36 protein-coding genes (1 of these 36 cut by a window edge) are annotated in these 44150 nt (G+C 59.5%); 19 read left to right on the forward strand and 17 right to left on the reverse strand.

The window, feature by feature from the left end; genetic code table 11:
* Positions 1 to 314, forward strand: partial view of a thiamine ABC transporter ATP-binding protein ThiQ gene (gene thiQ, locus MKR05_RS22700; protein WP_032453831.1) — the 3' portion only. The gene continues 388 nt to the left of window position 1, outside the view; 314 of the gene's 702 nt are visible here — the last part of the coding sequence; its start codon lies off the left edge, out of view; it ends in the stop codon at positions 312 to 314.
* On the opposite strand, the gene MKR05_RS22705 is transcribed toward thiQ, so the two are convergent.
* Complete coding sequence (locus tag MKR05_RS22705) at positions 301 to 1068, reverse strand: DedA family protein (RefSeq protein WP_032453851.1); 768 nt, start codon at positions 1066 to 1068, stop codon at positions 301 to 303. The two genes, thiQ and MKR05_RS22705, sit on opposite strands and share 14 nt — an antisense overlap.
* Before the next feature lie 128 nt (positions 1069 to 1196).
* Positions 1197 to 2042, reverse strand: a complete 846-nt coding sequence (gene araC, locus MKR05_RS22710; protein WP_004204301.1) for an arabinose operon transcriptional regulator AraC — start codon at positions 2040 to 2042, stop codon at positions 1197 to 1199.
* A gap of 336 nt (positions 2043 to 2378) precedes the next feature.
* Here araC and araB point away from each other — a divergent pair, with 336 nt between their 5' ends.
* From araB to rluA, 6 genes are all read left to right on the forward strand, one after another.
* Positions 2379 to 4088, forward strand: a complete 1710-nt coding sequence (araB, locus tag MKR05_RS22715) for a ribulokinase (protein WP_023291960.1) — start codon at positions 2379 to 2381, stop codon at positions 4086 to 4088.
* A 10-nt stretch (positions 4089 to 4098) separates the two neighbouring features.
* On the forward strand, positions 4099 to 5601 hold the full coding sequence (araA, locus tag MKR05_RS22720) for an L-arabinose isomerase (RefSeq protein WP_023291959.1): 1503 nt from the start codon (positions 4099 to 4101) through the stop codon (positions 5599 to 5601).
* A 137-nt stretch (positions 5602 to 5738) separates the two neighbouring features.
* Positions 5739 to 6434: an L-ribulose-5-phosphate 4-epimerase gene (araD, locus tag MKR05_RS22725; RefSeq protein ID WP_017901201.1), complete on the forward strand. Its 696-nt coding sequence runs from the start codon at positions 5739 to 5741 to the stop codon at positions 6432 to 6434.
* A gap of 176 nt (positions 6435 to 6610) precedes the next feature.
* A complete protein-coding gene (gene polB / locus MKR05_RS22730) occupies positions 6611 to 8968 on the forward strand; it encodes a DNA polymerase II (RefSeq protein WP_049015401.1) in 2358 nt (785 codons plus the stop codon).
* A 187-nt stretch (positions 8969 to 9155) separates the two neighbouring features.
* Positions 9156 to 12062: an RNA polymerase-associated protein RapA gene (gene rapA, locus MKR05_RS22735; protein WP_032453828.1), complete on the forward strand. Its 2907-nt coding sequence runs from the start codon at positions 9156 to 9158 to the stop codon at positions 12060 to 12062.
* Between the two features lie 11 nt (positions 12063 to 12073).
* Positions 12074 to 12733: a bifunctional tRNA pseudouridine(32) synthase/23S rRNA pseudouridine(746) synthase RluA gene (gene rluA / locus MKR05_RS22740; RefSeq protein ID WP_023291957.1), complete on the forward strand. Its 660-nt coding sequence runs from the start codon at positions 12074 to 12076 to the stop codon at positions 12731 to 12733.
* Between the two features lie 42 nt (positions 12734 to 12775).
* Here rluA and citX read toward each other — a convergent pair whose 3' ends face one another.
* Together citX and MKR05_RS22750 are read right to left on the reverse strand one after the other, a co-directional pair.
* A complete protein-coding gene (gene citX, locus MKR05_RS22745) occupies positions 12776 to 13315 on the reverse strand; it encodes a citrate lyase holo-[acyl-carrier protein] synthase (protein ID WP_060591124.1) in 540 nt (179 codons plus the stop codon).
* A gap of 179 nt (positions 13316 to 13494) precedes the next feature.
* The gene (locus MKR05_RS22750; protein WP_101989206.1) at positions 13495 to 14859 is read right to left on the reverse strand and encodes a 2-hydroxycarboxylate transporter family protein; all 1365 of its coding nucleotides are present in this window, start codon (positions 14857 to 14859) and stop codon (positions 13495 to 13497) included.
* Between the two features lie 323 nt (positions 14860 to 15182).
* Between MKR05_RS22750 and MKR05_RS22755 the strand changes: the two genes are divergently transcribed.
* Both MKR05_RS22755 and MKR05_RS22760 read left to right on the forward strand, forming a co-directional pair.
* The gene (locus tag MKR05_RS22755) at positions 15183 to 16808 is read left to right on the forward strand and encodes a sensor histidine kinase (RefSeq protein ID WP_048336386.1); all 1626 of its coding nucleotides are present in this window, start codon (positions 15183 to 15185) and stop codon (positions 16806 to 16808) included.
* Positions 16798 to 17496, forward strand: a complete 699-nt coding sequence (locus MKR05_RS22760) for a response regulator (RefSeq protein ID WP_023291954.1) — start codon at positions 16798 to 16800, stop codon at positions 17494 to 17496. Before MKR05_RS22755 ends, MKR05_RS22760 begins: the two co-directional genes overlap by 11 nt.
* A gap of 31 nt (positions 17497 to 17527) precedes the next feature.
* On the opposite strand, the gene djlA is transcribed toward MKR05_RS22760, so the two are convergent.
* A complete protein-coding gene (djlA, locus tag MKR05_RS22765; RefSeq protein ID WP_284118747.1) occupies positions 17528 to 18355 on the reverse strand; it encodes a co-chaperone DjlA in 828 nt (275 codons plus the stop codon).
* 243 nt (positions 18356 to 18598) lie between these two features.
* Between djlA and lptD the strand changes: the two genes are divergently transcribed.
* From lptD to apaH, 6 genes are read left to right on the forward strand one after another with little or no spacing between them, the layout of a single operon-like run.
* A complete protein-coding gene (gene lptD / locus MKR05_RS22770) occupies positions 18599 to 20947 on the forward strand; it encodes an LPS assembly protein LptD (protein ID WP_032429098.1) in 2349 nt (782 codons plus the stop codon).
* Between the two features lie 54 nt (positions 20948 to 21001).
* On the forward strand, positions 21002 to 22288 hold the full coding sequence (surA, locus tag MKR05_RS22775) for a peptidylprolyl isomerase SurA (protein WP_064155373.1): 1287 nt from the start codon (positions 21002 to 21004) through the stop codon (positions 22286 to 22288).
* A 5-nt stretch (positions 22289 to 22293) separates the two neighbouring features.
* On the forward strand, positions 22294 to 23283 hold the full coding sequence (gene pdxA / locus MKR05_RS22780; RefSeq protein WP_023291951.1) for a 4-hydroxythreonine-4-phosphate dehydrogenase PdxA: 990 nt from the start codon (positions 22294 to 22296) through the stop codon (positions 23281 to 23283).
* Positions 23280 to 24101: a 16S rRNA (adenine(1518)-N(6)/adenine(1519)-N(6))-dimethyltransferase RsmA gene (rsmA, locus tag MKR05_RS22785; RefSeq protein WP_023291950.1), complete on the forward strand. Its 822-nt coding sequence runs from the start codon at positions 23280 to 23282 to the stop codon at positions 24099 to 24101. The genes pdxA and rsmA overlap by 4 nt, the downstream gene beginning before the upstream one ends.
* A 2-nt stretch (positions 24102 to 24103) precedes the next feature.
* Positions 24104 to 24481 carry a Co2+/Mg2+ efflux protein ApaG gene (gene apaG, locus MKR05_RS22790; protein ID WP_004204274.1) on the forward strand — a complete coding sequence of 126 codons (378 nt, stop codon included), beginning with the start codon at positions 24104 to 24106 and terminating at the stop codon, positions 24479 to 24481.
* A gap of 4 nt (positions 24482 to 24485) precedes the next feature.
* Positions 24486 to 25334 (forward strand): bis(5'-nucleosyl)-tetraphosphatase (symmetrical) ApaH, encoded by an 849-nt coding sequence (gene apaH / locus MKR05_RS22795; protein WP_023291949.1) that lies wholly within the window; start codon positions 24486 to 24488, stop codon positions 25332 to 25334.
* Positions 25335 to 25614: 280 nt separating this feature from the next.
* On the opposite strand, the gene folA is transcribed toward apaH, so the two are convergent.
* The 12 genes from folA to citC all read right to left on the reverse strand — a co-directional run bounded on the left by folA (position 25615) and on the right by citC (position 39772).
* A complete protein-coding gene (folA, locus tag MKR05_RS22800) occupies positions 25615 to 26094 on the reverse strand; it encodes a type 3 dihydrofolate reductase (protein WP_004204271.1) in 480 nt (159 codons plus the stop codon).
* 173 nt (positions 26095 to 26267) lie between these two features.
* Positions 26268 to 28133, reverse strand: a complete 1866-nt coding sequence (gene kefC, locus MKR05_RS22805) for a glutathione-regulated potassium-efflux system protein KefC (RefSeq protein WP_101989207.1) — start codon at positions 28131 to 28133, stop codon at positions 26268 to 26270.
* Positions 28126 to 28659 carry a glutathione-regulated potassium-efflux system oxidoreductase KefF gene (kefF, locus tag MKR05_RS22810; RefSeq protein WP_004204269.1) on the reverse strand — a complete coding sequence of 178 codons (534 nt, stop codon included), beginning with the start codon at positions 28657 to 28659 and terminating at the stop codon, positions 28126 to 28128. The genes kefC and kefF overlap by 8 nt, the downstream gene beginning before the upstream one ends.
* A gap of 131 nt (positions 28660 to 28790) precedes the next feature.
* Positions 28791 to 29024, reverse strand: a complete 234-nt coding sequence (locus MKR05_RS22815; protein WP_002888059.1) for a YgdI/YgdR family lipoprotein — start codon at positions 29022 to 29024, stop codon at positions 28791 to 28793.
* A 169-nt stretch (positions 29025 to 29193) separates the two neighbouring features.
* Positions 29194 to 32418 (reverse strand): carbamoyl-phosphate synthase large subunit, encoded by a 3225-nt coding sequence (carB, locus tag MKR05_RS22820; RefSeq protein WP_004204267.1) that lies wholly within the window; start codon positions 32416 to 32418, stop codon positions 29194 to 29196.
* Positions 32419 to 32435: 17 nt separating this feature from the next.
* Positions 32436 to 33584 carry a glutamine-hydrolyzing carbamoyl-phosphate synthase small subunit gene (carA, locus tag MKR05_RS22825; RefSeq protein ID WP_023291945.1) on the reverse strand — a complete coding sequence of 383 codons (1149 nt, stop codon included), beginning with the start codon at positions 33582 to 33584 and terminating at the stop codon, positions 32436 to 32438.
* 457 nt (positions 33585 to 34041) lie between these two features.
* The gene (gene dapB / locus MKR05_RS22830) at positions 34042 to 34863 is read right to left on the reverse strand and encodes a 4-hydroxy-tetrahydrodipicolinate reductase (RefSeq protein ID WP_023291944.1); all 822 of its coding nucleotides are present in this window, start codon (positions 34861 to 34863) and stop codon (positions 34042 to 34044) included.
* A gap of 226 nt (positions 34864 to 35089) precedes the next feature.
* The gene (gene citG / locus MKR05_RS22835; protein WP_032453157.1) at positions 35090 to 35998 is read right to left on the reverse strand and encodes a triphosphoribosyl-dephospho-CoA synthase CitG; all 909 of its coding nucleotides are present in this window, start codon (positions 35996 to 35998) and stop codon (positions 35090 to 35092) included.
* Between the two features lie 18 nt (positions 35999 to 36016).
* Positions 36017 to 37543: a citrate lyase subunit alpha gene (gene citF / locus MKR05_RS22840; protein WP_032429096.1), complete on the reverse strand. Its 1527-nt coding sequence runs from the start codon at positions 37541 to 37543 to the stop codon at positions 36017 to 36019.
* A gap of 10 nt (positions 37544 to 37553) precedes the next feature.
* Positions 37554 to 38423, reverse strand: coding sequence for a citrate (pro-3S)-lyase subunit beta (citE, locus tag MKR05_RS22845; protein ID WP_087825020.1), 870 nt, complete (start codon positions 38421 to 38423; stop codon positions 37554 to 37556).
* Positions 38420 to 38713 carry a citrate lyase acyl carrier protein gene (gene citD, locus MKR05_RS22850; RefSeq protein ID WP_023291940.1) on the reverse strand — a complete coding sequence of 98 codons (294 nt, stop codon included), beginning with the start codon at positions 38711 to 38713 and terminating at the stop codon, positions 38420 to 38422. The genes citE and citD overlap by 4 nt, the downstream gene beginning before the upstream one ends.
* 30 nt (positions 38714 to 38743) lie before the next feature.
* Positions 38744 to 39772, reverse strand: a complete 1029-nt coding sequence (gene citC, locus MKR05_RS22855; protein WP_087825019.1) for a [citrate (pro-3S)-lyase] ligase — start codon at positions 39770 to 39772, stop codon at positions 38744 to 38746.
* Between the two features lie 256 nt (positions 39773 to 40028).
* On the opposite strand from citC, the gene citS reads away from it, so the two are divergent.
* From citS to MKR05_RS22875, 4 genes are all read left to right on the forward strand, one after another.
* Positions 40029 to 41369 (forward strand): citrate/sodium symporter CitS, encoded by a 1341-nt coding sequence (citS, locus tag MKR05_RS22860; RefSeq protein WP_023291938.1) that lies wholly within the window; start codon positions 40029 to 40031, stop codon positions 41367 to 41369.
* A 160-nt stretch (positions 41370 to 41529) separates the two neighbouring features.
* Positions 41530 to 41781, forward strand: coding sequence for an oxaloacetate decarboxylase subunit gamma (locus tag MKR05_RS22865; RefSeq protein ID WP_101989208.1), 252 nt, complete (start codon positions 41530 to 41532; stop codon positions 41779 to 41781).
* Between the two features lie 15 nt (positions 41782 to 41796).
* Positions 41797 to 43563 (forward strand): sodium-extruding oxaloacetate decarboxylase subunit alpha, encoded by a 1767-nt coding sequence (oadA, locus tag MKR05_RS22870; protein WP_284123265.1) that lies wholly within the window; start codon positions 41797 to 41799, stop codon positions 43561 to 43563.
* A gap of 15 nt (positions 43564 to 43578) precedes the next feature.
* The coding region (locus MKR05_RS22875; RefSeq protein WP_284123266.1) for a sodium ion-translocating decarboxylase subunit beta at positions 43579 to 44150 on the forward strand (572 nt) is incomplete at its 3' end.

Here is a 44150-nt window from a genome sequence, read left to right on the forward strand (position 1 = left end):
TCTCCGGCGGTCAACGGCAGCGCGCGGCGCTGGCCCGCTGTCTGGTCCGCCAGCAGCCGGTGCTGCTGCTGGATGAGCCCTTCTCAGCGCTCGACCCGGCGCTGCGCCAGGAGATGCTGGCGCTGGTGGCTGATGTCTGCGAGCAGCAGCAGCTCACCCTGCTGATGGTCTCGCACAGCGTGGAAGATGCCGCGCGCATTGCGCCGCGCTCGATTGTGGTCGCCGAAGGGCGCATTGTCTGGGATGGCGCTACCGCCGAGCTGTTAAGCGGCCACAGCAGCGCCTCTTATCTGATGGGGATCAGCGCGCAATAACCTTGTGCAGGATCGCCAGATAGACCGGCATCAGCGGATGGCGGAAGACAAACGTTAACGCCGTTGCCGCCAGCGCGACCATAAGCGGCGTCAGCCACAGCAGACGCCCGCGCGGCAGCCAGCGGGTCAGCCGATCGCCAGACGTTTTCGCGCTCCGCCACAGCCGCCAGCACAGCCACCCTGCCAGCCAGACGAGTAGCGCCGCCCCCAGCAGCAGCCATTTAAAGCTGGCGCTGTTTTCATCGGCCGGAATATCAATCGCCGCCCCGGCGAGAATGCCAGGCAGGAAATAGAGCGGCGGCCAGAGCAGGCAGCCGATAATATTTGGTAGCACGAATTTGGCCACCGGCAGGTCGAGCATCCCGGCGACCATCGGCACCAGCGGACGCGTCGGCCCGACAAAGCGGCCAATCAGGATGGTGATCATGCTGTGCTGGTGCAGCGCATGCTCGGTTTTCTCCAGCAGGGCGCGGTTTTTCTTCATGAACGACCAGCGGTGCAGCGGCTTTTTAAAGCGCCATCCGAGCCAGAATGAGATCCAGTCGCCCAGCAGACAGCCCACGATCCCCGCCAGCCACGCCTGCCAGAAGTTAACCTCACCGCCGCCAATCAGCGCCCCAAGGCCGGCCATCATCACCGTTCCGGGTAAGATAAGCCCCACCAGCGCCAGCGACTCGAGAAAGGCCACCAGCATCACGGCTAACAGCGAGTAGACCGTGGATTGGGTAATAAAGTGTTCGAGCAATGCTTGCATAATGTACCCGGTTAAAAAACGAAGCCCGGATTCTCCGAAGCCATCGCGCCGTCGTCAAGCTACCAATTGTCTTAATAGTTTACTGGCTGTGACATTTAAGCGGGTCATCATTTCACTTTCTTTACTTTTTATTCACATCCCGCGCGGAATTCGCTCGGGCTGGCGCCGGTGCATTTTTTGAACACGCGGGAAAAATAGAGCTGATCTTCAAAGCCGACGTTGCGCCCGACGGTGGCGATCGGCATCCGCGTGGTGCTCAGCAACAGTTTGGCCTGGCTGATACGCTGGTCCTCCCGCCAGCCGAGGACGCTGATCCCCAGCTGCTGGCGGAACAGGTGCGACAGGCGCGAGGGCGACAGGCAGACGTGCTGGGCGACGCTGGCGATATCAAAATGGCTGTCCGCCAGATGGTCGCTGATGTACTGGCAGGCGTCGCGCACCCGGTTATCCAGCGGCGGATGCAGCGATTCGTTGATCGCCTCCATCCGCCGCAACAGGAGCTGTTCCAGCAGATTAATCGCCAGCAGTTCGGAATAGCGCCCCGCCCCTTGCCCGGCATCGACGATCTGGCCGAACAGCTCGCCAAAGCGCGCCTGCCACTGCTCGTCCGGACGGAAAAAGCCGGTCTGGGCGAAGATCGTCGGCCAGTTGAGCCACTCGTGCCAGTAGGCGCGCGGGCGGAAGTAGACCCACTGGTGATACCACTCGCTGGCGTCGGGATGGCGGCCGTAGTGATGGATCTCCCCCGGCGGGAACAGCAGCATATCGCCCGGCCGGCAGACAAACTGCTCGCCGTGGTTGTTGATCACCCCCTCGCCGCGGATCGTCAGGTTGAGGATATAGCCTTTCATACCCAGCGGGCGGTCGATAAAGAAATCCAGGTATCCCTGCGCCTCAATCGGCGTCAGGCCGGTGACCAGATGAGCGTTAAAAGAGTAGCCCGGCAGCAGCGGATCGTTTTGCGTTTCGGCCATACGCGTGGTTCTCCCGAAGGTATTAGTGACACCAATTGTCCATATTCATCATTTTATCGCTCTCGGCCCTGTCACGACTGCGACGGCGGTGGAAATTTCGCTAAAAAGCCGCACAGCAAGCGAAAAAAGCGCCAGCAGCGTGCATTCCACCGGGATATGCCGGGTAACAAAAGTGTCTATAAATACGGCAGGAAAGTCCACATCGAATATTTGCACGGCGTCACACTTTGCGAGGTGACAGCAAAATAATCCATAAGATTAGCGAATCCGGCCTGACGGATTTTGCCGGGGATATCTACTGTTGCTGCATGAATGATTTCTGCATGGAGTAACAAGATGGCAATTGCGATTGGCCTCGACTTTGGTAGTGACTCAGTCCGCGCCCTGGCGGTGGAATGCGCGTCCGGCGCAGAACTGGCGGCAAGCGTGGAGTGGTATCCGCGCTGGCGGGAAGGACAGTATTGCGATGGCGCGAACAACCGCTTCCGCCACCACCCGCGAGATTACATCGAGTCCATGGAAGCGGCGCTGAAAAGCGTACTTGCCTCCCTGAGCGCCGAACAGCGCGCCGACGTCGTGGGCATTGGCGTCGACAGCACCGGCTCAACCCCGGCTCCCGTTGATGCCGAGGGTAACGTGCTGGCGCTGCGCGAAGAATTCGCTGACAACCCTAACGCCATGTTTGTCCTGTGGAAGGATCATACCGCGGTCGAGGAAGCCGAGGCGATCACCCGCCTGTGCCACCAGCCGGGCAAAGAGGATTACTCGCGCTATATCGGCGGGATCTACTCCAGCGAATGGTTCTGGGCAAAAATCCTCCACGTCACCCGGGAAGATAGCGCCGTCGCCCAGGCAGCCGCCTCGTGGGTGGAGCTTTGCGACTGGGTGCCCGCCCTGCTCTCCGGCACTACGCGTCCGCAGGATCTGCGCCGCGGCCGCTGCAGCGCCGGGCATAAATCGCTGTGGCATGAGAGCTGGGGCGGGCTGCCGCCGGCCAGCTTCTTCGATGAGCTTGATCCCATCATTAACCAGCATCTGGCCTGGCCGCTGTTCACCGATACCTGGACGGCCGATGTGCCGGTCGGCACGCTAAGCGCAGAGTGGGCCCAGCGCCTGGGTCTGTCGCAGACCGTGGCCATCTCCGGCGGCGCCTTCGACTGTCATATGGGCGCCGTTGGCGCTGGCGCGCAGCCTAACGCGCTGGTGAAAGTCATCGGCACCTCCACCTGCGACATTCTGATTGCCGATAAAGAGAGCGTCGGCGACCGCACGGTCAAAGGCATCTGCGGCCAGGTCGACGGCAGCGTGGTCCCGCACTTTATCGGTATGGAGGCAGGCCAGTCCGCCTTCGGCGATATTTACGCCTGGTTTGGGCGCATCCTCGGCTGGCCGCTGGAACAGCTGGCCCAGCAGCATCCGGAATTACGCGAACAAATCAAAGCCAGCCAAAAACAGTTACTGCCGGCGCTCACCGAAGCCTGGGCCAGTAACCCATCGCTCGATCATCTGCCGGTAGTGCTGGACTGGTTCAACGGCCGCCGCACGCCGAATGCCAACCAGCGCCTGAAAGGGGTGATCACCGACCTTAACCTGGCCACCGACGCGCCGGCGCTATTCGGCGGACTGATCGCCGCCACCGCCTTCGGTGCCCGCGCCATTATGGAGTGCTTCACCGAGCAGGGGATCCCGGTTAACAACGTCATGGCCCTCGGCGGTATCGCACGGAAAAACCAGGTCATCATGCAGGCCTGCTGCGACGTGCTGAACCGCCCGCTGCAGATTGTCGCCTCCGATCAGTGCTGTGCGCTGGGGGCGGCTATCTTCGCCGCCGTCGCCGCCGGCGTCTATGAGGATATTCCAGCCGCCCAGCAGCGGATGGCAAGCCAGGTGGAAACCACCCTGCAGCCACGCCCGGCGCAGGCGCAACGTTTCGAACAACTCTATCAGCGCTACCAGCAGTGGTCGGTCAGCGCCGAACAACACTATCTCCCTTCGGCTGCAAAGGCGGAAAAAGCCCCGCAATCTCAGGCAGCGCTCACCCATTAAGGATACGAAAATGACGATTTTTGATAACTATGAAGTATGGTTCGTTATTGGCAGCCAACATCTCTACGGCCCGGAAGCCCTGCGCCAGGTGACGAAGCATGCCGAACATGTGGTGAACAGCCTGAATGCGGAAGCCAAACTGCCGTGCAAACTGGTCCTCAAGCCGCTGGGCACTACCCCGGACGAGATCACCCATATCTGCCGCGACGCCAACTACGATGACAAATGCGCCGGGTTAGTGGTCTGGCTGCATACCTTCTCGCCGGCAAAAATGTGGATCAACGGCCTGACCATCCTCAACAAGCCGCTGCTGCAGTTCCATACGCAGTACAATGCCGCGCTGCCGTGGGACAGCATCGATATGGACTTTATGAACCTGAACCAGACCGCGCACGGCGGCCGCGAGTTCGGCTTCATCGGCGCCCGTATGCGCCAGCAGCACAGCGTGGTGACCGGCCACTGGCAGGATAAAGAGGCCCACCAGCGCATCGGCGGCTGGATGCGCCAGGCGGTCTCCAGACAGGATACCCGTCATCTGAAAGTGTGCCGTTTCGGCGATAACATGCGTGAAGTGGCGGTGACCGACGGCGATAAAGTCGCGGCGCAGATCAAGTTTGGCTTCTCAGTGAACACCTGGGCGGTCGGCGATCTGGTGCAGGTGGTCAACAGCGTCAGCGACGGCGATATCAGCGCGCTGGTCGATGAATACGAGAGCAGCTACCGTCTGACCCCGGCGGCGCAGGTTCACGGCGACAAGCGCCAGAACGTGCTGGACGCCGCGCGCATTGAGCTGGGGATGAAACGCTTCCTCGAACAGGGCGGTTTCCACGCCTTTACCACCACCTTTGAAGATCTCCACGGCCTGAAACAGCTCCCGGGTCTCGCCGTACAGCGCCTGATGCAGCAGGGCTACGGCTTTGCCGGCGAGGGCGACTGGAAAACCGCCGCTCTGCTTCGCATCATGAAGGTGATGTCAACTGGTCTGCAGGGCGGCACCTCCTTTATGGAGGATTACACCTACCACTTCGACAATGGCAACGATCTGGTGCTCGGCTCGCACATGCTGGAAGTGTGCCCGACGATCGCCACCGCCGAGAAACCGATCCTCGACGTCCAGCCGCTGGGCATCGGCGGCAAAGCGGATCCGGCGCGCCTGATCTTCAATACCCAGACCGGCCCGGCGATTGTCGCCAGCCTGATCGACCTGGGAGACCGCTTCCGTCTGCTGGTCAACACCATTGAAACCGTCCCGACGCCGCACGATCTGCCGAAGCTGCCGGTGGCCAACGCCCTGTGGAAAGCGCAGCCGGATCTGCGTACCGCTTCGGAAGCCTGGATCATCGCCGGCGGCGCGCACCATACCGTCTTCAGCCATGCGCTGAACCTCGACGATATGCGCCAGTTCGCCGAGCTGAATGATATCGAGCTGACCGTCATCGACAACGATACCCGTCTGCCGGCCTTCAAAGACGCGCTGCGCTGGAATGAAGTCTATTACGGTTCAAAACGCTAAAAGGTCGTCCCCTCACCCTCCCCCTTTCCCCGCCGGGGAGAGGGTACCGGCCGGGCGCGATGCCGCCTTTCTCTCTCTCCCGCCGGGAGAGGGCCGGGGTGAGGGATACCCGACTCGCCTGCTATTCGGAGCACACTATGTTAGAAGATCTTAAACGCCAGGTTCTGGAAGCCAACTTAGCGCTGCCGCAGCATAATCTGGTGACCTTAACCTGGGGCAACGTCAGCGCCGTCGACCGCGACCAGGGCGTTCTGGTTATCAAACCCTCCGGCGTGGATTATCGCGTAATGACCGCCGACGATATGGTGGTGGTCAGTCTGGAGAGCGGCGAAGTGGTGGAGGGTAAGAAGAAGCCCTCGTCGGATACCCCGACCCATCGCCTGCTGTATCAGGCTTTCCCGACGCTGGGCGGCATTGTGCATACCCATTCGCGCCACGCCACCATCTGGGCGCAGGCCGGGCAAGCTATTCCGGCGACCGGCACCACCCACGCCGACTATTTCTATGGTCCGGTGCCCTGCACCCGGCTGATGACCGATGCGGAGATCAATGGCGAATACGAATGGGAAACCGGCAAGGTGATTGTTGAAACCTTCCGCCAGCGCGAGATCGACCCGGCGCAGATGCCTGGCGTGCTGGTTCATTCCCACGGCCCGTTCGCATGGGGTAAAAATGCCGAAGACGCGGTGCATAACGCCATCGTGCTGGAAGAGATCGCGTATATGGGCATCTTCTGCCGCCAGCTGGCGCCGCAGCTGCCGGATATGCAGCAGACCCTGCTGGATAAGCACTATCTGCGTAAGCACGGGGCTAAAGCCTACTACGGCCAATAATCACCCTGCTCGCGCTGCGCCTGGCAGGGCTACGGCTCTGCCGCGTCGGGTAGCCCGGATAAGCGCGCAAGCCGAAATCCGGCGCCACCTTAGCGCCGAGTACCTGTATAAAACCCCAGCACCCCCTGAGAAACCAGGCTATAATCAGGCCTGGTTTTTTATCGTTGAGAGCACCCGTGACCCAGCCACGAGCAGGTTTTTTACTCACCCGTCACTGGCGGGACACTCCGCAAGGCACCGAGCTGTCCTTCTGGCTGGCCACCGACGACGGTCCGCTGCAGGTCACGCTGCCGCCGCAGGAGTCCGTCGCCTTTATCCCCGCCGCGCAGCGGGCGCAGGCTGAGCGACTGCTGCAGGGTGAGAAAGGCTTCCGCTTCGCCCCGCTGGCCCTGAAAGATTTCCACCGCCAGCCGGTGGTCGGCCTCTACTGCCGCGCCCATCGTCAATTGATGCGTCTGGAGAAGATTCTCCGCGACAGCGGCGTAACCCTCTATGAGGGCGATATCCGTCCGCCGGAGCGCTACCTGATGGAGCGCTTTATTACCGCCCCGGTGTGGGTGGAAGGCGAAACGCGTGGCCCGCATCTGGTCAACGCGCGCATGAAACCCCATCCTGACTATCGCCCGCCGCTGAAATGGGTGTCGCTGGATATCGAAACCAGCCGTCACGGCGAGCTGTACTGCATCGGCCTGGAAGGCTGCGGTCAGCGGGTGGTCTACATGCTGGGCCCCGAACCGGAAACGCCGCCAGACGTCGATTTCGATCTGGTCTACGTCGCCAGTCGCCCCCTGCTGCTGGAAAAGCTCAACGCCTGGTTTGCCGATCACGACCCCGACGTGCTGATCGGCTGGAACGTGGTGCAGTTCGATCTGCGCGTCCTGCAAAAACATGCCGAACGCTATCGTATCCCGCTGCGGCTCGGCCGCGGCAACAGCGAGCTGGAGTGGCGCGAGCACGGCTTTAAGAACGGCGTCTTCTTCGCCCAGGCCAACGGCCGGCTGATTATCGACGGTATCGAGGCGCTGAAATCGGCGTTCTGGAATTTCTCCTCCTTTTCGCTGGAGGCGGTGGCGCGCGAGCTGTTGGGCGAAGGCAAAGCCATCGACAACCCGTGGGATCGGATGGACGAGATCGATCGCCGCTTCCATGACGATAAACCGGCGCTGGCCATCTATAACCTACAGGACTGCGAGCTGGTGACGCGGATCTTCCACAAAACGGAGATCATGCCGTTTCTGCTCGAACGAGCGACGGTCAACGGCCTGCCCGCCGATCGCCACGGCGGCTCGGTCGCCGCCTTCAGCCACCTCTATTTTCCGCGCATGCACCGCCTGGGCTACGTGGCGCCGAACCTCGGCGACGTGCCGCCGCAGGCGAGCCCCGGCGGCTATGTGATGGACTCCCGCCCCGGCCTGTATGACTCGGTGCTGGTCCTGGACTACAAGAGCCTGTATCCGTCGATCATTCGCACCTTTTTAATCGATCCGGTCGGCCTGGTGGAGGGTCTGGCGCAGCCCGATGACCAGCACAGCATTGAGGGCTTCCTCGGCGCCCGCTTCTCGCGAGACAAGCACTGCCTGCCGGGGATTGTCAGCCAGATCTGGCATGGCCGCGATGAAGCCAAGCGCCGGCACAATAAGCCGCTCTCCCAGGCGCTGAAGATCATCATGAACGCCTTTTACGGCGTACTGGGCACCAGCGCCTGCCGCTTCTTCGACCCGCGTCTCGCCTCGTCGATAACCATGCGCGGCCACGCGATCATGCGTCAGACCAAAGCGTTAATTGAAGCCAAAGGCTATGACGTTATCTACGGCGACACCGACTCCACCTTCGTCTGGCTTAAGCGCCCGCACAGCGAAGCGCAGGCGGCGGAGATTGGCCGGACGCTGGTGAACGATGTCAACGCCTGGTGGGCGCAGGAGCTTGGCAAAAGCCAGCTTACCAGCGCCCTGGAGCTGGAATACGAAACCCACTTCTGCCGTTTTCTGATGCCGACGATCCGCGGCGCCGATACCGGCAGCAAGAAGCGTTACGCCGGCATGATTCAGGAGGGCGACGGCCAGCGCATGGTTTTCAAAGGGCTGGAAACGGTGCGCACCGACTGGACGCCGCTGGCCCAGCAGTTTCAGCAGGAGCTGTACCTGCGCATCTTCCGCAACCAGCCGTATCAGGATTATGTGCGGGAGACTATCGCCAGGCTGATGAACGGCGAGCTCGATGAGCAGCTGGTTTATCGCAAACGCCTGCGCCGGCCGCTGGCGGAGTATCAGCGCAACGTGCCACCTCATGTGCGCGCCGCGAGGCTTGCCGATGAGCACAACCTGAAGCGGGGTCGGGCGCAGCAGTATCAGCAGCGCGGCACCATCAAATACGTCTGGACCACCGGCGGCCCGGAACCGGTGGATTATCAACAATCGCCGCTCGATTACGACCACTATTTGTCAAAGCAGCTGCAGCCGGTGGCGGAAGGGATCCTGCCCTTCGTCAACGACGACTTTGCTACAATAGTGACAGGACAGCTGGGGCTATTTTGATTTTTTCACACCCATTCTGCGGGCGCAGAAGCCTGAAAATGAACCGTGAGGAGGACGTGACGAACGTTCTGCCATCCAGTAATATAGCGCCCTTTCCATTCCTGGCCCCAATTTTGACGCATCTCCGGTTGTACATGGGGATGATCAACTATTGCCTGCAATTAAAGAACTAAAGAGCCGAACATATATGCCTTTTACACTTGGTCAACGCTGGATTAGCGACACAGAGAGCGAACTAGGATTAGGGACGGTGGTAGCGCTGGATGCGCGCATGGTCACTCTCCTCTTCCCCGCCATCGGCGAAAACCGTCTGTACTCACGCAACGATTCTCCGATCACTCGCGTGATGTTTAACCCGGGCGACACCATTACCAGCCACGAAGGCTGGCAGCTCCACGTTGACAAAGTGCATGAAGAGAACGGGCTGCTGTCCTACACCGGCACCCGCCTCGATACCCAGGAAGCGAACGTCACCCTGCGTGAAGTGCTGCTCGACAGCAAACTGGTGTTCAGCAAGCCGCAGGACCGCCTGTTCGCCGGCCAAATCGACCGCATGGACCGCTTTGCCCTGCGCTACCGCGCGCGCAAGTTCCAGAGCGAGCAGTACCGCATGCCGTGGAGCGGCCTGCGCGGCCAGCGCACCAGCCTGATCCCGCATCAGCTGAACATCGCCCACGATGTGGGTCGTCGTCACGCTCCGCGCGTCCTGCTGGCCGATGAAGTGGGCTTAGGTAAAACCATCGAAGCCGGGATGATCCTGCACCAGCAGCTGCTCTCCGGCGCCGCCGAGCGCGTACTGATTGTGGTCCCGGAAACCCTTCAGCACCAGTGGCTGGTGGAGATGCTGCGCCGCTTCAACCTGCGCTTCTCGCTGTTTGACGACGAGCGCTACGCCGAAGCGCAGCATGACGCCTATAACCCGTTTGAAACCGAACAGCTGGTGATCTGCTCTTTAGACTTCGTGCGCCGCAGCAAGCAGCGTCTGGAGCATCTGTGCGACGCCGAGTGGGACCTGATGGTGGTCGATGAAGCGCACCACCTGGTGTGGAGCGAAGAGGCGCCGAGCCGCGAATATCAAGCCATTGAACAGCTGGCCGAGCGCGTGCCGGGCATTCTGCTGCTGACCGCGACGCCGGAACAGCTGGGGATGGAGAGCCACTTTGCGCGCCTGCGCCTGCTGGATCCGAACCGCTTCCACGATTTCGCGCAGTTTGTCGAAGAACAGCAGAACTACCGTCCGGTGGCCGACGCCGTCGCCCTGCTGCTGGCGGGCAACAAGCTGAGCGATAACGAACTCAATACCCTCGGCGATCTGATCGGCGAGCAGGATATCGAGCCGCTGCTGCAGGCCGCCAACAGCGATCGCGAAGACGCCCAGGCCGCGCGCCAGGAGCTGGTCTCGATGCTGATGGACCGCCACGGCACCAGCCGCGTGCTGTTCCGTAACACCCGTAACGGCGTCAAAGGTTTCCCGAAACGCGAGCTGCACACCATTCGCCTGCCGCTGCCGACCCAGTACCAGACGGCCATCAAAGTGTCCGGCATCATGGGCGCCCGCAAAACCGCGGAAGAGCGCGCGCGCGACATGCTCTATCCGGAGCAGATCTATCAGGAATTTGAAGGCGATACCGGCACCTGGTGGAACTTCGACCCGCGCGTCGAGTGGCTGATGGGCTACCTGACCAGCCACCGTTCGCAGAAGGTGCTGGTGATCTGCGCCAAGGCCGCCACCGCGCTGCAGCTGGAGCAGGTGCTGCGCGAGCGCGAAGGTATCCGCGCCGCCGTGTTCCATGAAGGAATGTCGATTATCGAACGCGACCGCGCCGCGGCGTGGTTTGCCGAAGAAGACACCGGCGCCCAGGTGCTGCTGTGCTCTGAGATCGGTTCCGAAGGACGCAACTTCCAGTTCGCCAGCAATCTGGTGATGTTCGATCTGCCGTTTAACCCGGATCTGCTGGAGCAGCGTATCGGCCGCCTCGACCGTATCGGCCAGGCGCACGATATCCAGATCCACGTCCCGTACCTGGAAAAGACCGCGCAGTCGGTGCTGGTGCGCTGGTACCACGAAGGTCTCGACGCCTTCGAGCATACCTGCCCGACCGGACGGACCGTTTACGACAGCGTCCATGACGAGCTGATCAACTACCTTGCGGCGCCGGAATCCACCGACGGCTTTGACGATCTGATCAAGTCCTGCCGCCAGCAGCATGACGCCCTGAAAGCGCAGCTGGAGCAGGGCCGCGACCGTCTGCTGGAGATCCACTCCAACGGCGGCGAGAAAGCCCAGGCCCTGGCGGAGAGCATCGAAGAGCAGGATGACGACACCAGCCTGATCGCCTTCTCGATGAACCTGTTCGATATCGTCGGCATCAACCAGGACGACCGCGGCGAAAACCTGATCGTCCTCACCCCTTCCGACCATATGCTGGTCCCGGACTTCCCGGGTCTGCCGGAGGACGGCTGCACTATCACCTTCGAGCGTGACGTGGCGCTGTCGCGTGAAGACGCGCAGTTCATCACCTGGGAGCACCCGCTGATCCGCAACGGCCTCGACCTGATCCTCTCCGGCGATACCGGCAGCAGCACCATTTCCCTGCTGAAGAACAAGGCGCTGCCGGTCGGCACTCTGCTGCTGGAGCTGATCTACGTGGTCGAAGCGCAGGCGCCGAAGCAGCTGCAGCTCAACCGCTTCCTGCCGGCGACCCCGGTTCGCATGCTGCTGGATAAAAACGGCAACAACCTCGCCGGCCAGGTGGAGTTTGAAAGCTTCAACCGCCAGCTGAGCGCGGTCAATCGCCACACCGGCAGCAAGCTGGTCAACGCGGTTCAACAGGACGTTCACGCCATTCTGCAGCAGGGCGAAGCGCAGATCGCCAAGGCGGCGCAGGGGCTGATCGACGCGGCGCGTAGCGAAGCCGACGATAAGCTGACGGCGGAACTCTCCCGTCTGGAAGCGCTGAAGGCGGTCAACCCGAACATCCGTGACGACGAACTGGCGGCGATTGAAAGTAACCGCCAGCAGGTGCTGGAGGCGCTGGGACAGGCCGGATGGCGTCTGGACGCGCTGCGTCTGATCGTCGTCACTCACCAGTAACGGAACGCAAAATGGCGATGGAAAACTACAATCCGCCGCAGGATCCCTGGCTGGTGATCCTGTATCAGGATGAGCACATCATGGTGGTCAACAAGCCGAGCGGCTTGTTGTCCGTGCCGGGTCGTCTTGATGAACATAAAGACAGCGTGATGACGCGCATTCAGCGCGACTTCCCGCAGGCCGAATCGGTGCATCGCCTTGATATGGCCACCAGCGGCGTGATTGTGGTGGCGCTGAATAAGGCGGCGGAACGCGAACTGAAGCGTCAGTTCCGCGAGCGCGAGCCGAAGAAGCAGTACATCGCCCGCGTCTGGGGCCATCCGCAGCCGGCGGAGGGCCTGGTAGATTTACCGCTGATTTGCGACTGGCCGAACCGGCCAAAGCAGAAGGTGTGTTATGAAACCGGCAAAGCGGCGCAAACCGAGTATGAGGTGCTGGAGTACGCGGAAGATAACACCGCCCGCGTGCGCTTGAAGCCGATTACCGGACGGTCGCACCAGCTGCGCGTGCATATGCTGGCGCTGGGGCATCCGATCCTTGGCGACCGCTTTTACGCCACGCCTGAGGCGCTGGCGATGGCCCCGCGCCTGCTGCTGCACGCCGAGACGCTCACCATTACCCACCCCGCCTACGGCAACGCGATGACCTTCCGCGCGCCGATCGACTTTTAGGATCTCCCCGGCAGCGCTTTGCCGCCGGGGAATACTGACCCGTTAATCGCGGGCAAACCACGCGTCAATCATCTGCTCAACGCGGGCAACGACGAGATCGGTGTCGTGACGACGGCTGCGCGCGCAGGCGTGCGCCGGCTCATCGCACAGCAGGCAGCGGCGCTGCGACTCGCCCAGCGACTGGCGTCCCACCTGCCCGTTCTGCGGACAGATCACATCGATATCCCACAAGCGTCCCAGCGGATGGCTCTGCTCCAGCGTACTGCACATCGCTTTGATTTCGCTGGCCGGGTGCGCCACGCACCACAGCGCTTCAGGCCCGGTCGGCAGCCACAGCACCTGACGATCCAGCGTTTGCCAGCGGTGCTTCCACAGCAGTTGATCGCAGGCCTGGAGGGCTACGCCCATCATGTTGCGATAGCGAATGCTGTCCTTCACCGCCCCGGGGGTCACCAGGGTCAGGGAAATAACAGGCTGCTGATAATGGGCCAACCAGTCGGCCTGGCGGGCTGCACGCTGCTCTTTCGCCGCCAGCAATGCGTCGATGCTGACGCCCGCCTGGGCGGGAGTATCCACTGACATTAATTCCTCTCCTACATATGATAAATGCGACAGCGCCTGGACTGTCATGATGATGGTTGCGATAGCCGATCGCGCGCTGATTGTAACGCTAAATGCGGAGCATTTAGGATACAGAACGCAGATATTTTCGGCGTTCTGTAGCGGAAAATAGCAGGTTTATCGCTGAGCGTAGCGTTATATCACGCCAGATAGTGGCTGAGGAACAGCAACCCCAGCGAGACATTTATCGCCCCGCCAATCCGGGTAGCGATCTGCGCGAACGGCATCAGGCTCATGCGGTTGCCGGCGGTCAGGATCGCCACATCGCCGGTGCCGCCCTGCCCGCTCTGGCAACAGGAGACAATCGCCACATCGATCGGGTGCATCCCTATCTTTTTACCGACCAGGAAACCGGTCGCCACCAGCGCGGAGACGGTGCTGACGATCACCAGCAGGTTGGTGAAGGTGAAGGCGTTCACCAGCTCCTGCCACGGGGTGATCGCCACGCCGACGGCAAAGAGGATCGGGTAGGTGACCGCGGTGCGGAAGAATTTATACACCATCTGCGATCCCTCCTGCAGGCGCGGAGAAACCACATTAGCCAGCTTTAACAGCACCGCGAGAAACAGCATGCCCACCGGCGCCGGCAGACCAATCAGTTTGTGGCCGAGCATCCCCATCATATACAGCAGCACCGCCAGCAGCGCGCCGGAGGCCAGCGTCCCGACGTCGGTTTTGCCGCTCACGCCTTCGCTCTCGCCGAGGCTGCGGGTTTCATGGCTGCGGTTCGGCATCAGCTGCCCTTCGCCGGTCAGATGCGGGAAGCGCTTGCCGAGCTGGTTGAGGCAGCCGGAGATGACGATCGCCGTCAGGCTGCCGAGCATCACCATCGGCAACACCCGGCCCAGGGCCACTCCCTGCTCCATATGCATCAGCGCGGCGTAGCCCATCGACAGCGGGATCGCCCCTTCCCCTACGCCGCCGGCCATGATCGGCAGCACGATAAAGAAGAACACCTGGAACGGCTCCATGCCCAAGAGCGTGCCGACGCCGATGCCCACCAGCATGCCGACCACCTCGCCGCACAGCATTGGGAAGAAGATCTTCAGGAAGCCCTGAATCAGGGTGGTGCGGTTCATACTCATGATGCTGCCGACGATAATGCAGCAGATATAGAGATAGAGGATGTTGGTGGATTTATAGAATTTGGTGGTGGAATCAACGACCACATCCGGCAGCAGGCCGTAATGGACCAGCGCGGAAGGAATAAAAGTGGCGCAGATCGCCGCCGCGCCGAGTTTTCCCAGCACCGGCAGGCGTTTGCCAAACTCGCCGCAGGCGAAGCCAAAGAAAGCCAGCGTAGCCACCATCACCACGATATCGCTCGGCAGTTTACCGCCAAGGCAGTCGAGAGCGATCAGCCCCCCGGCCAGCAGAAACAGCGGCAGCGGGACGATCCCTACCTTCCAGTTATCCATGATGTGCCACCAGCGCTGCCTAAGCGTGGTTTTCGGCGTATTGATCGGTTCAAGGGTTGCAGAGAATGCGTTGTCTGTGGTGCTCATAAATTCAGCCCTGTCGTTATTATTCATTTTCAGCGTAAAGGGACAGCGGCGTCGTTAATGTGAAGCTCCCCGAATTAAAAAAGAAGTTTTAATGGTCACTATGGTTTTTATGGTTTCTATTCGCTGATCCGCGCAGGGGTGATATATCTCTGATTTATTAACGTGGTTTTTATGGTTTTTATTTCCCGCCACGCGTTATTTCCGCCGCGACCACTGGCGGTAGCCCGCGCCTGCGCCGCTGATCACAACTTTCCCTTAACATTTACGTCACGTGACAGAAAAATGATAGAGTGCCGGTATGGTGAATACGTCGTCCGGGACCTATGAAATTATCTTTTCAATATAAGTTGTTTATTTCGCTGGTCGCTTTTTTCTCAGTCCTGTTTATCGCGCTGGGTATTTATTATTACTTTGACGCCAGCCGCCAGCTTTATCAGGAAATGAGCGCCAGGGCCAAAATTCAGGCCGAAGAGATAGCCCTGATGCCAAATTTACGTCAGCAGGTCAGCCGGCATGACCCACAGGCGATTCAGGCGTTTATGCAGCAAATCGCCGCCCATAGCGACGCCAGCTTTATCGTCATCGGCGACCGCCAGGGGATGCATCTGTTTCATTCCGTCCATCCGGAGTGGGTCGGCACGCGGCTGGTCGGCGGCGACAACCAGGCGGTACTGGAGGGAAAGTCCATTACCACCATTCGCAAAGGCGGCCTGGGCGTCTCGCTGCGCAGTAAAACGCCCATCATCGATGACGCGGGGCGGGTGATCGGCATTGTCTCCGTCGGCTACCTCACCAGCTATCTCGACAGCATTACCCTGAGCAAAGTGATCAATATTTTTATCGCCGCCGTCCTGCTGCTCACCGCCCTGTTTATCTTCTCCTGGTACTTTACCCGCAGCATCAAGAAACAGATTTTTTCACTCGAGCCGCGGGAGATAGGCCTGCTGGTGCGCCAGCAAAAGGCGATGATGGAGTCGATCTTTGAGGGGGTGATCGTCATCGATCGCCAGCGGCGCATTGAGGTGATTAACCATGCCGCCCGCAGCCTGCTGGGACTCAGCCAGCCCGCCCGTCAGCTGCGCGGCCAGTCCATCGACAGCGTGATTTCCCCGCAGCCCTTTTTCGCCAGCGGCGACATGCTTGAGCGCGACACCCATGATGAACTGTGCCGCTTCAACCAGTTGACCGTGCTCGCCAGTCGGGTGCGCATTATGCTGGAGAATACCCTGCAGGGCTGGGTGATTACCTTCCGTGACCGCAATGAAATCAATGCCCTCACCGCCCAGCTGAGCCAGGTGAAGCGCTATGTCGACAATCTTCGCATCATGCGCCACGAGCAGCTCAACCGGATGACCACCCTCTCCGGCCTGCTGCATATGGGCCATTATGACGAAGCGATCCGCTATATTCAGGCCCAGTCGGAGCATGCTCAGGAGCTACTGGACTTTATCTCCTCGCACTTCCACTCGCCGACGCTGTGCGGTCTGCTGCTCGGCAAAGCCACCCGCGCCCGCGAAAAAGGCGTGGCGCTGAGCTTCGACCCGGCCTGCCGCATTGACCGTCCGCTGCCGTCGCTGATGGAATCCGAACTGATCTCCATCATCGGCAACCTGCTGGATAACGCCATCGAAGCCACGCAGCGCGCCGAGCTTCCGCATGAGCCGGTGGAAGTTCTGATCCAGCTCAACGCCCGGGAGCTGATTATCGAAGTGGCCGACCGCGGCGTCGGCATCCGCCCCGATATCCGCGAGCGCATTTTTGAACGCGGCGTCACCACCAAAACCCGTGGCGATCACGGCATTGGTCTGTATCTTATTGAACATTATGTCACTCAGGCGGGCGGCACCATCGAAGTCGCCGATAACGCGCCGCGGGGAACGATCTTCACCCTGTTTATCCCGGCCGACGCGCCCGCCTGTCCGCAACCGGAGGCCCACGATGCATCATGACCTGGTCGATGTGCTAATCATTGAAGATGAGAGCGAGCTGGCGCGCCTGCACGCCGAGCTTGTGCAGAAACACCCGCGCCTGCGGCTGGCGGGCATGGCGGCCTCCCTCGCTCAGGCCCGTCAGTTGCTCCACGCCACGCCGCCGCAGCTGGTGCTGCTGGATAACTATTTGCCGGACGGCAAAGGGGTGACGCTGATGACCGACCCGGCGCTGGCGACCAGCCAATGCTCGGTGATCTTTATCACCGCCGCCAGCGATATGGAAACCTGCAGCCAGGCCATCCGCAACGGCGCCTTCGACTATATTCTTAAGCCGGTATCATGGAAGCGGCTGAGCCAGTCGCTGGAGCGTTTTATCCAGTTCTACGATCAGCAGCGGGAGTGGAAAATCGTCGATCAGCAGAACGTCGATTCCCTCTATCAACTGCAGGCGAAGAACTATCGTATGGATAGTGGCAGCAAAGGGATTGAAGAGAAAACGCTGGCGCTGGTGCAGGGTCTGTTTAGCGGCCGGGAAGCGCACTGCTTTTCCGTTGATGAGGTGGTCAGCGCCGCCGGGCTCAGCAAAACCACCGCCCGCCGCTATCTTGAACACGGCGTTGAGACCGGTTTTCTGGAGGTGGAGATGCTGTACGGAAAAATCGGCCATCCGCGGCGGCTGTATCGCCGCGCACAGGCCAAACGCTAACCCCCTCGCCGGGCGGGAGGGGCTGGAAGACTCAGAAGCCGCGCTGCTCTTTAATCAGCTCCCAGGCCTTCTGGATCTCCTGGGCTTTCTGTTTGGCCATCTCCATCATCTCCGGCGGCAGCCCTTTCGCCACCAGCTTGTCCGGATGGTGCTCGTTCATCAGCTTACGATAGGCGCGCTTCACCGTCGCCGCGTCGTCAGTCGGTTTCACCCCCAGCACGTTGCAGGCGTCCTCCAGCGTTGGACCGCGCTGCGCCTGCTGCCAGCCGGCGTTGCCGCCGTGCTGACCATAAGATTGCTGCTGCGAACCGCCGCCGAACTGGGCGCCGCCCTGCATCATTCGCAGGAATTGATCGAACTGGGCGCGGGAGATGCCAAGCTCATCGGCGATGACGAACAGCACTTCACGTTCGTTAGGGTGCAGTTCGCCGTCAGCGAACGCCGCCTGCAGCTGAATTTCCAGAAACATCCGAATCAGATCGAAGCGGCCAAAGCAGACGCTGCGCAGCTGGCGCATCTTCTCGCGCAGCGGATAATTGTCGGCCTTGCCGTCGCGAAACGCCTGCTGCGCCGCGGTGCGCGAAGCGCCGTGCAGATTCATGCGATCCATCAGCACATTGGCGACGTGAATATCCGCTTCGGTAACGCGGCCCTTGGACTTGGTCAGATGACCCATCACTTCAAAGGTGGTGGAAAAGAAGAGCGACTGACGCTCCTGCTGATTGGCGAAGAGATTAAACCGGCGGCTGCGCGCCCGGTCAAACATATGGCCGACCAGGAAGCCGAGCACCACGCCCCAGAACCCACCGCCCATCAGCAAAGCCACTGCCACGCCAATCACTTTACCCAAATACTGCATAGACTCCCCAACTGTTTGTCGCCGTTAAGCACGAATATGACCGCACGTTACCCGGCACTCGCGCCTCGGTCAATTGTGGGACATAGCCTATAATTTGCTTTATCATACTCGTCATTCAACAGGGTGCCTAACGCTCGGGCTCGAAACGGGCAGGATTAACACTAGCGTGATAAAGTTGAGTAAGTTAGGCTCTGACCGTTTGCAAGCCGCTGCCACAAGATGATGGAACAATAAATACAACGTATGAAAAAACGTATTCCCAGCCTCCTGGCTACGATGATTGCCAGCGCCTTGTATAGCCAACAAGGCCTCGCTGCCGATCTCGCAACGCAATGTATGCTTGGCGTGCCAAGCTATGATCGTCCGCTCGTGGAAGGTCGGCCTGGCGATCTGCCGGTGACGATTAACGCCGATCATGCGAAGGGCAACTACCCGGACAACGCCGTCTTTACCGGCAACGTCGATATTAACCAGGGGAATAGCCGCCTCCGCGCCGACGAAGTTCAGCTGCATCAGCAGCAGGCCGCGGGCCAGGCGCAGCCGGTGCGCACGGTGGACGCGCTGGGCAACGTGCACTACGACGATAACCAGGTGATCCTCAAAGGGCCAAAAGCCTGGTCGAATCTGAATACCAAAGATACCAACGTCTGGCAGGGCGATTATCAAATGGTCGGACGCCAGGGACGCGGCACCGCTGACCTGATGAAACAGCGCGGCGAAAACCGCTATACCATTCTGGAAAACGGCAGCTTTACCTCCTGTCTGCCGGGCTCCGACACCTGGAGCGTCGTGGGCAGCGAAGTTATCCACGATCGCGAAGAGCAAGTTGCCGAGATCTGGAACGCCCGCTTCAAGCTTGGCTCCGTGCCGATTTTCTATAGCCCCTACCTGCAGCTGCCGGTGGGCGATAAGCGTCGTTCAGGCTTCCTGATCCCGAACGCGAAATACAGCACCAAAAACGGCGTGGAATTCTCCCTGCCGTACTACTGGAACATCGCGCCAAACTTCGATGCCACTATCACCCCGCACTATATGAACAAGCGCGGCGGCGTGATGTGGGAAAACGAATTCCGCTATCTGACCCAGCTCGGCAGCGGCTTAACGGAGTTTGACTACCTGCCGTCGGATAAAGTCTACGAAGACGACCACTCCAGCGACAGCAACAGCCGCCGCTGGCTGTTCTATTGGAACCACTCCGGGGTTATCGATCAGGTGTGGCGTCTGAACGCTGACTACACCAAGGTCAGCGATCCTGACTACTTCAACGATTTCAGCTCGAAGTATGGTTCCAGTACCGACGGCTATGCGACGCAGAAATTCAGCGCCGGGTATGTCAATCAGAACTTTGACGCCACGGTCTCAACCAAGCAGTTCCAGGTCTTCGATCGGGAGTCGAGCAACTCCTACTCGGCTGAGCCGCAGCTCGACATCAACTACTACCAGAACGATGTCGGTCCGTTCGATACCCATCTGTACGGCCAGGTCGCCCATTTTGTTAACTCGAACAACAACATGCCGGAAGCGACCCGCGTTCACTTCGAACCGACGATCAACCTGCCGCTGTCCAACGGCTGGGGGAGTCTGAATACCGAAGCCAAGCTGCTGGCGACCCACTACCAGCAGAGCAATCTTGATAAGTACAACGCCGCCAACGGTACGGACTACAAAGAGTCCGTTAGCCGCGTGATGCCGCAGTTTAAAATCGACGGCAAAATGGTCTTTGAGCGCGACCTGCAGGAGGGATTCACCCAAACGCTGGAACCGCGCATGCAGTATCTGTACGTGCCGTACCGCGATCAGAGTGAAATCGGCAGCTACGACTCCACGCTGTTGCAGTCGGACTACACCGGCCTGTTCCGCGACCGTACCTATAGCGGTCTGGACCGCATCGCGTCGGCCAATCAGGTCACTACCGGTATCACCTCGCGCGTGTATGACGCCGCCGCGGTGGAACGTTTTAACATTTCCGTTGGTCAAATCTACTATTTCACCGAGTCACGCACCGGTGATGACAACATCAACTGGGAGAACAACGACACCACGGGTTCACTGGTATGGGCCGGCGACACCTACTGGCGCATTGCCGATAACTGGGGTCTGCGCGGCGGGATCCAGTACGATACGCGTCTGGATAACGTCGCAACCGGCAACGGCACCATTGAATACCGTCGCGATGAAAACCGCTTAGTCCAGCTTAACTATCGTTACGCCAGCCCGGAATATATTCAGGCCACGCTGCCGTCATATTCCACTGCGGCGCAATATAAAGAGGGTATCTCGCAGGTGGGGATGACCGCCAGCTGGCCGATCGTCGATCGCTGGTCCGTGGTCGGGGCCTACTACTACGATACCAATACCCGGAAAGCAGCAAACCAGATGTTGGGTGTCCAGTATAACTCCTGCTGCTACGCCATCCGTCTTGGCTACGAACGTAAAGTCAACGGTTGGGATAGCAACAACAATGGCGGCGAGAGCAAATACGACAACACCTTCGGAATCAATATCGAATTGCGCGGTCTGAGCTCTAATTACGGCCTCGGCACCCAGCAGATGCTGCGTTCGAACATTTTACCGTACCAGAGCTCCCTGTGATGCGGCTGGTTTACAACATCATCCGCATTTGCGGTTAATCGAAATGGAAAAAGTATGAAGAACTGGAAAACGCTGCTTCTCGGTATCGCCATGATCGCGAATACCAGTTTCGCTGCCCCCCAGGTGGTCGATAAAGTAGCGGCCGTCGTCAATAATGGCGTCGTACTGGAAAGCGACGTCGATGGTTTGATGCAATCGGTTAAGCTCAATGCTGGTCAGGCTGGCCAACAGCTACCGGATGACGCGACCCTGCGCCATCAGATCCTCGAAAGACTGATCATGGACCAGATCGTGTTACAGATGGGGCAGAAGATGGGCGTGAAGGTCTCTGACGACCAGCTCGATCAGGCCATCGCCAACATCGCCAAACAAAACAATATGACCATGGATCAGATGCGCAGCCGTCTGGCCTATGAAGGCATCAACTACAACACCTACCGTAACCAGATCCGTAAAGAGATGCTGATTTCGGAAGTGCGTAACAATGAAGTGCGTCGTCGCATCACCGTGCTGCCGCAGGAAGTGGAAGCGCTGGCCAAACAGATCGGCGACCAGAACGACGCCAGCACCGAGCTTAACCTGAGCCACATCCTGCTCCCGCTGCCGGAGAACCCGACCTCTGATGAAGTCGCCGCGGCTCAGGAGCAAGCGAATGTCATCGTTGAGCAAGCACGCAACGGCGCCAACTTCGGTAAACTGGCGATCACCTACTCCGCCGACCAACAGGCGCTGAAGGGCGGCCAGATGGGTTGGGGTCGTATCCAGGAGCTGCCGGGCATTTTCGCCCAGGCGTTAAGCACCGCGAAGAAAGGGGATATCGTCGGTCCGATCCGTTCCGGCGTCGGCTTCCACATTCTGAAAGTGAATGACCTGCGCGGCGGGACCCAGAACATCTCCGTCACCGAAGTGCATGCCCGTCATATTCTGCTGAAGCCATCGCCAATCATGAACGATGCGCAGGCTCAGGCTAAGCTGGAGCAGATTGCCGCCGACATTAAGAGCGGGAAAACCACCTTCGCTAAAGCGGCGAAAGCGTATTCTGAAGATCCAGGCTCGGCGAACCAGGGCGGTGATTTAGGCTGGGCCACGCCGGATATCTTCGACCCGGCGTTCCGCGATGCGCTGATGCGTCTGAACAAAGGGCAGACCAGCGGACCGGTGCACTCCTCCTTCGGCTGGCATCTGATCGAACTGCTGGATAGCCGTCAGGTCGACAGAACCGACGCCGCGCAGAAAGATCGTGCTTACCGTATGCTGATGAACCGCAAATTCTCTGAAGAAGCGGCAACCTGGATGCAGGAACAGCGCGCCAGTGCGTATGTTAAAATTCTGAGCAACTAATATCGATGCCTGAAACCCGTAAAGTTGTTATCACTCCCGGCGAACCCGCCGGGATTGGCCCTGACCTGGTCGTGCAGCTTGCCCAGCGCGACTGGCCAGTTGAGCTGGTGATCTGCGCCGACGGCGCCCTGTTAACTGACCGAGCCCAGAGGCTCGGTCTTCCTTTATCTCTCCTGCCATACGATGCTGCGCAACCGCCCGTTCCGCAGCGTGCCGGTACGCTGACGCTGCTTAACGTACCGCTGAGCGTCCCGGCGGAGCCCGGCGTGCTGAACGTACAAAACGGCGCCTACGTAGTCGAGACGCTGGCGCGCGCCTGCGACGGCTGCCTGAGCGGCGAATTTGCGGCGTTAGTGACCGGCCCGGTGCACAAAGGCAACATCAACGACGCCGGCATCGCCTTCACCGGTCATACCGAGTTCTTCGAAGAGCGCGCGCAGGCCAGCAAAGTGGTGATGATGCTGGCGACCGAGGAGCTGCGGGTGGCGCTGGTGACGACCCATCTGCCGTTGAAAGCCATCAGCGAGGCGATAACGCCCGACCTGCTGCGCGAGATCATCACGATTCTCGATCACGACCTGCGCACGAAATTTGGCATTGCCCAGCCGCATGTGCTGGTTTGCGGGCTTAACCCGCACGCTGGCGAAGGCGGTCATATGGGAACGGAAGAGATAGACACCATCATTCCGGTGCTGGAAGAGATGCGCGCGAAGGGGATGCACCTCAGCGGTCCGCTGCCGGCTGACACCCTTTTTCAGCCCAAATACCTTGACCATGCCGATGCGGTACTCGCGATGTACCACGATCAGGGCCTGCCCGTGCTAAAATACCAGGGCTTTGGCCGCGGCGTGAATATTACGCTCGGTTTACCTTTTATTCGTACCTCCGTCGACCACGGCACCGCGCTGGAATTAGCGGGCCAGGGAACAGCGGACGTCGGCAGTTTTATCACGGCGCTTAATCTCGCCATCAAAATGATTGTTAATACCCAATGAATAATCGAGTCCATCAGGGCCATTTAGCCCGTAAACGCTTCGGGCAGAACTTCCTCAACGATCAGTTTGTGATCGACAGCATCGTCTCGGCGATTAATCCGCAGAAAGGCCAGGCGATGGTTGAAATCGGCCCCGGTCTCGCCGCGCTGACCGAGCCGGTCGGTGAACGCCTTGACCAGCTGACCGTTATCGAGCTGGACCGCGATCTGGCGGCCCGCCTGCAAACGCATCCGTTCCTCGGGCCGAAGCTGACCATCTATCAGCAGGATGCGATGACCATGAACTTCGGCGAACTGGCGGAGAAAATGGGTCAGCCGCTGCGCGTCTTCGGCAACCTGCCGTACAATATTTCGACCCCGCTGATGTTCCATCTGTTCAGCTATACTGATGCCATTGCCGATATGCACTTTATGCTGCAGAAGGAAGTGGTGAATCGTCTGGTTGCCGGACCGAACAGTAAGGCGTATGGTCGGTTAAGCGTGATGGCGCAATATTATTGCCAGGTGATCCCGGTACTCGAAGTGCCGCCGAGCGCGTTTACCCCGCCGCCTAAGGTCGATTCCGCGGTGGTCCGCCTGGTGCCGCACAGCACGATGCCATATCCGGTCAAAGAGATCCGGGTGCTGAGCCGCATCACCACCGAAGCGTTCAACCAGCGCCGCAAGACCATCCGCAACAGTCTCGGCAATCTGTTCAGCGTGGACGTGCTGACCGAGCTGGGCATCGACCCGGCCATGCGTGCAGAAAATATTTCCGTGGCGCAGTACTGCCAGATGGCCAACTGGCTGTCTGACAATCTGCCATCGAAGGAGAGCTAACCATGATCAATTCGCCTCGTGTTTGCGTTCAGGTGCAAAGCGTCTATATCGAATCGCAGTCTTCTCCGGAAGAAGAGCGCTACGTCTTCGCTTATACCGTCACCATTCGCAATCTGGGGCGGAGTCAGGTTCAGCTGCTTGGCCGCTACTGGCTCATCACTAACGGCCACGGTCGTGAGACTGAAGTTCAGGGTGAAGGGGTGGTCGGCGAGCAACCGCATATTCCCGCCGGCGGTGAATATCAATATACCAGCGGCGCGGTCATTGAAACGCCGCTGGGAACCATGCAGGGTCATTATGAGATGATCGATATCGACGGCGCGCCGTTCCGTATCGAGATCCCTGTTTTCCGTCTCGCAGTTCCAACGCTCATTCATTAAAACAATGTCAACATACCTTATTGGCGACGTTCACGGTTGCTACGATGAACTGATCGCATTATTAGCGCAGGTTGAATTCGACCCGGCGATCGATACACTGTGGCTGACCGGCGATCTGGTGGCCCGTGGCCCGGGGTCGCTGGAGGTTCTGCGCTATGTCAAATCTCTGGGCGACAGCGTGCGACTGGTGCTGGGCAATCATGATTTACACCTGCTGGCGGTCTTCGCCGGCATCAGCCGCAACAAGCCGAAGGATCGTCTGAAATCACTGCTGGAAGCGCCGGATGCCGATGAGCTCCTCAACTGGCTGCGTCGTCAGCCGCTGCTCCAGGTGGACGAAGAGAAAAAGCTGGTGATGGCCCACGCCGGCATCACCCCGCAGTGGGATCTGGAGACTGCCCAGCAGTGCGCGCGCGATGTAGAAGCGGTGCTCTCCAGCGACTCCTACCCTTTCTTCCTCGATGCCATGTACGGCGACATGCCGAATCACTGGAGCAACGAGCTGAGCGGCCTGGCGCGCCTGCGCTTTATCTCTAACGCCTTCACCCGCATGCGCTACTGCTTCCCGAACGGCCAGCTGGATATGTACTCGAAAGAAGCGCCCGAGGACGCCCCGGCGCCGCTGAAGCCGTGGTTTGCCATTCCGGGACCGGTCAGCAGTGCCTACAGCATTGCCTTTGGCCACTGGGCGTCTCTGGAGGGACGCGGTACGCCGGAGGGCATTTACGCGCTGGATACCGGCTGCTGCTGGGGGGGGGAACTCACCTGCCTGCGCTGGGAGGATAAGCAGTACTTTACCCAGCCGTCGAACCGGCAGAAAAGCCTCGACGAAGGCGAAGCCGTCGCGTCCTGAAGAAACAGGCGCCGTCCCCCAGGCCCGCGCAAGCGCAGCGCCGCCGGGCAAGAACTGCGGGCGCGGAGCCTCGTTTGTGTCGGGTGGCGTCTAACGCCTTACCCGACCTACGTTTACGTGCCATTTGTCACCCCGGGCAGCGCTCCGGAAAAACGCCCCCCGCGACGGGAAACCTGGCGTAGAAAAAATAGTGGCAGCGGCATCCGCGCTGAATTCACGCCAAAGAAAACCCCGGTCACGCCAGACGCGACCGGGGTTTTTTCATTGCTATCCTTCCCGCTTAACGGCGTTCGAGGATCTCAAAGCAGTAGCTGTGGGAGTTCTGCGCGTCGGCGTCATGAAACTCGCTGAACACCGATTCCCACTGGTCCGGATCGTAATCCGGGAAATGGGTATCGCCTTCCACTTCCGCATCGATATGGGTCAGATAGAGCTTCTGCGCCTTCGGCAGGAACTGCTCATAAACCCGACCACCGCCGATCACCATGATCTCTTCCACATCGCCGCAGGCGGCAATCGCTTCGTCAACGGAGGAGACCCACTGCACGCGATCGTCGCTGCCTGGCTTGCTGCTGATCACGATATTTTTACGCCCCGGCAACGGGCGCCCAATGGATTCCCAGGTCAGACGCCCCATCACTACCGGCTTATTTAATGTGTTGCGTTTGAACCAGGCGAGATCGGCAGGCAGGTTCCATGGCATGGCGTTTTCCATACCAATGACGCGATCTACCGCTAACGCCGCAATCAGACTGATCATTCATTCATTCCTGAGTACAAAAAATTGTCGCCACTATACGGAAAGCGTACAACTTCGTCGACTGGCCGGAGGGTAAAGAATAAGAAAATTTTCTGATTTGCTGGCAAGCCCACGTTCGTGCCGTGGGCCGCCAGAACAGGATCCAAACGAAAACAAAATGTTACTGATTAACGTCAGGCGGAGGGCTTATTTTCCGGCTCATCGGCGATATCGCCGGTGTGCCTGCCCTCTTCCGTCCCCTGCCAGCCGTGACGCTGCACCAGCGACAGATGATGACGATCTTCGTTGATGATGCCAGTCAGCATATCGCTGGTCCGCTTGAAGACCGCCACCCGCGACGCCGCATCGTTTTCCGCCATCGCCACCATCTCTTCGACCATCTGCAGGTTGAAGCGACGGAACAGATCGGCCCGCTCGCGCGCTTCATACGCGCCGAGCCCCAGCGCCTCCAGCGTCATCCGGCCGGATTTCAGCGCCGCCTCGAAGGTTTCACGCTCCGGGGCTTCGACGCCAGCCTGACGCAGCTGGATATAGTGATCGACATCGCGGGCGCGGGAGATAATCTGCAGATGCGGAAAATGCTCTTTTACCCTCGCCACCAGCTCCAGGCTGACGTGCGGATCGTCAATGGCATTGATCAGCACCTCCGCCTTTTCGGCGCCAGCCGACTCCAGCAGATCGACCCGGGTGGCATCGCCGTAGAAGACCTTCATATCAAATTTGCGCAGGGTATCGACATGGTCCGGGTCGTGATCGAGGATCACCATCTTCACCCCGCTGGAGAGCAGCAGTCGCCCGGCGATCTGCCCGAAGCGGCCAAAGCCGGCGACAATCACCCGCGGCTGCTCTTCATCAATCTCGTCCGCATCACGCGCCTGGCCGCTGGACGATGTCTCCAGACGGGTCAGCAGCACCAGCAGAATGGGGGTTGCCGCCATCGACAGCGCCACCGCCAGGGTCAGCGCCTTTGCCCATTCGCCGTCCAGCACCTCCGCCATCCGCGCGGCGCCAAAGACCACAAACGCGAACTCACTCCCCTGCCCCAGCAGCACCGCAAACCAGCGGCGCTGGGCGCGAGGCACGCCAAGCGGCCTGGCGATAAGCCACAGCATCAGCATTTTTATCGCCAGGAAACCCACCAGCAAAATCACAATACGCAGCGGATGGGTAACCAGGGTGCCGAAATCAATCGACATCCCGACGCCGATAAAGAACAGCCCCAGCAGCAGGCCTTTAAACGGCTCAATATCGCTCTCCAGCGCATGGCGATACTCGGAGCTGGCCAGCAGCACCCCGGCGAGAAACGCCCCCATCGCCATCGACAGCCCCACCTCCTCCAGCAACAGCCCAAAGCCGAAGACCAGGAACAGGGCCACGGCGCTAAACACTTCGCGCAGACCGGAACGGGCGACAAAGCGCAGCAGCGGACGGGTCAGATAGCGCCCCAGAACCACCACCAGCGCCAGCGCCGCGGCCACCTTCAGCGCGGAGAGGGCAAAAGCCATCAGCGAAGTGGCGCCGCCGCTGGCCGCCAGCAGCGGGATCATCGCCACCAGCGGGATCGCCGCGATATCCTGGAACAGCAGCACCGCGAAGGCGCTGCGCCCCATCTGCGACATCGTCAAATTGCGCTCATTCATCGCCTGCATGGCGATAGCGGTTGAGGAGAGCGCCAGGGTCATACCGATCAGCTCGGCCACCTGCCAGCGCAGGCCCAGCAGCATGCAAAAGAGGCCGATCAATACCCCACAGGCCACCATCTGCAGCGCGCCGCCGCCAAACACCGAAGCGCGCAGCTTCCACAGACGCTGCGGATCCAGCTCCAGACCAATGACGAACAGCATCAGCACCACGCCAATCTCGGCAAAGTGCAGAATCGCCTCGGCGTCGGTCACCAGCCGCAGCCCCCACGGCCCGATAATACAGCCGGCGATGAGATAGCCCAGCACCGACCCAAGCCCAAGGCGGACGGCGATGGGCACAATCAGCGCCGCGGCGCCAAGGTAAATCAGCGCCTGTATCAGCGTATGGCTATCCATTCTGATGTGCCTCCTGCCAGTCGATTAAGCGTTGACGATAGTGGCGGGCCTGCGCCTGCAGCGTTTCGTCATCGCAGATAAAGGTGCAGTGCATGGCGAACGGCGGCAGCCATTTCATCCCGCAGTAAAGCGCGGTGGCCTGCAGCGGCTGCGCCAGCACCGGAAAACCGGGAAACGAACCGATATCAAAGTGGCTTTCACCGCCGCCGGTGGTCACCGCCCACATCAGCGATTTACCGCGCAGCGCAATACCGTTATGGCCATAGGCCCAGCCGTGCGACAGCACTTTGTCCATCCACAGCTTCAGCAGCGGCGGCACGCTATACCACTGCATCGGGTGCTGCCAGATAACCAGATCGGCACGGGCGAGCGCCGCCTGCTCGGCGGCGACATCGATATTAAAGTCGGGATAGAGTTGATAAAGGGAGCGTATCTCTACGCCTTCAAGCGTCCCTGCTTGTTCAAGCATTCGCTTATTCGCATGAGAATGCTGCGGATAAGGATGCGCATAAATTATCAGAATCATTGATTGGCCTGCGTTAGCTCTTGTCGTAATCAGCAAGAGTGTAGACAGTTAAGCGAACCGCTTACAATGATAACTGTGATTTATGTCGCGGTGGTGTACGTAACGCGCGCCTGAATGGCAAACGTCAGGCCTTAATTATCCAGCTCATCCATGGATTTCACCTGATCGCGGTTAATCTGCTCCACGCGTCCGGTTTCGGCATTTTTGTAGGAGACCAGACCGGTATCATCATCCACCTGCGGTTTACCGCTGGTGACAATGGTCTTGCCGTCGGTGGTTTTGATCGACTGATTCGATGAGCAACCGGCCACAAACATGATTGCCGTCGCTGCCAGCGCGGATGCCACCAGAATATTGTTCCGCATTGTATCCTCCTGTCTTTTCATCAATAGGTATCGTTATGGTGCTAACTATAGTTAGCCTGACCCGACAGGGGGTTAAAAGCAGAACTCTCTGAAGATGGCCGCAGCCAAAAAAAATGGGCTGACGATGTCGTCAGCCCAGGTTTGTTGCTATCCGGCCAGGCCGGAGCGCTTATTTGGTGATTTGCGCGTGCATTTCCTGAACCGAAATCACCTTGTCGGTGGCGTCAGCGTTCAGCGCCATCGCGGTGGCAAAGCCGCCGTTCAGGGTGGTGTCATAGTGCACTTTGTACTGCAGGGCGCTGCGGCGAATCAGCTTGGAGTCTTCAATCGCCTGACGACCTGCGGTGGTGTTGATGATGTAGGTGTATTCGCCATTCTTGATACGGTCCTGAATGTGCGGACGACCTTCATGCACCTTGTTCACCAGACGCGGGTTGATGCCGGCTTCGCCCAGCACAATCGCGGTACCGTGGGTTGCATCCAGCTCGAAACCAAACTTCAGCAGCTTCGCCGCCAGGTCGACCACGCGCTCTTTGTCGCCTTCGCGGACGGAGAGCAGCGCGCGCCCCTGTTTCTTCATGGTCGAGTTGCTGCCCAGCTGCGCCTTGGCGAACGCTTCGGCAAAAGTGCGGCCGACGCCCATCACTTCCCCGGTGGAGCGCATTTCTGGCCCTAACAGCGGGTCAACGCCCGGGAATTTGTTGAACGGCAGAACCACCTCTTTCACCGAGTAGTACGGCGGGATGATCTCTTTGGTCACGCCCTGCTGCGCCAGCGTCTTACCGGCCATCACGCGCGCCGCCACTTTCGCCAGCGGTACGCCGGTGGCTTTGGAGACGAACGGCACGGTACGCGCCGCACGCGGGTTGACTTCAATCAGATAGACTTCGTTATCTTTCACCGCGAACTGGACGTTCATCAGACCGCGAACCTGCAGCTCGAAGGCCAGCTTCTGCACCTGCTCGCGCATCACATCCTGAATCTCTTTGCTCAGGGTGTAGGCTGGCAGGGAACAGGCGGAGTCGCCGGAGTGAACGCCTGCCTGCTCGATATGCTCCATGATGCCGCCAATCAGCACCATTTCGCCATCGCAGATAGCATCGACATCCACTTCAATCGCGTCGTCGAGGAAGCGGTCCAGCAGCACCGGCGCGTCGTTGGAGACGCTGACCGCAGTCTGGAAGTAGCGGCGCAGATCCTGCTCGTCATAGACGATCTCCATCGCCCGACCGCCCAGCACGTAAGACGGACGCACCACCAGCGGGTAGCCAATCTCTTTCGCTTTCTCTACCGCCTGTTCAATGGCGGTGACGGTGGCGTTCGCCGGCTGTTTCAGCTTCAGACGGTCAACCGCGTGCTGGAAGCGCTCACGGTCTTCCGCACGGTCGATAGCGTCCGGGCTGGTACCAATAACCGGTACGCCTGCGGCTTCCAGGGCGCGCGCCAGCTTCAGCGGCGTCTGGCCGCCGTACTGCACGATAACGCCTTTTGGCTTCTCGATACGCACGATTTCCAGCACGTCTTCCAGGGTGACCGGCTCGAAGTACAGACGGTCGGAAGTGTCGTAGTCAGTAGAGACGGTTTCCGGGTTACAGTTGACCATGATGGTCTCGTAACCGTCTTCGCGCAGCGCCAGCGAGGCGTGTACGCAGCAGTAGTCGAATTCGATACCCTGACCGATTCGGTTCGGGCCGCCGCCGAGGACCATGATTTTATCGCGGTCAACGGACGGGTTGGACTCGCACTCTTCTTCATAAGTGGAGTACATATAGGCGGTATCGGTGGCGAATTCCGCGGCGCAGGTGTCCACGCGCTTGTAGACCGGGTGCAGATCATACTGGTCGCGCAGTTTGCGGATTTCCGCTTCCCGCACGCCCGCCAGCTTCGCCAGACGCGCATCGGCAAAGCCTTTACGCTTCAGGGTGCGCAGGAAGTCAGCGTCGAGGCCGTTGATGCCCACTTCCGCCACTTTCTCTTCCAGACGGACCAGCTCTTCAATCTGCACCAGGAACCAGCGGTCGATGTTGGTCAGGTTGAAGACTCCGTCAACCGAGAGGCCCGCGCGGAACGCGTCGGCGATGTACCAGATACGCTCAGCGCCGGCGTCTTTCAGTTCGCGGCGGATTTTAGTCAGCGCTTCCGGATCGTCAAGGCTCACTTTCGGGTCGAAGCCAGTGGCGCCCACTTCCAGACCGCGCAGCGCTTTCTGCAAGGACTCCTGCTGGGTACGGCCAATCGCCATCACTTCGCCGACGGACTTCATCTGGGTGGTCAGACGGTCGTTGGCGCCGGCGAATTTTTCGAAGTTAAAGCGTGGGATTTTCGTGACCACGTAGTCGATGGACGGCTCGAAGGAAGCCGGGGTACGGCCGCCGGTGATGTCGTTCATCAGCTCGTCGAGGGTGTAACCTACCGCCAGCTTGGCGGCCACTTTAGCAATCGGGAAGCCGGTGGCTTTGGAGGCCAGCGCCGAGGAGCGGGAAACGCGCGGGTTCATTTCGATAACAATCAGGCGACCGTTTTTCGGGTTGACCGCGAACTGAACGTTAGAGCCGCCGGTTTCGACGCCGATTTCACGCAGCACCGCCATCGAGGCGTTACGCATGATTTGGTACTCTTTGTCGGTCAGGGTCTGCGCCGGCGCAACGGTGATGGAGTCACCGGTGTGGATCCCCATGGCGTCGAAGTTTTCGATAGAGCAGACGATGATGCAGTTGTCGTTCTTATCGCGCACCACTTCCATCTCATACTCTTTCCAGCCGATCAGCGATTCATCAATCAGCAGCTCGTTGGTGGGAGAGAGATCCAGGCCGCGGGTACAAATCTCTTCGAACTCTTCGCGGTTATAGGCGATGCCGCCGCCGGTGCCACCCATGGTGAACGACGGACGGATGATGCACGGATAGCCGACGTCAGCCGCTACCGCCAGCGCCTCTTCCATGGTGTGGGCGATACCGGAACGCGCGGTGTCGAGACCGATTTTTTTCATCGCGATATCGAAACGGCGACGGTCTTCGGCCTTGTCAATCGCATCGGCGGTGGCGCCAATCATGGTCACGCCGAATTCAGCCAGCACCCCCTGACGCTCCAGCTCCAGCGCGCAGTTCAGCGCTGTCTGGCCGCCCATGGTCGGCAGCACCGCGTCCGGGCGCTCTTTTTCGATGATTTTGCGCACCACTTCCCAGTGAATCGGCTCGATGTAGGTGGCATCGGCCATTTCCGGGTCGGTCATGATGGTCGCCGGGTTAGAGTTCACCAGGATAACGCGGTAGCCCTCTTCGCGCAGGGCTTTACAGGCCTGGGCGCCGGAGTAGTCAAACTCGCACGCCTGACCGATAACAATCGGGCCCGCGCCCAGAATCAGGATACTTTTTATGTCTGTACGTTTTGGCATGGCTCTTTTACTCCTGATTATTTCGCGGACTGACGGTATTGCTCAATTAACTCGATAAAGTGGTCGAACAGCGGAGCGGCATCGTGCGGCCCCGGGCTCGCTTCAGGGTGGCCCTGGAAGCTGAACGCCGGCTTGTCGGTGCGATGGATCCCCTGCAGGGTGCCGTCGAACAGCGACTTGTGGGTCACGCGCAGGTTGGCCGGCAGCGTCGCCTCATCCACGGCGAAACCGTGGTTCTGGGCGGTGATCATCACCACGTTATTATCAATATCTTTCACCGGGTGGTTGCCGCCGTGGTGGCCGAACTTCATCTTAATGGTCTTGGCGCCGCTCGCCAGCGCCAGCAGCTGATGGCCGAGGCAGATGCCGAACACCGGAATATCGGTCTCCAGGAATTTTTCAATCGCGTCGATAGCGTAATCACACGGCGCCGGGTCGCCAGGACCGTTGGAGAGGAAAATGCCGTCCGGATTGAGCGCCAGCACATCCGCCGCCGAAGTCTTCGCCGGCACCACCGTCAGGCGGCAGCCGCGGTCAACCAGCATGCGCAGGATGTTGCGTTTCGCGCCGAAGTCATACGCGACGACGTGGAACGGCAGCTCGCTTTCCGCTTTCGCTTCCGGCAGGTCGCCCGCCAGGGTCCAGCTGCCTTGCGTCCAGCTGTAGGTTTCTGCGGTGGTCACTTCTTTCGCCAGGTCCATGCCGTTCAGGCCAGGGAACGCTTTCGCTTTTTCCAGCGCCAGCTGGGCATCCGGACTGTCGCCCGCGATGATGCAGCCGTTCTGCGCCCCTTTCTCACGCAGCAGACGCGTCAGCTTGCGGGTATCGATATCGGCAATCGCCACAATGTTATGGCGCTTCAGATAGGAAGAGAGGTCTTCGGTACTGCGGAAGTTGCTGGCAATCAGCGGCAGGTCGCGAATAACCAGACCCTGAGCATGTACCTGAGAAGATTCTTCATCGGCGGCGTTGGTGCCGACATTACCAATATGAGGATAAGTAAGAGTGACGATTTGGCGGGAATAGGAAGGATCAGTGAGGATTTCTTGATAACCGGTCATTGAAGTATTGAAAACGACTTCCCCAACCGCCGTGCCGGTTGCCCCGATGGCCCGACCGTGAAACTGGGTTCCGTCTTCCAGAACCAATAGCGCTGACTTAATCAAAACATCCTCCAGAGAATATCCACTCACTTTATTTGCATATTAATTCATAAACACGATCTGAATCAATGCAAATCTGTTGCCCGCAGATTTTTGGCAAACGGCGGCATTCTGGAGAGATGTCGGATAAAAGTCAACTTAAAGCGGAGATTTTTAATGTCATTTTACGCCACTGGCGCATAACACGTGATTTTTACGCCAAAAAGATCAACAAACCTGGCTGAGAAAACGCTTGCGGACGGCGAAGAGTGTAAAACCTGGCGCTGAACGGCAAAAAAGTGGACCAAATGGTCAAAATTTACATTTCGTTCACTAAAAAACCGAACAACATCCAAACTTATAGCCTTCTCAGATGAACAACAAACAAAAATAGCTAAAAATAAAAAAGGGCAACAAAATATTGCCCCTTGCATCAATAACTTATTGATAGCAATAACCACATCACGATGGGTAATAATCGTTATAAACTATTCAGTTCCAGCACGTCTCGCATATCAAAGAGGCCATTTTTCTTGCCTTTCAGCCATAATGCAGAGCGAACAGCGCCATTAGCAAATGTCATCCGACTGGAGGCTTTATGGGTGATCTCAATACGTTCGCCAATATCAGCAAACATCGCTGTATGTTCACCGACGATATCCCCCGCGCGGACGGTCGCGAAGCCAATGGTGCCCGGGACGCGTTCGCCAGTGTGGCCTTCACGACTGTAGACTGCGCAGTCCTTGAGATCTTTGTTCAATGCCCCGGCGATCGCTTCGCCCATCGCCAGCGCGGTGCCTGACGGCGCATCCACTTTATGCCGATGGTGCGCTTCGATAATTTCGATGTCGGTGTAGTCGCCCATCACCTTCGCCGCCTTCTCCAGCAGCTTTAACAGAACATTGACGCCGACGCTAAAGTTAGCGGCAAAGACAATGGCAATCTCCTGCGCGGCATCGCTAATCGCCTGCTTGCCAGCGTCGTCAAAACCGGTGGTGCCGATGACCATCCCTTTGCCGTGGTCGCGGCAAAACGCCAAATGGTTCAGCGTGCCTTCCGGGCGGGTAAAATCGATCAACACGTCGAAATCATCTTTTACCGCCGTCAGGCTGCTCTGCACCGTGACGCCCGCTTTGCCGGCGCCCGCCAGCTCGCCGGCGTCGCTGCCCACCAGGCTGGATCCTTCACGCTCCAGCGCCGCGCCCAGCGCCACTCCATCCATCTGCAGCGCAGCCTGAATTAACTGGCGTCCCATCCGGCCGCCCGCGCCGGCGATGGCCACGCGGATTTGTGCATCATGCATAGCTATTCTCTTTTGTTAACATTACGTAAATTGTTTTCAGAGTAACCAGCCCGTCAGCGGGCCGCTACTCAAAAACGCCGATAATTAGAAATTTATGACAAACGGCGGACGATATCAGTAAAAACTATATGATTGTGCCGCAATTCCTCGTTTACGCAGTGAGAACCAGGATGCGAATGATGATGCCCCGCCCGCACGGTGCGGGCGAGGGCGATGTTGCAGAGGGTTACAGCGGGAAAAGCGCGCCGGCGGGAAACGCGGATAAAAACCAGGTCACCGCCAGCAGATCGGCGCTACCGCCGGGGCTAAGATGGCGGGCAATCAGATCGTCATCAAACTGGCGCAACGCCTCCAGCCCACCGTCAGCCAGCACGCCGCCCTGCCACAGCAGCCGCTGCGCCTCCTGCTGGACATAGTTCAATCCGGCCAGCCCACCGCGTGACACCAGATTGGTGTCATCATTCCATGCCATCAGATGCAGCAGGGTTTGCAGTAGCGCCAGATTGCTGTCGCCGGTCTCCTCCATCATGCGGTTAAAGACCGGTAATGCCTGGGTGCGCACAGTCAGGAATCCGCTCTCCGCCTCGCCGCGGGCGCCGGAGAAGCCGTAACGCAGAAAATGCATCTCGCCTTTGCTCAGCCGTTCCCCACTGGCGGAGGACAATTCCTGCATAACCATGCCGCGACAGAAGCGCGCCACCTGGTCGCAAAGCCGGTGCTGCTCTATCGGCTCGCCTTTCGAGACCAGCCTGCCCGCTGCCGCGCTGAGCAGGCCAAAAGCGAAGATCGCCCCACGATGGGTATTCACCCCGCCGGTGACCTCCAGCATATCGTTCTCGCAGGCCATTCCCACCGGACGCAGCATCATCAACACCTGCTCCGGCGCGACCGCCGCGGTATCGTGGCCCATGATAAAAAACTTCTCCATCCACGGCGCCACCACCGCGGTACTGGCCTCAAACGAGGCCAGATCCATATCCCGGTGCGCGCCAGCGTTACGAATATCCACCAGCCCGGGCTTAGGGGTCAGGCGAACTTCGGTCAACAGCGCGCGCTCTACCGCGCTGACCACCTCTTCGGCGCTCAGTGGTTTTCCGCGTAGCACACGCGGAGGTTGAATTAACACGTCGCTCATAGCCTTTCCCCTCTGCGCTTAGTCGCTGTTTTTCACCTGATGGATCACATCGATGACCGAACCGTCGCGATAGCGGACTACCGCCACCACCCGATCGGTAAATTCGATCGCTTTCGGTTTGCCCGTCAGCAACTCCGCGCGCTGCTGCAGTTCCTCAATGGTCATCAGCGCAATACCGGCGTTGCGTAAATTGTCGATCAGGTCCTGGCGCGCCGGGTTTACCGCAATGCCATGGTCGGTGACCAGCACATCCACGCTGGCTCCCGGCGTCACGCGGGTCAGCACCTTTTCCACGACGCAGGGAATGCGGCCGCGAACTAACGGCGCGGTAATGATGGTCAAATCCGCGCCGGCGGCGGTATCGCTATGACCGCCTGACGCGCCGCGCAGCACGCCATTGGAGCCGGTCATCACGTTGACGTTAAAGTCGGTGTCAATTTCCAGCGCGCTGAGCATTACCACGTTTAAGCGCTCGCAGGAGGCCCCTTTGGAACCCGGGCTGGCATACTGATTGGTAGAGATTTCGACGTGGTTCGGGTTCTGCGCCAGCGAGCGCGCCGCATCGCCATCGAACGACTGGGTGTCGAGCAGCGTTTTAATCAGCCCTTTCTCATGCAGATCGACCATCGTCCCGGTGATGCCGCCAAGGCCGAAGCTGGCGGTGATACCGTTGCGGCGCATTTTGTCTTCCAGGAAGCGGCTCACCGCCAGCGAGGCGCCGCCGGTACCGGTCTGCAGTGAGAAACCCTCTTTAAAGTAACCGGAGTGTTCAACCACTTTCGCCGCCTGGCGGGCGATCAGCAGCTCGCGCGGATTGCTGGTCAGACGAATGGCGCCAGCGGTGATTTTTTCCGGATCGCCTACTTCGTCCACCTGAACGATCAGATCCACCTGATCCTGGGCGATACTGGCCGGGTAGTTAGGGTAGTCCACCCACTCTTCGGTCAACAGCACGACGCATTTGGCATGTTCCGCATCAACGCGCGCGTAGCCCAGCGAGCCGCAGCGCGACTTACCGCTAAAGCCGTTGGCATTGCCAAACTCATCGCAGCAGGGAACGCCGAGGAACGCCACGTCAATGGACAACTCACCGCTTTGGATCAGCTGTACGCGACCACCGTGAGAGTGGATCTGCACCGGATTTTCCATCAGCCCGGCGGAGATCTCCTCGCCGAGCTTCCCGCGCAGGCCGGAGGTGTAGATCTGGCGGATCACGCCGTTTTTAATATGCTCGATCAGCGGCCAGTGAGCGTCGATAAGCGAACTGGACGCCAGGGTCAGATCGCGAAAGCCCATCTCCGCCAGCTTCGCCACCACCATATTGACCACTTTGTCACCGCCGCGAAACGCGTGGTGGAACGAGATGGTCATGCCGTTTCGCAGGCCGGAACGACGGATTGCCGTTTCCAGCGAGTCGCAGATTTTACGCCGCCGCTTTTCCGTCTCACTGGCCAGCCATGGGCTTTTCGCCGTCACGCCGCTGTAAGGGGTCAATCCTTCCGGCATCACATACTGCTGATTGAGCATTGCTACTGTCTCTTTCATCTTATTCCCCTTAATCACGAATACCGGAAGCTGAAAGCGTCACCACTTTGCGCGCGTGGTCGATAATCGGTCCATCGATCATCTTGCCGTTCAGCGACACCACGCCCAGACCGCGCGACTCTGCCTCTTCCGCCGCGGCAATCACCTCCAGCGCATGGTCGACCTCTTTTCGCGTCGGGGCATAGACCTGGTGCAGCAGTTCGATCTGGCGCGGGTTGACCAGTGATTTCCCGTTGAAGCCGAGGTTCTTCGCCAGATTCGCTTCCGCGAGGAAGCCCTCTTCATTATTAATATCCGACCACACGACGTCATAGGCGGCGATGCCGGCGACCCGTGCAGCATGCAGCACGGCGCAGCGGGCATAGAACAGCTCAGTGCCGTCGCCGCGGGAGGTGCCCATATCCATAACGTAGTCGAAGGCCGCCAGCGCGATGGCCGACAGACGCGGGCTGGCGCGGGCGATCTCGACCGCGTTTACCACCCCCAGCGCCGACTCGATGGCCGCCATAAGCCTGGTGCTACCCACTTCCCGGCCGCACTCGCGTTCAATCCGCTCAACGTGGGCTTCCAGTTCATGAATATCTTCTTTGCTGTCGGTTTTCGGCAGACGTACCATGTCCACACCCGCGCGTACCACCGCTTCCAGGTCGGCCAGACCAAACGGCGTATTTAGCGGGTTAATGCGCACCACGGTTTCGATATCCTGATACAGCGGATGCTGCAGCGCCTGATACACCAGCAGGCGAGCGGTATCTTTCTCGCGCAGCGAAACGGCATCTTCAAGGTCGAACATCACCGCATCGGCGCCGTAAACGAATGAAGTACTTAACATGGCGGCATTGGCGCCGGGGATAAACAGCATACTGCGACGTGGTTTCATAGCTGGCTCCATTGCAATTGAGACTGTTGCGCCGCGCGCAGGGCCGCAGCCTGAACCCGGGCGCGCAGAACGCACTCCAGCGCCCCTTTATCATCCACCACCACGTTGGCCTGGCTAACGCCGAGTTGCGTCAGGGTTTCTCTGACCACCTGCTCAATCGCATCGCCAAACTGCTGCTTCACAATGCTGTCGATCTCCAGTTGAATGCCCGGCTGCGTCGCCGGCCCAATCCTGACCATCACATCGCTGGACTCCAGCGTGCCGGCCAGGGCGTCAATCTTCATTTCCATAGAGGCAAATCCTTTGTTATGGCGTAAAAATCAGGCGGTTTGATGTTCGCTTTCCGCCAGTTGCATCAGAAAAGAGAGGGTTCCCGGCGGCACCAGCGCCGCCACCGCCTGCCAGTTGCGCTGCCGGTACAGTTCGCGCACCCAGGAAGCCGATATCGGCCCGCCGTTTTTTTCGATCCGCGCCAGCTCAACCACCTCAACAGGCGGCGCGTCGCCTGGCGCTGCCAGCAACGCTTTCATACGCTGGTTATAATGGCGGGTCAGCGAACACAGCGGCTCAGTGCCGACAAAACGATGGGTTATCTTCAGCGCCGGGGCTAAATGTTCGCGGAACAGCTGGAGATCGATCTGGTTGTGGCAGTCATCCACCATCCCCTGTTCTTTGAGGAAGTAGCCGGGGAAGGTGGCCCGCGAGATGAGATATGCCGAACCGGGATGCAGCGTTACCTTGTCGATGCCGGCAATCCCTTTTTCGATTAGCGTGTAGCGATCCTGATACGTGAAACGGGAGGCATCCTCTTTCACCACAAACAGGTGTAGCCAGTCGCACTGACGGGCCGCCTGCTCCACCAGCCAGCGGTGGCCGAGCGTGAACGGGTTGGCGTTCATCACGATAGCGCCTATTTTGCGTCCCGGCTGACGGTACATCGCCAGCTGGCGGCAGTAGCGGGTCAGCCGTTCGCGGCTATTTTCCAGTAACACGGCGAGATCGCCGGCCTGCGCGATTGGCCAGAATCCGGCGCCGGCAAAGAGCGCGGCGTTACAGGGCTTAGTGAATAAAAACAGTTCACTGCGCCCCAGCTCGTAGGCCAGGGTGAGTAATTCTGTCAGCAGCTTAAGGCTCAGCCCCTCCCCCTGCAGCGAGGGGTCGATAGCGATGCACTTCAGGACGTTGCCGGCGATGGCGCCGCAGCCGACCAGCCGCTGCTGATACTCGGCGACAATGGCCATTTCGCAATCAGCCTCTAATGAGAGCTGATGCTGACGGAGAAAGAGGTCAATCGCCTCTCGCCGCGATTTATCCTTCCGTAGCAGAACGCGTTTTAATATCAGAGTCATTTTTTAGCGCTTCGTTATTCCAAAACGACCTGTATTTCGCCAGCGTTCGGCTATCGATTCTTGTATTTAAATCACAATTTTTCCCGTCGCTTAATTGGCTTTATGGTTTTTATGTTGTTAATTCATTCAGCATAATAAAAATAATTAAATTAATTAAAAACACGAGTATTCAGTGAAGGTTATCACACCTTAACACTGAATCTATTTATTACTATGCGCCAGTCTTATTACTTCATTGATAAACAGGATAACGTTTATGACTAACATGAGCCAGGCTCCGGCGACGGAGAAAAAGGGCGTAAGCGACCTGCTGGGATTTAAAATCTTCGGCATGCCGTTACCCCTTTATGCGTTTGCGTTAATTACGCTATTACTTTCCCACTTCTTTAATGCGTTACCCACCGACCTGGTTGGCGGCTTTGCCATTATGTTTATTATCGGCGCCATCTTTGGCGAGATTGGCAAGCGGCTGCCGATATTTAATAAATATATTGGCGGCGCGCCGGTGATGATCTTCCTCGTCGCCGCTTATTTCGTTTACGCAGGCATTTTTACCCAAAAAGAAATTGATGCAATCACTAATGTGATGGATAAAAGCAACTTCCTGAACTTATTCATCGCAGTTTTGATAACTGGCGCCATTCTCTCGGTTAACCGTAAACTACTGTTGAAATCGCTGCTGGGTTATATTCCGACGATCCTTATGGGGATCCTCGGCGCATCTATCTTCGGGATTATCATCGGCCTGTGCTTCGGTATTTCCGTAGACCGCATCATGATGCTGTACGTCCTGCCAATTATGGGCGGCGGCAACGGCGCAGGCGCGGTTCCGCTGTCTGAAATTTATCACTCCGTCACCGGCCGCTCCCGTGAAGAGTACTACTCCACCGCGATTGCCATTCTGACCATCGCCAATATCTTCGCCATCGTTTTTGCCGCGCTGCTCGATATTATCGGTAAAAAACACACCTGGCTGAGCGGGGAAGGCGAACTGGTACGTAAAGCCTCCTTTAAAGTCGATGATGATGAAAAAGCAGGCCAGATTACCCATCGCGAAACGGCGGTCGGCCTGGTGCTCGCCACCACCTGTTTCCTGCTGGCCTACGTCATTGCCAAGAAAATTTTGCCAAGCATTGGCGGTGTCTCAATCCACTATTTCGCCTGGATGGTGCTGATCGTCGCGGCGCTGAACGCTTCCGGCCTCTGCTCGCCGGAGATCAAAGCCGGGGCCAAACGTCTGTCTGACTTCTTCTCTAAGCAGCTGCTGTGGGTACTGATGGTCGGCGTCGGCGTGTGCTACACCGACCTGCAGGAAATTATCGACGCGATTACCTTCGCGAACGTCATCATCGCTGCGGTAATCGTCGTGGGTGCTGTCGTCGGGGCGGCCATCGGCGGCTGGATGATTGGCTTCTTCCCGATCGAATCCGCCATCACCGCAGGCCTGTGCATGGCTAACCGCGGCGGCTCAGGCGACCTGGAAGTGCTATCTGCCTGTAACCGTATGAATCTTATCTCTTATGCGCAAATCTCCTCCCGTCTGGGCGGCGGTATTGTGCTGGTCATCGCCAGCATTGTGTTCGGCATGATGATGTAACCAACACGCACGATGGCGATGTTTGAGCGTCAACCACAGCGATGCCAGTTAGGGGCCAGAGCCGGGGGCGGCTTCGGGAAATCCCCCCTACTCCTTAGCCGGAAGTATCGTTTGGTTAACCTTCAAACACGCCGTCGTGCCCTTACTTTAGGGTCTTTCAATGACTGAAGCTGTACTGCTGGGTGAAGGCTTCACCCTGATGTGCCTCGGCATGGGGTTCGTGCTGGCGTTTCTGTTTCTGCTGATTTTCGCCATCCGGGGGATGTCCGCCGCCGTCAACCGCTTCTTCCCCGAACCGGCTGCGGCGCCAAAAGCGACGCCACTGCCCGCCGTTGCGCCCGCCGACGACTTCGCCCGCTTAACGCCGGCGATTGTCGCCGCCATTCACCACCACCGCCGTCTTCACCCTTAATTCACGGAGGAATTCATGACCGTTGCCATTACCGATGTCGTCCTGCGCGACGCCCACCAGTCCCTGTTCGCCACCCGTCTGCGTCTCGACGATATGCTCCCCGTCGCCGCTCAGCTTGACGACGTCGGCTACCGCTCGCTGGAGTGCTGGGGCGGCGCCACCTTTGACGCCTGCATCCGCTTCCTCGGCGAGGACCCGTGGGTCCGCCTGCGCGAGCTGAAAAAGGCGATGCCGAAAACCCCGCTGCAGATGCTGCTCCGCGGCCAGAACCTGCTCGGCTACCGTCACTACGCCGACGACGTGGTCGAACGCTTCGTGGAGCGCGCCGTCAAAAACGGCATGGACGTCTTCCGCGTCTTCGACGCCATGAACGACCCGCGCAACATGCAGGCCGCCCTGCAGGCGGTCCGCAGCCACGGCGCCCACGCCCAGGGCACCCTGAGCTACACCACCAGCCCGGCCCACACCCTGCAGACCTGGCTCGACCTCACCGAACAGCTGCTGGAGACCGGCGTCGACTCCATCGCGATTAAAGACATGTCCGGCATTCTCACCCCCGGCGCCGCCTTTGAGCTGGTCAGCGAAATCAAGAAGCGCTATGACGTCAGGCTGCACCTGCATGCTCATGCCACCACCGGCATGGCGGAGATGGCCCTGCTGAAGGCCATTGAAGCCGGCGTCGACGGCGTCGATACCGCCATCTCCTCGATGAGCGCCACCTACGGCCACCCGGCCACCGAAGCGCTGGTGGCCACCCTCGCGGGTACTGAGCACGACACCGGGCTGGATATCCACAAGCTGGAGAGCATCGCGGCGTATTTCCGCGAGGTGCGTAAGAAGTACCACGCCTTCGAGGGCCAGCTGAAGGGCACCGACAGCCGCATTCTGGTGGCCCAGGTGCCGGGCGGGATGCTCACCAACCTCGAAAGTCAGCTGAAGCAGCAAAATGCCGCCCACCGTCTGGATGAAGTGCTGGCGGAAATCCCCCGCGTGCGCGAGGACCTCGGCTTCATCCCGCTGGTCACCCCGACCTCGCAGATTGTCGGCACCCAGGCGGTGCTCAACGTCCTGACCGGCGAGCGCTACAAAACCATCGCTAAAGAAACGGCGGGCATTCTGAAAGGTGAGTACGGCCACACCCCGGCGCCGGTGAACGCCGCCCTGCAGGCGCGGGTGCTGGACGGCGCTGAGGCCATCACCTGCCGCCCGGCGGACCTGCTGAAGCCGGAGCTGGCGCAGCTGGAAGCCGATGTGAAGCGCCAGGCGCGGGAGAAGAATATTCAGCTGGCGGAGAACGCCATCGACGACGTGCTCACCGTGGCCCTGTTCCCGCAGCCCGGCCTGAAGTTCCTCGAAAACCGCCATAACCCGGCGGCCTTTGAACCGGTGCCGCAGGTGGAAGACGCCAGGCCTGCCGCGCCGGGGAAAGCCGCCGCCTCCGGCGTCTACACCGTGGAAGTGGAAGGCAAAGCCTTTGTGGTGAAGGTCAGCGACGGCGGCGACGTCAGCCAGCTGACGGCGGCCACCCCGTCTTCCGCACCGGTTCCTGCCGCCGCCCCGGCCGGCGCCGGCACCCCGGTCACCGCGCCGCTGGCGGGCACTATCTGGAAAGTGATTGCCGGCGAGGGCCAGACGGTGGCCGAAGGCGAGGTGCTGCTGATTCTGGAAGCCATGAAGATGGAGACCGAAATCCGCGCCGCCCGGGCCGGGACCGTCCGCGGTATCGCGGTGAAAGCCGGCGATGCGGTGGCGGTCGGCGACACCCTGCTGCAGCTGGCGTAACGACGAGGAGCGGAAATGGAAAGTCTGAACGCCCTGATTCAGGGGATGGGGCTGATGCACCTGGGGTTCGGCCAGGCGGTGATGCTGCTGGTCAGCCTGCTGCTGCTCTGGCTGGCGATTGCGAAGAAGTTCGAGCCGCTGCTGCTGCTGCCGATTGGCTTCGGCGGCCTGCTGTCGAACATCCCGGAGGCCGGCCTGGCGCTGAGCGCCCTGGAGAGCCTGCTGGCCCACCACGACCCGGCGCAGCTGGCGGTGATTGCCGCGAAGCTCCACTGCGCGCCGGACGTCCACGCCATTAAGGAGGCGCTGGCCCTGGCCCTGCCGTCGGTGCAGGGGCAGATGGAGAGCCTGGCGGTGGACATGGGCTACTCCGCCGGGGTGCTGGCCATCTTCTATAAGGTGGCGATTGGCTCGGGCATCGCGCCGCTGGTGATTTTTATGGGCGTCGGGGCGATGACCGACTTCGGCCCGCTGCTGGCCAACCCGCGCACCCTGCTGCTGGGGGCGGCGGCGCAGTTCGGTATCTTCGCCACCGTCCTCGGGGCGCTGACGCTGAACTACTTCGGCCTGATTTCGTTCACCCTGCC

The organism is Klebsiella sp. K5-204 (assembly GCF_030128585.1).
Classification (GTDB): domain Bacteria; phylum Pseudomonadota; class Gammaproteobacteria; order Enterobacterales; family Enterobacteriaceae; genus Klebsiella; species Klebsiella quasipneumoniae.

Coding starts and splice junctions, on each gene's coding strand:
- citF (WP_032429096.1), bottom strand. CDS start 37,543: ATGAAAGAGACAGTAGCAATGCTCAATCAGCAGTATGTGATGCCGGAA.
- citD (WP_023291940.1), bottom strand. CDS start 38,713: ATGGAAATGAAGATTGACGCCCTGGCCGGCACGCTGGAGTCCAGCGAT.
- araC (WP_004204301.1), bottom strand. CDS start 2,042: ATGGCCGAAACGCAAAACGATCCGCTGCTGCCGGGCTACTCTTTTAAC.
- araA (WP_023291959.1), top strand. CDS start 4,099: ATGACGATTTTTGATAACTATGAAGTATGGTTCGTTATTGGCAGCCAA.
- araD (WP_017901201.1), top strand. CDS start 5,739: ATGTTAGAAGATCTTAAACGCCAGGTTCTGGAAGCCAACTTAGCGCTG.
- rluA (WP_023291957.1), top strand. CDS start 12,074: ATGGCGATGGAAAACTACAATCCGCCGCAGGATCCCTGGCTGGTGATC.
- apaH (WP_023291949.1), top strand. CDS start 24,486: ATGTCAACATACCTTATTGGCGACGTTCACGGTTGCTACGATGAACTG.
- kefF (WP_004204269.1), bottom strand. CDS start 28,659: ATGATTCTGATAATTTATGCGCATCCTTATCCGCAGCATTCTCATGCG.
- citX (WP_060591124.1), bottom strand. CDS start 13,315: ATGTCAGTGGATACTCCCGCCCAGGCGGGCGTCAGCATCGACGCATTG.
- MKR05_RS22705 (WP_032453851.1), bottom strand. CDS start 1,068: ATGCAAGCATTGCTCGAACACTTTATTACCCAATCCACGGTCTACTCG.
- surA (WP_064155373.1), top strand. CDS start 21,002: ATGAAGAACTGGAAAACGCTGCTTCTCGGTATCGCCATGATCGCGAAT.
- lptD (WP_032429098.1), top strand. CDS start 18,599: ATGAAAAAACGTATTCCCAGCCTCCTGGCTACGATGATTGCCAGCGCC.
- folA (WP_004204271.1), bottom strand. CDS start 26,094: ATGATCAGTCTGATTGCGGCGTTAGCGGTAGATCGCGTCATTGGTATG.
- MKR05_RS22755 (WP_048336386.1), top strand. CDS start 15,183: ATGAAATTATCTTTTCAATATAAGTTGTTTATTTCGCTGGTCGCTTTT.
- dapB (WP_023291944.1), bottom strand. CDS start 34,863: ATGCATGATGCACAAATCCGCGTGGCCATCGCCGGCGCGGGCGGCCGG.
- MKR05_RS22815 (WP_002888059.1), bottom strand. CDS start 29,024: ATGCGGAACAATATTCTGGTGGCATCCGCGCTGGCAGCGACGGCAATC.
- citC (WP_087825019.1), bottom strand. CDS start 39,772: ATGACTCTGATATTAAAACGCGTTCTGCTACGGAAGGATAAATCGCGG.
- carB (WP_004204267.1), bottom strand. CDS start 32,418: ATGCCAAAACGTACAGACATAAAAAGTATCCTGATTCTGGGCGCGGGC.
- rapA (WP_032453828.1), top strand. CDS start 9,156: ATGCCTTTTACACTTGGTCAACGCTGGATTAGCGACACAGAGAGCGAA.
- oadA (WP_284123265.1), top strand. CDS start 41,797: ATGACCGTTGCCATTACCGATGTCGTCCTGCGCGACGCCCACCAGTCC.
- djlA (WP_284118747.1), bottom strand. CDS start 18,355: ATGCAGTATTTGGGTAAAGTGATTGGCGTGGCAGTGGCTTTGCTGATG.
- MKR05_RS22865 (WP_101989208.1), top strand. CDS start 41,530: ATGACTGAAGCTGTACTGCTGGGTGAAGGCTTCACCCTGATGTGCCTC.
- araB (WP_023291960.1), top strand. CDS start 2,379: ATGGCAATTGCGATTGGCCTCGACTTTGGTAGTGACTCAGTCCGCGCC.
- rsmA (WP_023291950.1), top strand. CDS start 23,280: ATGAATAATCGAGTCCATCAGGGCCATTTAGCCCGTAAACGCTTCGGG.
- citS (WP_023291938.1), top strand. CDS start 40,029: ATGACTAACATGAGCCAGGCTCCGGCGACGGAGAAAAAGGGCGTAAGC.
- MKR05_RS22760 (WP_023291954.1), top strand. CDS start 16,798: ATGCATCATGACCTGGTCGATGTGCTAATCATTGAAGATGAGAGCGAG.
- kefC (WP_101989207.1), bottom strand. CDS start 28,133: ATGGATAGCCATACGCTGATACAGGCGCTGATTTACCTTGGCGCCGCG.
- citG (WP_032453157.1), bottom strand. CDS start 35,998: ATGAGCGACGTGTTAATTCAACCTCCGCGTGTGCTACGCGGAAAACCA.
- citE (WP_087825020.1), bottom strand. CDS start 38,423: ATGAAACCACGTCGCAGTATGCTGTTTATCCCCGGCGCCAATGCCGCC.
- apaG (WP_004204274.1), top strand. CDS start 24,104: ATGATCAATTCGCCTCGTGTTTGCGTTCAGGTGCAAAGCGTCTATATC.
- MKR05_RS22750 (WP_101989206.1), bottom strand. CDS start 14,859: ATGAGCACCACAGACAACGCATTCTCTGCAACCCTTGAACCGATCAAT.
- pdxA (WP_023291951.1), top strand. CDS start 22,294: ATGCCTGAAACCCGTAAAGTTGTTATCACTCCCGGCGAACCCGCCGGG.